The organism is Pseudomonas sp. 10S5 (assembly GCF_035019745.1).
Lineage (GTDB): Bacteria > Pseudomonadota > Gammaproteobacteria > Pseudomonadales > Pseudomonadaceae > Aquipseudomonas.
Genome location: NZ_JASJVL010000005.1, coordinates 115,344 through 173,014, shown reverse-complemented (window position 1 = coordinate 173,014; position 57,671 = coordinate 115,344). Strand labels below are relative to the sequence as shown.

Sequence of the window (57,671 nt, the reverse complement as noted above, 5' to 3'; positions counted from 1 at the left end):
CGCGATCAGGTTGAAGCTGACGCCAATGAGTCAGCCGAAGTCGAGGCACCGGGTAAATATGAGAAGTACAACAAGAATGGCAATCCGATTAAAACTCCTGAGCCAGTCGTTGAGCAAGCGCGCCTGAGCGAAGGCGGGCAGATGTTCGCAAACCGCCTGCAGAAAAATCTCAAATTGCTAGGTAAGTGGGTGCGTCGTGAAGGCATTGACTGCTACCGCGTTTACGATGCCGACATGCCGGAATACTCTCTGGCTATCGACCTCTATCACGACTGGGTACACGTTCAGGAATACGCCGCGCCTAAGTCGATTGACCCGGAAAAGGCCTCGGCACGTTTGTTTGATGCCCTGGCAGCCATTCCCCAAGCGTTGAACATCGACAAGAGCCGTGTCGTCATCAAGCGCCGCGAGCGTCAGAGCGGCACTAAGCAGTACGAGCGTCAAAGTGCCCAAGGCCAATTCCGCGAAGTCAGTGAAGGTGGCGTCAAGTTGCTGGTCAATCTGACGGATTACTTGGACACTGGGCTGTTCCTTGACCACCGTCCGATGCGCATGCGTATTCAACGTGAAGCGGCAGGTAAGCGTTTTCTCAATCTTTACAGCTACACCGGCACCGCCAGCGTGCACGCGGCCAAAGGCGGAGCACGGACCACCACCAGCGTAGACCTGTCGAAGACGTATCTGGATTGGGCGCGGCGCAATCTGTCGCTCAATGGCTTCTCAGATAAAAACCGACTTGAGCAGGGCGACGTCATGGCGTGGCTGGACGCGAGTCGTGATGAATATGACCTGATATTTATTGATCCGCCGACGTTCTCCAACTCCAAGCGTATGGAAGGGATTTTCGACGTGCAACGAGATCAGGTGCAGCTCCTTGATTTGGCGATGGCGCGTTTGGCACCTGGTGGCGTGTTGTATTTCTCTAACAACTTCCGCAAGTTTCAGCTCGATGAAAACTTGAGCGAGCGTTATTCCGTGGAAGAAATTACCGCACAAACCGTGGACCCGGACTTCGCCCGCAACACCAAGATCCACCGGGCTTGGCGCATTACTGCGCGCTAAGTAATCGTCGCCCCATCATCTGGCTGAATGGGTCAGGTGTTGGCGCGGCCCGGCGGCTTAGCGGACCATCAAGGCCGTTGCAGTGAGATCGAGGTATTGGCCAATTTCGGTTGGCGATACAGATCAAGCAGTACGGTGTCTAAAACGGACGCCGTACCTCCGACTTGCGATCCATTGAGAATTGCCACCACCGCCCAAGTATTGCCATTACTGTCACGGCTGAAGCCTGCAATGGCCCGCACATTGTTCAGGGTGCCGGTTTTGATATGTGCCTCACCACGCATTTGCGTAGTTTTCAGACGTTTGCGCATGGTGCCATCAACCCCGGCCAGCGGCAGGGAGCTGATGTATTCGGCGGCATATGGGCTCTGCCACGCTGATTGGAGCATCTGCGCCATTTCTCTCGCGCTGACGCGTTCGGAGCGGGAAAGGCCTGAACCATTTTCCATGACCAAGTGCGATGCGATGATGCCTTTCTTGGCCAGCCACTGACGAATCACACGTTGCGCAGCCTTGGCGTCGTCCCCATCGGCTTCGTTGCGAAATTTCGCCCCCAGGCTCAGAAACAATTGCTGAGCCATGGTGTTGTTACTGAATTTATTGATGTCACGGATAATCTCAGCCAAATCCGGCGAATAGGCCTTGGCCAGCAATCGAGCGTTACTGGGCACTACTTCTTCGCGGTCCCTGCCCAGAATACTGCCGCCCAACTCTTGCCAAATGGCACGCACCGCACCGGCGGTATAGGTCGGGTGGTCCAGCAATGACAGGTAGGTCTGAGAGCTACAGCCCTGCCCAAGTTGGCCACTGATAATCACGTCGATGCTGCCATCGACCCGAGGGGTCGGGGTGTAACGGACGTCGCCAGTGCAAGTGTCAGACGCCAGCGCCTTGACCTGGTTGTCGAGATGGATGCTGGCAATTGGAGGCTCTACGGACACCATCACTTTGCCCGCGTCGTTATGTGCAATAAAGCGTAGCGCTTTGAGATTGACCATCAGCGCGTCGGGCTTGACCAGGAATGGTTGGTTTTCGTCATTGCCGTCATCGTTGAACACGGGCAACAGCGGCCGTATGAAATAACTGCGATCCAGCACCAAATCCCCCGTGACCTGCAGCACACCGTTAGCGCGTAAGTCGCGCAGCAGCAGCCAGAGCTTTTCCATATTTAATTTAGGATCACCGCCGCCTTTAAGGTAGAGGTTACCGTGCAGGACGCCGTTACTTACGGTGCCGTCAGTAAAAAACTCAGTCCTCCACTGGTGGTTCGGGCCAAGTAATTCCAGTGCGGCATAGGTCGTCACCAGCTTCATGGTCGACGCCGGGTTGACCGAAACATCAGCGTTGTAAACTGTAGCAATGCCCGGTCCGCTGAGCGGCAAAGTGACTAAGGAAAGTGCGTCGTTTCGAAGTTTGGCGGCCTGCAGGGCCTGTTGAACTTTGGGCGGGAGCGAGGTGCTGATCGGGGCGGCGGCGGCGGGCATGGCCAAGGGAAATAAAAGACTGACTAATAACAAGGGGCGAAAAGATTTGATCATTGGAAATAAAGCCCTACTGCTGAGAAGGGAAATGAAGAGGGCATGGATGGATTCCCTCGTTGATAGTGATGTGTCGACGTAAAGACGGCGATTCAAAATGCTGCTCCATTGACGGTCGATGTGTCAGCAGAATGGACCACCTCGGCGCCGGAATGGGCGGTATTATGCCCCAGCCTGGGGTGAGTTGTGCCGATGAAACACCGTCCATTCGGCAATTTTTCTTCGATAATTCGCTATTTTTTTGGCCTTGAGCGACCTCCCGGATGAACATCCAGCACTGAGGCGGGCATTTAGTCGTCCAAGCTGGTAGAGTGCCGCCCGTTATTACTTATGAGGATTGTTCCATGGCCACTAACCGTTCCCAGCGTCTGCGCAAAAAACTCTGCGTTGATGAATTCCAAGAGGTTGGTTTTGAACTCAACCTGGACTTCAAACAAGACCTGGATGATGAGGCTATTGATGCCTTCCTCGACGCATTCCTGACGGAAGCCATGGATGCCAACGATCTGAACTACGTTGGCGGTGAAGACTTTGGTCTGGTGTGCCTGAAGAAACGTGGCTCTGTTAACGCAGAGCAGCGTGCAATAGTCGAAGGGTGGCTCAAAGCCCGTAGCGAACTGACAGAAGTGACAGTCAGCCCGTTGATCGACGTTTGGTACCCGGAAAAGGCGATCAATCCGGTTGCCTGATCAACGCTGATACATAAAGCAGGCTCAATGCCTGCTTTATTCCGAAGAGCGCAATGCCTTCGCGATCTTCCTGTTTAATTCCTTGATTCCACACCCGCTTTTTTCAATAGACTCGTTTTATCGACGGCATCGATTTGCTGTGGCTGTAAAAAGCTTTCCGCATAGCGCTGAAAAATATCCGCTTGAATGAAGAGCTCGAACAGTGGCGGATCAATGTGCTCGTCGACACACATCTGAGCCATGATCGATAGCGCCTCACTCAGGCTTTTACCTTTTTTGTAAGGCCGGTCGGCGGCGGTTAGCGCTTCAAAGATGTCAGCGATGGCCATCATTCGTGCGGCGATGCTCATTTCGGCGCGCTTCAAGCGTTTGGGATAACCTGTGCCGTCCATTTTTTCATGGTGGCCGCCGGCGATTTCTGCAACGCCTTTGAGGTGTGCAGGGAACGGTAGACGACTTAGCATCAGTATGGTTTGCACCATGTGATGGTTAATGATGTAGCGCTCCTCATGGGTTAACGTGCCACGACGAATGCTCAGGTTATACAGTTCGCCGTGATTGAATTTGTACCTAGGTACATCCAGTTTAAAACCCCAGGGGTTGTCAGCGGGTATATCTTCGGCCTCAGCCCGTTCGATAAGGTGCTCAGGCCGGTCTGCCAGCAAGGTCTCTCTTGCAGGTAGCGCCGTAACAGGCTGACGGGACTGGCGGTTGTTCTCCTCCCAGGAAACGCCGATTCTGTCGTCCAGCGTACGCATCCAGCTGCGGGCTGCAATTTGCTGCAAGCGATGTAAATCCGAATCGTCCATGGCCTCTGCCCCAAGATTACTGCAAGCGACAAAACTGAAGTCGTCATCGAGTTCGGTCAGTTCGACGTCCCGGGTAGTTGCCAGCTCAAGCGAGTCACCACCCATTGCCAGTCCTTGCCAATAGGTGATCCAGGCGTCGCGTTTCAGCACCTCGAAGCGAGTGCGAATTTCATGAATGCGGTTGTGTAAGGTTTCAAGCTTGGTGGCTTTGTCGACCACATATTCGGGCGTGGTGACTTTGCCGCAATCATGCAGCCACGCGGCGATATGCAAGGTTTCCCATTCGTCTTCGGTGGGGTGAAAGTCGAGAAATGCCGGTTGTTGGCTCGCAGCGGCGGCGCGTGCCAACATGAGCGTCAATACCGGAACGCGCTGGCAATGGCCGCCGGTGTATGGGCTTTTAGCGTCGATGGCACCGGCAATTAGCTGGATGAACGAATCCAGCAGCAGTTTTTGGCGCGCCTGAAGGCGTTGGCTTTCGATACATATTGCCGCCGCCCCGGAGACCGCCTCGGTGAATGCAACCCGCTCTGGGCTGATTTTCTCCAGATCCGAGCGGGTTCCGGTATCTGTATGGATCAGATTTAGAACACCGATAGTTTCTCCATGCTGATTGCTCAGGTGAATAGCCAGTAGATGAACTCTAGGCGCCTCGATGGCCTGCATCAAACCTTGCAGATCATCGGCTTGCTCGAAACCCAATGCGACTACGGTGCTGCTTTTGCCTGTAATTAGCTGTTGCAGCCAGCCTGGCAGTTGACGATTGTTTAAATCATGGGCGCCTATGCCGTAGCGCTGCGGTTCGTTTTGAACGCCGAGCACGATGAGGCCGCTAGGCTCCAGGTATCCGCTTTCGCTATTGACCAAGTAAATCAAACCCGCTTGGGCTTGATTGATCGTCACGGTCTCGCAGAGAAGCTTTTGCAGCAACGTATCGAAATGAGTTTCGGCAGACAGGCTGGCGGTGATTCGTAGAAAACTGACCAGCGTTGCCTTCATCCGCGCCATAGACAAAGACAGTTGGTCGACTTCCAGCACTAACGATCGATGACTGGCCGGATGAGTAAAATCGAAGCCGCGAATCGCATCGGCTTCGCTTACCAGTTCTCGTAACGGTTTGACCATGATGCGTGAAATCACCCAGCCGAGCGGCAAACACACCAGGAGGGTGGTCAATGCTACCAGCGCCCCTTGCCATCGCAGCCGGATGGCGTCAGCCAGCAGCTCATCTGCGGGCACTAACATCGCCATTTGCAACCCGGATGAACCTCCCTCACTTAGTGGACTATGGGCGACTATCCATTCGCGATTGCCTGCTGTCAGGCGTTTGGAGTAATCGACACCCAATTGAAATAACCGGTTAAGCGCCGGGCTTAGGTCTTTGGCTTTGGCAAGGTGGGCCGTACCGCTTTCGATAATCAACTTCGAACTGTCAGGGTAAGCCACAGCATTGCCATCATTGTCGAACACCACCACCTCGGTACTGGCGGTGGCCTTATGCTTGGCCAACGTTGCAGACAGCGCATCAAGCGACAGGTCTGCTGCGATAACACTATCTGTGCCGCTACGACGGGCCAACGTAGTGCCCAGCACGTGACTTGAAAAAAAGACATAGGGTTCGGTGGTGATCTGATCAGTGCCTTCGCGGGCTCGCTTAAACCACTCCCGGTCACGCGGGTCGAAGCGTTCCTTAGGGTTTTCGTGCTTGTTGATCAAGTGCAGTGCAGCGTCGAAAAACAGCGATTGCGACCGTGGCAAGGGGTTGCCGGTGATGTGTTCGATACTCCAAACCTGGTATGAAGCGTTCGCCGGTGACTGGACGGACTGTTTAGCGGTGTCAGTTCGCAAAGGTCGGACCATGAAGAAGTCGCCATTGTTATAGCCGAGGTACAACGAAGCCAGATTGGGATCGTCCTGCAATGCCTGTGTAAAGGGCTTGAGCAATGCCAGCCTTTGTTCCAGCGTGGTGGCGTAGTTTAAATCGTAGGCCGCCAACAAGCTGAGCAGTTGGCGGATCGGTTGATAAGTGCGATTGATATCGGCTTCCACATCTTGGGCGATAGCGCTGAACAGAGTCTCACTGCTGGAAAGAATGATCTGCGAAGTCTGCCGGTAATTGAAGATGCCCAATACGACACCGGTAAACAGTAGCAACACGGTAAACATGAGGCTGATATGAATATGCAGGGGGAGCCGGCGTTGGTCAGGCAGGAGGTTCCGAGGCATCGCAATTCTCTCCTTAGTCGTGCGCTGCATAATTTTTCAGCATAGCCAAGTGTCACGGACATCGCCCGAATAGTGGCTAAATGATGATTTTTCTGATTAATCCAACTGCTTGCCCATGGTTATCTCATACGGAATCAGTCCACAAGAATGATAAAGCGCCTGGGCCGCCTTATTGTGGGCGAAGACATTGAGCTCCAGACAATCGACATCGTTGGTGCGAGCCCAACACTCAAGCATGCTCATCACTTCAGTCGCGTGGCCGCGACGCTGCGCTCTTGGGTAGATTTCCAAGTCATAAATAAACAATGTCTTGGCACCGTATTCCATGTGGGTGCCGAACCAGAGCACGCCAATGGCTTCGCCTTCAGTGGAGTGCAACGTAAACAAGTAGTGATTCGGCGTGTTGACCCCCTGTGGAAGCAACGTGTCCATCAAGCAGCTTTGTTGCAATGGAGTCAGGTCGGGCGGTTGCTTGTAGGTCAGTTGAATATCGTTGGCATACCCGGCGCTGGAGTGCGCCGCATAGCCACGAAATTGCTCGGCATTCATCTCGATCCATTGGGTGGTCATGTTCAATTCCTTTTGTTGGGGCTTAATAAGCGTCTATCTGTTGCAGGTAAAGGTCGTGTTCCAGTTCTTTCATTGCGGCGTTAATCGCGTTTCGATGCCCTTCGATGATTGCCTCTGACGCCCCTTGAGCACAGGCGTCCTCTAACTTTTCGCAGTGTTCAATCACCTCTTGTGCCTGGATGATCATTGCTGCCCCTTTGATTTTATGGGCCATTTCACTGAGGCTTTGACGATTGTCAGTGTTCCCAATCGCCGCCAACTCCATGCGATCCTCTTGGCTGCTGCTGAGCAATTGCGCCAGTAAACGACGGATCATGTGCGGCTTGCCACCCGTCAAAGCCTGGATGCCCTCGACACTGAATGCCGCAGTGCCGGTTTTGATGGACGGTGCCGATGACTTCGAACGACCACCTGGTTTTACGTTGGCCAGTGCTTGATTGAGTTCGTTCAGGCTGACGGGTTTGAATAAACAACCATCCATTCCGGCATCCCGACAGCGTTGGTGCTCCTCAGATTGAGCATTGGCGGTAAAACCGAGAACGGTACAGGGCTCAAGCGCGAACTGCTGTTCATGGGTACGGATGGCGCGGGTCAGGTCATAACCATTCATAACCGGCATGTTGCAATCGGCCAGAACCAGATCGAACTGGCCATCAATCCAAACTTGTAGCCCATCCGCGCCATGTTCTGCCGACTGAAAAAGGTGCCCCAGAAAGCCTAGTTGTTGACACATCAATAGTCGGTTTGCTGGATGATCATCGACAATTAGAATGTTCAGCGGCGTGCTGATTTCAGCGATCTCATCTCGCCGTTGCGCGGGAGTATGGAGCGGTTCCAGGGTGGTCAGCGTCAAGGCAATCCGGACCAATGTGCCTTGACCTGGCTGGCTGCTCAAACTCAACTGTCCTCCCATCATTTCACACAGACTGCGGCAGATAACCAGCCCCAGTCCCGCGCCGCTTCTGGCCAAGTGCCCGGAATTATCAGCTTGAGCGAAGGGTTGAAACAATCGATGTTGATCTTCTTCAGTGATGCCAATTCCGCTGTCCTGGATCAGCAATTGCACATGCAATACATGAGCGTCGGAACGGTCCTCTACGATCACGCTTATTTTGACTTGGCCCTGCTCGGTGAACTTGATGGCATTACTGAGCAAGTTTGAAAGGATCTGCTTAAACCGTAATGGGTCGAGCAGAACGTCGACATTGATACGGCTATCGAGGTCGAGCAGCAGGTTCAGGCTTTTTTGTCGGGCGAGGCCGTCAAATACGCGTACCACCGACTCCACCAACTCGCGTAGATTCGCCCGTTCAGGACAGAGGCTCAGGCGGCCAGATTCAATCCGGGCGATATCTAGAATGTCACCAATCAACTCCAAAAGATCGCGGGCAGACGTGTAGGCCACCTCAATGGCAGGTCGGTCCAGATGACCTTGATCGGCCCTTTTTAGCGCAAGTTCGAGCATGCCAATGACCGCATTCATGGGCGTGCGAATTTCATGGCTCATGGTTGCCAGGAAGGTCGTTTTGGCTCGGCTGGCGGCGTCCGCCTGATCCTTGGCCCAGCTCAGGTCTTCCATCAATTGGCGGCGCTCGCTGATATCGATCCAGCCGCCGATGACGCCCTGGACTTCTCCGAGCGAATCGCGAAAAGGCAAAATCCAGTGGTAGATGGTGAGTTGCTGGTCGCCGATCTGCAATGCGCGATCAAGAATCAACGAAGTACCTTCCGCCATTACCCGATGATAATCAGCGGCGAACTCCCGCGCCTCGAATGCATTGCTCAACCCGCCGTCCATCACATTCTTGCCTATAACGTCTTCACGCTTAGCCGAAAATGCGGCCAGGTAGCTGTCGTTACAGGTTTGCAGCAACCCATCACGGTCACGGACATAAATAGGGTGCGGCGTGCCATTCAATAACGTACGCATGAATTCAAACTGATCATTTAATGCACGCTCAGCCACTTCGCGCTTTTTAATCTGGCGGCGCATGTAGGCATTCCACGCCAGTGAGCCCAGCAATAACAGCCCAGTGCCGATCACGATCTGATAAATCAGCTCATGGTAATTACGCCAATAACCGCCACTGGGAGGGACATAAGCCCGCCATCGGTTGTTGATTATTGCCAAATCCTCAGGAGCAATGCTGGAGAGCGCCTTGTCGAGAATCGAGCTGAGTTCTGTTGCATCACGTGCGGTGGCCATCGAAATACGGGCTTGGTCGTCACCGACCGTGGCGCTCATCTGCAATTTATCCTCGAACAATTGTGAGGACAAAAAATAGTTAGCACTGGGCAGCGAGACAACCGCGCCTTGGACTTGCTGCTGAGCAAGCATGTCCAAGGCCTGAAAAGGATTGTCTGTTTCCACCACCTGAATGCCAGGGTGTTCTCGCCGAATAAAGGGTAAGGTCGGACTGTCTTGAATAATAACCAGTCGTTTGCCGTCGAACTGATCCAGGCGAACTGGGCTATCAGGCTCTTGGCGAGTGACCAGAACGAATGACGTGTCCAGATACGGGCGAGTGAAGCTGAATCGGCTTTCCCGCTCATCGCTGGGGATCATTGTGCCAATGATATCCGCTTGACCTGCACTGACCTGTTTCATCATTTCGGCCATGCTTGGAACGCGTTTGACCTCGAAATTCAGCCCTGTCCGGAGTCTGATCAAATCAAGTACGTCAGCGGTAATTCCTCGAAAATTACCGCTGGCGTCCAGAAATGTGAGGGGCGCATAGGCCTCGTTAATGAGGACATGCGCCACTGGATGTTGTGCAATCCAGCGCTCTTCACGCTGGGTTAGTTGTAATTTTTGGTCCGTGAGGAGCAGATCGGTGCCCGCATTCCAACGTTTTGAAATACTTACCCGTTCGACGATAGGAATCGCTTTGAGCACTTTATTGACGATATCCAATAACTGGGTATCGTCGTCGCGCATGGCAAAACTGAAGCCGTCCGCCTCATGTTTACCAAAACTAGCCATCTGGACGTTGTTCAGATAGCCCTTGTTAATCAGGTAATGGGTTGAAATTGTATCGCCCAGAAAAACATCTGCCTGATTGAAAGCGACTGCATTGATCGCGCTTTGAAACGATGGGTAGATCTGCAAGAGCGCGTTGGGGTAGAGCGCTTTGACTTCCTCGCGCGGCAGATAGTGATAAACCATGCTTACCCGCATGCCTGCCAACCCCTCAGAAAGGGGGCGAGTTTCTCCCGTGCGGGTAACCAATACAGGTTGGTCAACGGCGTAGGGCAGGGACAGCGTGAGGTGCTTGCCTTGCGCTTCAAAACCATTTGCGCTTCCGAGCAGGTCAATCTGTCCTTCGGTTAAAGCCTCAATTGCCGCCTCTCTGGATTCAAAGCGCAAAACCTTAATCTGCATATCCAGTGCGTGAGCAAGAATGCCAGCGTAATCAGCCGTAAACCCTTCGTAATCGTGACCAGTGAGTGTCATGTCGAACGGCGGATAGTCGGGAGCTGAGGTCCCTAGCCTCAGCTCTCGTTTGTTTTGCAGCCATTGCCATTGCGCCCTGTCGAGCCGGGTATCCATATGGCTTGGGCTAGAGCGGCTTAACAGCCCGTAATTCTGAGGCACAGGATTGGCTGCCTGCGCGCTGACACTCAAGCACATGCAACCGAAAAGCTTCATATAGTCCATTAAGTGCTTCGACATCCGGTCTCTCACACTAGCGCGTTGCGTTTTGCCAGCTCGATAAGTTCTACCAGGGTTTTTACCCTGAGTTTTTGCATCAGGCGAGTTTTGTAGGTGCTGACGGTCTTATTGCTAAGAAACATTCCTTTGGCAATCTCCTTATTGGTTCTGCCTTGGGCGAACAGCTGCAATACCATGAGTTCGCGGTCGTTGACCAGTTTGAATAACTCTATTTCAGAAGGCGGTCCTTCTGCCCGAGATACAGGACTCAGAGCTTGGCTCGGAAAGTAATTGTAGCCCGATAATACGGCTCTTACCGAGCTGAGTAACTCACTCAAGTCTTCCTGCTTGCATACATAACCGGCAGCGCCTGATTGCATGCAACGTATAGCAAAAAGATTGGGGGTTTGCGCTGTCAAAACTAGAATTTTTGACGGCAAGTTCATTGCGTTGAAGCGAGCCAATACCTCCAGTCCGTCGAGCTTGGGGATACTGATGTCGAGGATGATCAGGTCTGGCAGGCATTCGCGGACCATTTGCATGGCATCAACGCCGTTATCCGTTTCTCCTACCACTTCATAATTTTCGTTTTCCAATAACATCCGGACCGCGAGGCGAATAACAGGATGATCGTCGATGATAAAAACCGAGTGCATAGTTAATTTCCATACAAGCAAAGAGTAAAGCGCGCACCTTAGCTTAGAAGCTTGGGTTGGCGCATGAACCTACAGGGCCGCTAAGTGGATATAGGAAGTTTCCTACAAAAATTAACGTACTTACGTACACAAATGCTCAAAATCCCTAAGGCGATGTTTAATTTCGGGTAGTCATATTGTGTGGATTCGATATTGAAAAACACCCGGTTTATAGCGTTTCGGAATTATCCTACAAATATTTAGGTATCAGCCTACATATAGGAGTTGTTTATTTTGGCAATCGCCTAGGCGCTGATAGATGAGCGGTTGTTGAAAGTGTTTATTCCGGCTGTTGACGCTATTTTGGCCGCCCATGGTAGTTCCCATCTGTGCTTGTCAGTAATTCGGTCAGGGCTTGAACCTGTAACGGTTTGCTTAAGCAACCGAGCAAGGGTAGGCGAAGCAATCGGGCTTCCTGCTCTAGCTCCAGGAGTTGCTCCTCACATAGTCCACTGAGCAATATCGCTCTGTGAATCAGGCCTTGTTGACTGGCCAATATGATTAGCTCCAGGCCTGTCAGGTCAGTCAAGCACTGGTCGCAAAGCAGTATATCGTAGGGCTCAGTGGTCGTTTCCATGGCCTGCATCGCTTCAGCAGCACTCAACACTGGGGTTAGCCTGAAATAACCTTGGTTGTTCAGGAGTATTTGAGTGGCAATCAGTTGGAAAGGGTGATCTTCGACTAGCAGGATGCGCAGGTTGGTTTTTGACATCAAAGTATTCCGAGCTAATTCGAGGGCGCGACATGCGCGTACCCACCAAGAGCAGTCGTTGCTCGTTAGCTTCAGGTACTTGATGGCCTGTCGGTATCGAATACGACCACTGCGTCTGGTTAATAATTCGCCCAGCCGGCGACGGCCAGGATTAGCTCGAATTATTCGGCAGCAGAGCTTATTGAGCGATAAGACGTTTCTGTTCTCGATGTAGGTCGTGTCTTTAATTGTAGGGCGGGGGAGCCTTATTAAAGATCGGCCGCCGGATGATTATGCGCGGAAACTGGGACACGCCTCATCCGGTCTCACCGCTCAAGAGGTTAAACCGGCCCTGATCGGCCGGTCATTTCACCTGCCATCTCACTGGCATAACTGTCGGTCATGCCTGCAATAAAGTCGATCATTCGCAGAAATGAGGTGTGTAGCGGCCAGCGGGGGGCAGGTGCATTGTTGCCGAGGAGGTCAAGAATACGTCGGTGTTTGAATGAGGGTGTACGACCACCAAATTGCTCAAGCGCCGCGCCGCAAAAAGCATTCAGTAAAACCTCAAGGGTGGTGTAGGCACCTATTTCATGCAGCGTCTTGCGCTTGTCCTGAAAGATTTTCTTTCGGGCCATGTCTTTGGCATCAAGGACACATCGCTTGGCGGGACCATGCATGTGCTCCACCAGATCGCCACTCAGGGTGCCGGCTAATAGTGCCTCCTGTTGTTCGACGAACGCGCGGGCAGCAGCGTTCGTCAGGTGTTCGATGGCTTTTCCGCGCAGAATGGCCAGCTTGCGCCGACGTGAATCGTTCGCCCCTAACTGGCGATAGGTTTCCGGAATATCATCACCCACCAATCCAAGAAGTAACGACTCGACTTCCGAATAGTCGAGCAAATCCATCTCCAGACCGTCTTCGAGGTCGATCAAGGCGTAACAGATGTCATCCGCTGCTTCCATCAGGTAAACCAATGGATGGCGCGCCCAGCGTTGCTCTTCGAGCTGTGGTAAGCCGAGTTTGTGCGCAATCTGTTCCAGAATGCTTAACTCGCTCTGATAGCAACCAAATTTGTGTTTTTTGTAACCCAGGGAGTCTGCATGTCGCGCGGTCCATGGGTACTTCAAGTAAGTGCCCAATGTTGCATACGTCAGCCGGGTTCCTCCGTCGAATTGATGATATTCCAGTTGAGTGAGTACCCTGAAACCTTGAGCATTACCTTCGAAATTTAAAAAATCATTGCGTTCAACTTCGCTCATGGCGTCTAACCAACCACGCCCGGCGGCCTGCAAGAACCAATGGCGAATGGCGTCTTCACCGGAATGGCCAAACGGTGGATTACCGATATCGTGAGCGAGGCAAGCCGATTGCACGACCATGCCAAGATCGCTGGGCTCACACCAGTCGGGCAGTGCATCACGAATGGTTTCGCCTACTCGCATGCCTAGCGAACGCCCGACGCAACTGACTTCCAGCGAGTGAGTCAAGCGCGTATGGATGTGATCGTTGCTGGTAACCGGATGGACCTGAGTCTTGCGGCCCAGGCGTCGAAACGCACCGGAGAAAATGATGCGGTCATGATCTTTATGGAACGGACTGCGGCCCAGTTCCTGAGGGCTGTGTACGGGTTTGCCAAGTCGCTCGCGGTTTAACAGGGTTTCCCAATCCAAGACCTTTACTCCACTTGTTGAATGCGCCTAGCTTCCCGGTTCGGTCGTTCAGCTGCAAGCGCTGGGAGAAGATCTCGCTGTACCCGGATGTCGGATTATCGCGCCGTAAGGGCGTGATAATGCTCATCGGGAGTCGCCTGTCATTCGAGTTACAACCCCGCAGCGTCAATATCGATCAACAGCAACCGCTGACCATTGTCAAAAAACTGTCCGGCAGTCAGGCAATACTGGTTACTTGTCGCGTCGCGATAGGTATTGGACATGTTCAACCGTCTGTCATCCCATCCTTCTGCCAGTAATTGATAAAAATAGGGGCGCCACGACCAGTTGTGACCCAAGTAACTGGCATCTGCTTGCCATGCGCCGTTGCGCCATTCCAAATTGGGCGTCAATTGAGTTCCGTGACGATCGCATTGGTAGAACCGCAGAAACCAGGGGTAGTCATGTAGTTGCGGTAGATCACTAATGGGGGCGAGACCTTCCGCCCAGCTTTGCAGCAGATTCATCAGTTTGCTCAATTGCAGACGTAACGTCATGAGTCGTGCGCGCTCTTCCACCTTTTTCAGTACATAGCGGTCACGCAGTTCGCCGAATCGCCTGACAAACGCGTCGGTAGGGAAGAAATCCAACTCGCCTTTGGCAAATAGAAAACCTTGTACGTACCGTGACCCGCACTCCAAGGCAAAATCCAATTCAGCATCGGTTTCCACGCCTTCGGCGATAATCCAGCATCCAGTCTTTTCAGCCATTTGCGCCAGCGCTTTTACCACATCGCTACTTGGCCCCCCCCTCGCGGCGGCCTGAAACAGACGCATGTCTAGTTTCAAAATGTCTGGTTGTAACGCCAGCACCCGATCCAGCTGGGAATAGCCTGCGCCAAAATCGTCGATAGCAATACGTGCGCCCGCTTCTCGATATTGTGCGACGACGCTGGCCAAGCGCTGACTGTCGCCGACTAGCTCTGTGATCTCGAAGACAATGCGCTGCGGTGACACACCACGACGCTGCAATTGTTTAAGACTAGGTAACGGCTGACCTGGCCGCAATCGGCTGATCCAGCGTGGCGAAATATTCAGGCTCAAAAACCAGTCGGCAGGGACTTCATGCAAGCGGCTTAGAGCATTGTCGCGAATGGCACGATCAAGGCGGCGAAGAATGGCTGGAGAAATTCTGGGGTCAGCGAATAACGGTCCGACTGATAGCAGCTGACCATCAGGTTGAAGCAGGCGACCCAAGGCTTCGACACCGGCAATTCGGCCTGTTGCGGTATCGATGAACGGCTGAAAACAGGCTAGCGGTTGCCCATCGATCACGGAACCTCCTTAGTGGGTCCAAAAAAGGGTCCGCCGAATGGGCAGGACCCGTCACCTCATGGCGAGCCATAAGGTGATCAAGTAGGTAACGCTTAGCAAGAATGCAGCCAGAAAGAGCAATTAGCGTTTGGGCGGTGAACCCTGTAATACCAGTTTTATCAACGGCATAAGAGTGGTGCCCAGCTTGACTAGGCGAGAGACGCTATTGAGGCCACCAGCTTTAGTTCCCTTGCCGCCGAGGAAACCGAGTAAGGCGACAATGCCCATGCCCCAGAGCGGAGCATGTTTAATTCCAAGTACGCCTTGCCAATCTTGACTCATACCGCGTACTCGACGCAGGGGTTGCAGCAATTGGCCCGTCTCGTGACGAATTTCCTGGCGGTGCATTTCCATCCGTAAACGGATCAGCGCCTTGCGAAGTTCACGTCGAGAATTAGGTTGCGCTTCAATTAGGCTCATGGCATCAGTCGCTCGCGGTCATTGGCCAATTCTTCTAGGGTTGCGTTAAACGGCGATGACTCATCAAAAATCGCCGATTTTAGTCGCATGCCGCAGAAGGCCGCGGCTAAGGTGTAAAAAACACACAAACCCATAATGCCGGCGAGCCGGTAGGTGTCCCACACCAATATCAGTACGAGCGCCGACAAACCAATGAAGAGCAATAATGCAAACACCAGCGCCAAGCCAGCAAACAGGAACAGGCTGACAGTGCGTGACTTTTGCTCTTGCAGTTCAATGCCGAACAGTTCGACATGGCTGTGCATTAAGCCCAGAAACGCAGCACCCAAGCGCCGCGGAGTAGATATAGGGTCCGCCGGTGGTGGACCTGATTCCGTACCCAAAGCCATCGCCGTCAGCGCCTGGTAGCCAGAAGACCCAGCAAGAACCCAACGCCAGCTGCAATGCCAACGGATTGCCATGGATTGCTCTGGACATAGTCTTCAGTGGCCACCACCGCCGCCATGCCGCGTTCGCGCAGGGATTCCTCGGTTAGTTTCAGTGTTTCCCGCGCCTTTAACAGGCTTTCGTGTATCTGACCCCGCAACTCGTCAGCCTGATCACCCGCCAACGTCGCGGTGTGTGCCAGCAGCTTTTCCGTGTCACTGACCAACGTCTGAAAGTCAGCCATCAGTATTTCCTGAGCGTTCTGCGCTGTAGTGCGGGCCATGGTTATCTCCGTTTGGTGGCTTCTGGTGCTTCGAGTCTAACCGTTTACTGAAGGTTCATTTCAATCGCAAGCCTCTAACTCAGCATGGGTGGGTATCGGACTTGCTTTTCATTGGTGCGCCATGAAGCGCTAACGCGCTTAATAAGGGCAAAGGCCATGGCAATATGACCCAGACCTGATGCTCCCACTGAAAATTTTTTAGAAAATCCCAATAGTAAGAACGACAGCCTGATTTACTCGCGCCCATTTCATACACACTAAAATACCCGGGAGACAAGACAGCTCAGTTTTGTTGCGTATCAATGACCACCGATCTGTTTTGGTGCTTTTCGAGAAAATATTTTTTTTGCATTACGCTCCATGGACGGGATCAGCCTATGAACGAATTATCGGCAGTGCGCGGGCATGCTTGCGGCCTTACTGGGTGGCTTCCTCGTTTATGGCGGGATCAAGCTGGTGACAGGGCTGCGCTTGGGTCAGGGGAAAGGAGCACTACGGCGCCGACCTGTCGACCCACAAAATCGGGTCGGCGAGTCCGGATTGAATTGGGAATTTGAGCTCGACTCACTTATTAACACGGGCCTAAAATAGCGCCTCTACAATCCTTCTACATCTCTGTTTAAAGGTGTATCCATGCCTCCTGAATGCCAGCTATTGGGCACCCTCGGGTGTCACTTGTGTGAAGTCGCCGAAGCAGAACTGCTGCCGTTGGTGGAGCACGGTTTGATGGTCGAGCTGATCGACATCGGTGAAACTGAAGCGTTGTTCGAAGACTACGGGCTGCGCATTCCGGTGCTTAGGCGTATCGATACCGGTGCCGAGCTCGATTGGCCTTTCGATGCCGAGCAGGTTGTGGTTTTTCTTCGTTAGACCTTCGTAGGGATAGTGAATAGCCAACTGTAACGGCTATTTTGCGACATTCTTGCACAAGCACTTGGTCTGCAATCTCTGATTCGTTAGCTGTACGTATATACAGTTTGGCGAATTTTTTCTATGCTGTTCGCCATTCCGACACCCGCGTCGTGAGTGCGGCATTCGCGCGTTGTCGAGCTGTCCTGCACTGCTAACGGCTATGGCTCGGCACTTGACAGCGCAGCCCAATCGCGATTGAACGAATGTAAGAACACACAGAGAGCAACAGCATGGTCAATGTTGAACAATTGAAAAATAGCGTGAATCGCATGTCGACCGAAGTGGTTAGCGAAGCTGTGCTTGAGCTACGCATGGACGGTTTGGTTACTGAAGGGAAAACCCCCTTTACCAAAGTGCATTTCAACACCTGTTTCGCAGAAATCGAAGCGTTGTTTCAGCGTGCCGGGTATCACCGTCAGCTGGATGTGGTCGGTTATCAGGGCTTGTTGTATGCGTTGTACGACCCCGCGCGCTGGGAAGCGGTGGATGTGTTGCGTTGGTTGAAAGAGTTTACCGAAGCCGCCGCAGCGCAAAGCCCCGTTTTAGCCCGGTGCTGAAAGCCTGGCGATGGTGCGGCTATTAGATTTTAGGTCAACCGTTGCGCGATAATGCGCAACCGGCCAGTTAAGGGCCGCCTGCTGCTGAGCCCATTTTATGTCCGAGTCAAATTTTTCCCCCGCTCACGCTCAGGCCAGTACTCTTTACTTGCCTGCGGGGCCTTGGGGCACGGTTCTGGAGTGTTTGTGCGCGCACTTTTCGGCAATCAGTCACGAGCAATGGCTGGATCGCATCGCCAGGGGCAGAGTGCTGGACGCCAACGGCTTGCCTATCAGCTTGGCCCTATCCTACAAAGAAGGCCTGCGTATTCACTATTTTCGTGAAGTCCTGAACGAAACACCTATCCCGGTGCTGGAGAATATTCTGTATGCCGATGAGCACTTGGTGGTGGCGGACAAGCCGCACTTTCTACCGGTGACTCCTGCAGGTGAGTATGTGGAGCAAACGCTACTGCGACGGTTGATTCGCCGATTGGATAACCCCAACCTGGTTCCCCTTCATCGAATTGACCGCCACACGGCGGGTCTTGTGTTGTTTTCGGCGAACAAGAACAGCCGCTCAGCGTATCAGTCGTTGTTTCCGACCCGCCAAATCAATAAGCGTTATGAAGCTATTGCGCGGGCGCTGCCTGAAGTTGAATTTCCACAGGTGCATACAAGTCGTTTGGTAGCCGCAGAGCCATTTTTTCGAATGCGCGAAGCTGAGGGCACGAGTAATACCGAAACGCGTATCGAGGTCAGTGAACGCAATGGCGAATTTTGGCGTTATGGCTTGTACCCGGTGACGGGCAAGAAGCATCAATTACGCGTGCACATGGCCGCATTGGGTGCACCCATCTGTAATGACCCGTTTTATCCAGAAGTCGTTAAAACGGTCGAGGATGACTTCAACCAACCTTTGAAGCTCTTGGCCCAAGGCTTGCGCTTTATCGATCCATTATCCGGGGACATTCGGTTCTTCGAGACCGGTATTGAGCTGAAGTGGTGAGAGCACAAGCTGCATTCCGCTGTGGCGATGCCACTATTTAGTGAATTGTGTTGAACGAAAGTGCATTGGTTATCGGGTTGCTGTTACTTTGATGGCATATGAAAAAACAGCAGCCTTCTGTGCCGCCGGTCCATAGTGATCTGCGTGCCGCTACTTCTCACCTGCATCGACGCCTTGATGCACGTTTACCTTTTTTCACCACTGACATCGCCGTGTATCGGCGCATTATGCAGGCCTACTACGGGTTCTATTTGCCCTTCGAAACCCTGCTTGCCGCGTCCGCGTCGACCATACCGGGCATGGGCTGGGCACAACGGCTTAAGACTCCAATTTTAAAGCAGGATTTACTCGCGCTTGGATTGACCTTTGGGGAGATTGACGCGCTGCCATTGTGCAAAATTCTACCGGGGGTTGAAACACAGGCTCAAGCGCTAGGTGCGCTGTATGTCGTGGAGGGTGCGACGTTGGGTGGTCAGGTGTTACGGGGCATTATCAAAGCGAAGGTTGGCGTCGAATCCGCTACGGGTGGGGCATTCATGGACGTCTATGGCGCTGAGACCAGAAATTTATGGCAAGGTTTTTTAACTTGTCTTTCGTGCATACAAGAACCTGAAGACATTGCACAAACCGTAGCAACAGCCCAACAAACGTTTATCTGCTTCGAAGGATGGCTAGAGCAATCAGATGTGTTGCAATGACCCGTTTGAAACGACCGTTGGCAGAGGCGTTTTTAATCCACATGGGCCATGTCGAACCCTCAGCGGCCGTTGTTAGTTCATAGCGAGCCGGGCAGGTCAGTGCTTTTGCTTGAGCACTGAGGTCGCACTAACGCAAAAAAAAACCCGCACATGGCGGGTTTTTCAATGTTTCGGGCGATGTACCAAAGACCCGAACGCTCAGATGGTCGGGGAGACAGGATTCGAACCTGCGGCCTTCTCGTCCCGAACGAGACGCGCTACCGGGCTGCGCTACACCCCGAAATACCGGCCCGCCTAACTGACCTTCCGGGTCAGTTGCGTCGTTTCACTTGCAGCACAAGTCACAAGCGATACTGTCAAAAATTGAACTGTTGAACCTATAACTCTTTAACGGTCCGAACCTGGTCTTTGTTCACCCGGGTCTCTTTGCCATCTAGCTGCTTAAATTCATAGAAGCCGGTGTCTTCATCGAATTTTGGCTTATCAACAGCCTGGATTTCGCGACCGTCATTTAGAGTGATTACCGTAGGAGAAGCACAGCCGGCCAGGCTGGCCACGCTCAGTGCGAGCAGGAAGGCGGCAGTTAGGGTCCGTTGAGTCATTACAAGTCTCCGTGAGGGAATGCTTTTTGGGTTCGAGCTTACGAGCTTGAGACGTATACATTACCGGCAAGTTCCCTGGAGGGTGCAATGAGTATTCAATCGTCGGCATAACAACCGGTGGGCCTGATAATTTAACGCTGTGATATAACACTTGGCTGTTCCCCTCTCTCTGGATTGAGCCTATGAAAGCGAAGGCTGATACACCTTTTGTTCCTTTGAATATCGCGGTATTGACGGTCAGTGACACCCGTACCCGTGAAACCGATACGTCAGGTCAAGTGTTTGTTGATCGTCTGACTGAAGCGGGTCACAGCTTGATCGAACGTATATTGCTCAAGGACGACCTGTACAAAATTCGTGCTCAGGTAGCGACCTGGATTGCCGATGATGACGTTCAGGTTGTGTTGATTACGGGTGGCACCGGCTTTACCGGGCGCGATAGCACGCCGGAGGCGGTGGGTTGCTTGCTGGATAAAAAAGTCAATGGCTTTGGTGAGTTGTTTCGACAGATATCCAGGGACGATATTGGTAGCTCAACTGTGCAATCCCGTGCGTTAGCCGGGTTGGCCAATGGCACTTTGGTGTGCTGCCTGCCGGGTTCAACCAACGCGTGTCGCACCGGCTGGGACGGTATCCTGGCCGAGCAATTGGATTCACGTCATCGCCCGTGTAATTTCGTTACCCATCTCAAGCAGGCTGAGCCCTGCGAAACCCGTGGGTAAATCGACATGAAAAGCACTGAAGCCCGGCCGTTGATGCCAGTCGAAGTTGCCATTGTGCGCTTGCTGGAGATGGCTGACGCAACGCCTATCCTTGAGTGTGAGCTAGTTTCATTGGCCAATGCGCAGGGGCGGGTGCTGGCTGACGAATTGGTTTCTACTCTGGATTTACCTCCATGGCCCAACAGCGCCATGGACGGTTATGCACTCAGGGTGTCTGATTGGACAGGTGAGCCATTGCCGGTCAGCCAGCGGATCTTTGCCGGGCAAGCCCCAAGCCCGTTATCCCCTGGCACCTGCGCCCGCATATTCACAGGCGCACCGGTTCCGGCGGGTGCCAATTGTGTGGAGATGCAGGAAAACGCCGAAGTGTTAGCTGATCAGCGGGTGCGGTTCATCCAGCCACTGAGCGCTGAACAAAACATCCGACCGCAAGGCCAGGAAACGACTGTCGGCGAGCAAGTGCTGACGGCAGGTACGCGCATGGGGCCCATTGAATTGGGCCTTGCAGCCTCGTTAGGCTTGGCGCATCTGAACGTTGTCCGTCGTGTGCGAGTGGCGGTGTTATCTACCGGTGACGAGCTTGTCGAGCCTGGGCTTCCATTGGCACCAGGGCAAATCTACAACAGTAATCGGGTGCTGCTGTGTAGTTGGCTGCAGCGCCTGGGTTGTGAAGTGGTAGACGCAGGGATCTTGCCAGACGATCTCGAGAAAACCCGAACTGCACTGGGAAGCCTCAGCCATGTAGATTTGATCCTGTCGACGGGCGGCGTGTCGGTGGGCGAAGCGGACTTTCTCGGGCACGCCTTGCGAGAAGACGGTGAGTTGTCATTGTGGAAATTGGCGATAAAACCGGGTAAACCCCTAACCTTTGGCCATTTTCAAGGCATTCCGGTAATCGGCCTACCAGGCAATCCGGCTTCGACATTGGTGACCTTTGCGCTCCTTGCCCGGCCTTATCTGCTGCGCCGCCAAGGTGTGACGGATGTGGCCCCGCTGCAATTTTTGGTGCCTGCCGGCTTCACTTGGAACAAGCCCGGTGAGCGACGAGAATACCTGCGCGGACGAATGGAGCACGGACGAGCGGTGTATTACCGCAACCAAAGTTCGGGTGTTTTGCGCAGCGCGGCTTGGGCTGATGGACTAATCGAAGTACGAGAAGGCACGACGGTTGCTGAAGGTGATTGGTTGAATTTCATCCCGTTAAGTGAGGTTTTTGCCTGAGCCGGCGTTGACTAACCATCACGACTGGCTCCTGCCAATCGCAGCTTTTGACTGCGTCTACACACTGGTGCCATTCACAATCCTTTCTGAGCGAAGTTGTTCGCGAGGTATCGTGACTGACACCACACACCTTCCGCTAGCACGTTAGCTAAAAAGGTGATGCACATGCAGCAGACGGTTGGCGCAAGCCATCTCTCCGGTTAGTCCTTCGCCGATTCTTCATCCATCCGATCAGCTTCGAAGAGTTTCGCCAACTCAGCTCTGGCTTCACGCGCGGTTTGCATGACTTTAGCAGCGTCGTCATACACCAGATGCTGCGCATTAAGTACTTGTTCATCGTGGTGTTTGAATCGGTTTATTCGCGCGTCGGCCTGAATCTGGCTAAGGCCTAAACCGACCAGCGTGCGACGGCTCATTTCCAGGCTGGAATAGAAGGTTTCGCGCACAGCCTGCGCACCGACATCCATCAAACGATGCACGTGCTGGCGGTTACGTGCTCTGGCGATGATTTTCATTTTTGGGTATAACTTGCGTACTAATTCGGCGGTCTTGATATTTGTGTCAGGGTCGTCGGTAGCGATGATAAAAAATTCCGCTTGATCGACCTTGGCAGCGCGCAAGATCTCCGGGCGCAGCGGGTCGCCATAAAAAACCGGCATATGCCCAAAGCTTCGCGAGAACTCGATGGACTCCACGGAGGTGTCCAGCGCGACAAAAGATATTTTTTGAGCGCGTAATATCCGGGCAATGATTTGCCCCATGCGGCCCATACCCGCGATCACCACGCGGGGAGCATCGCTTTCGATATCGCGATATTTTTCCGGCACGACTTGCGCGACGACTTTTCGTTTAAGCAGGTGTGAAACCAGCAGTAATAATATCGGCGTCAGGGCCATGGACAGGGTAATGGTCAATACTAGAGTGTCGTACAACCGAGGCTCGAACAGTCCTTGATCGCGGCCGATCTTAAACACTACGAAAGCAAACTCACCGCCGGCTGCCAACACCACACCCAGGCGAAGTGCACTTTGCTGATTAAGGTCACCCGCCAATCGACCGATACAAAATAACAGCGGTAACTTCAGTAACATCAACAACAGCATCAAACCCAGTACCACACCGGGAACTCTAAACAACAGCTCAATGTTGGCGCCCATGCCGACGCTGATGAAAAACAGTCCAAGCAATAAGCCCTTGAACGGCTCAATCTGGGACTCTAATTCGTGGCGATATTCAGAATCAGCCAGCAGTAATCCGGCGAGGAATGCCCCGAGGGCCATGGAAACGCCCACCAAACTCATCAACCACGCAGTACCGATGACCACCAGCAAAGCGGTAGCGGTTGATACTTCCTGCAAGCCGGTTTTGGCCACGATGCGAAATACCGGCGTCAACAGATAACGCCCGCCGATCACCAGAATCACAATACTCCCTGCTACCTGCAGACCGTGGGTGAGATTGTCAGCATGACTAGCGTGGTCGTTGACTCCGGCGAGGAACGGCACCATTGCGATCAATGGAATAGCCGCGATGTCCTGAAACAGCAGAATGGCGAAGGCCAGGCGTCCGTGAGGGCTGTTGAGCTCTTTGCGCTCGGCTAGGCTTTGCAGTCCAAACGCGGTGGACGACAACGCCAATCCAAGTCCCAACACCACCGCGCTATTGAACGGCTGGTCGAAAGCGAATAACGCGACGCTGCCGATCGCCAAGCCGGTTACTAGCACTTGTGCCAACCCGACGCCAAACACCGACTTGCGCATCACCCACAAACGCCGAGGCGACAATTCAAGCCCGATGATAAACAACAGCAATACAACGCCCAACTCGGAAATATCGCTGACACTTTGCGGATTATCGATAAGCCCCAATACCGAAGGCCCGATGATTACCCCGGCAAACAAATAACCCAGCACTGCACCTAACTGCAGGCGTTTAGCTAAGGGAACGGTCACAACTGCGGCAAGCAGAAACACAACAGCGGCTTGCAGCAGGTTACCTTCGTGGGGCATTGGTGACTCCTTTGAGGCATGTTGTCGTAAAACGGGGGGGCATTAGAGCACGAAGGTTTATCCTTTTTGTTGCGGCACCACACTGATACGGGTCAGCCAACTGACTTTTTACAAAGGCAATTACAGCCGTCTGAGTGAGCAGAAACCCCCTCTGGCGCGCAGGTCAAAAAGTATACGAAGTAATTCCTGTCGCATTGGTCTATGCCGCAGTGAGTACGGCCGCCGGCACTCGTGATGAAAACTCCGAGATCGCCACTGAGGCAGGCTTTTTAAAGCTCAAAGCGCAGTAAATTAAAGCGATCGTGCCACACCAGACTATCAGCGGTACCATGGGCGAGCATTTGCGCAGTTGCAGATGATTTCTACGCACATTCAGGAATCCGTAATGACCAACAAACAGCGCTTGTCGTATTCGATTGTGATCGCCCTGGTGGTACTTGCGATCATGCTGGGCTTGTCACACCTGCAAAATACCGGTGCGATCACGGAAAAAACCTTTCAGTACATCGCCATAGCCGTGGCAGTCGTAGTGGTTGTTATCAACGGTTTCATGCGCCGCAAAGTAAAGTTCTGAGCTTAAATAGGCAGGTCAAGGGAGTTACGGATGAGTATTCGGATCGATGTGTCGCAAAGCCCAGGTGAAACTGAATACTTGGCGATTCTAAAACCGTTGCGGGCTTACAATTTTTCTCAAGCGGGCGATGCCAAGCCTGAGCGATTCGCACTGCTGATTCGCGACGAGCAGAGCGATGAAATCATTGGCGGCCTGTACGGACGAAGTTTATACAGCTGGCTGTTTGTCGAGTTGCTGGCTGTGCCCGAGCAATGTCGAGGGCAGGGTATGGGGTCGCGCCTGATGCACATGGCCGAAGACCACGCGCGCAGTCAAGACTGCATAGGCATATGGCTGGACACCTTCAGCTTTCAAGCTCCCGAGTTTTACCGCAAACACGGGTTCGTCGAGTTCGCTAAAGTTGAAGACTTTCCGCCCGGACACCAGCGTTTCTTTTTTCAAAAGCGCCTGAACTCGTCTGCGGTGGTCAGCTAAGTAGCAATATTTAGTGTGGGATAAAACACAGCTCAAATTTTCGCACCCACTGCGCTGGCCGCAAGCAGGAACGAAGCTATTACTCCCACCAGGGCGAAGGCTTGTTGCAGACGAGGGCCAGCGAGACGATGGGCGATTTGTCTGCCGCCGATTAGTCCCACGATCGCACCGAGGGCAAAGGGGATCCCTGCCTCCCAATACATCACCCCGGCCAGTGTGGCGGTGGTTACGCTGCCTATCGACACTAGTGCGATGACGGCAAGCGAGGTGGCTACGATACTTTTCATCTCAAGGTTGGAATATCGCGTTAGCGCCGGAATGATGACAAATCCACCACCCACCCCTAGCAGTCCCGATAGCAGCCCACACAGTAGGCCGGTGAACGTCAAGGCGCGTGCGCAGGGCAAGGTCCAACGCAGTCTGCCTTGAAGCGGATTAAGCACGCACGGCAATGCCGCGGCTCGAGGCGCGGGTGCACCATGGCGAATTTCGCGAATGGCTTTTCGCAGCATTCGAAGACTGGAGTAGAGCAACACTGCAGAAAACACCAACGCCAGCGGCTGATTAGATACGCGGTGGGCGATATAAAAGCCCACCGGGGCCGCGAGGATGCCAATTCCGGAGATGAAAGCCGCTGCACGGTATCGGACGATGCCCTGACGTAAGCCTAGGATTGCGCCCAAGGCCGCGGCCAAGCCAACGGCTAACAACCCGACCGGCGCAGCTTGCACCATGGACAGGCCGAGGCCAAATACCAGAACCGGAACAGCAAGAATTCCCCCGCCAGCGCCGGTCAGAGCCAGAACAGCTCCAATGACCGCACCTAGCGCCGCGCCCAGTAGATCATGCTCCATCATTTTTCGTGCTCGGTATCTGATTTAAAGGGCGCCGCCAGCCATTCATGGCCTTTGAGCATGCAATGCCAATATAACGGCGGCAGCAGTCGCTCTTTCAAAAACCAGGCCAGACGAGAAGGTTTTAGACCATTGATGAACCATGGCGCAAAGGTAGGGGCCAAGGTGCCACCGTAGGTAAACTCCGCCAACACGATCTTGCCGCGCTCAACGGTCAGCGGGCATGAACCGTAACCATCGTAGATGGCCAAGGAACGCCTGCGACCTAACGCCACCAGCACATTGTGTGCAACGACCGGCGCCTGTTTGCGCGCGGCCGCCATGGTTTTGGCGTTACTGGTATTGGTCACATCGCCAAGCCCATGGACATTGGCGTACTGGCGATGAGTCAAGGTAGCAGGGTCTACATCGACCCAGCCGGCCTTATCGGCGAGCGGGCTGTTGCGAATGAAGTCTGGCGCAATTTGCGGTGGGACCACATGCAGCAGGTCGAAAGGTTCAACCACCGTCTCAGTATTCCCATCGGGACTAGTGCGCTTGAATGTCGCCAGCTTGCCTGGCCCGTCGACAGCCACTAGCGTGTGCGTGAATTTGAGTTCGACTGCGTATTTCTGCATGTACACCATCAGTGCGGGTACATAGTCAGCGACACCAAAGAGGGTGGCGCCAGCTGAATAAAAGTGAGTGTTGATCTGAGATTGAAGACCGTTTTTGCGCCAGTAGTCGCACGACAAGTACAAGGCTTTTTGTGGCGCACCTGCGCACTTGATCGGCATTGGCGGCTGGGTAAACAGTGCCCTGCCATGCTTCAGTGCCTTTACCAGTTGCCAGGTGTAGGGCGCTAGATCGTAGCGGTAATTGGACGTTACACCGTTGGCGCCCAAGGTTTCAGTTAACCCCGGTATGGCCGCCCAATCGAGCTTCAGTCCAGGGCAGACAATCAGTTGTTGATAGCCGATGAGCTGACCGTTTTCCAGCACGACGGTATTGGTCTTGGGTTCAAAAGCGACGACGGCGGCTTTGATCCACAGCACGTCGTCAGGTATCACTGAGGCCATTGCGCGAACGGTGGATTTGACATGAAAAATTCCGCCCCCGACCATCGTCCAACCCGGTTGGTAGTAGTGCAGATCCGCAGGGTCGATGATCGCGATGTCGACGGACGGGTCTCTGGCTTTCAAGCTCGACGCCGTCGCAATACCCGCCGAGCCCGCGCCGATGATCAGTATCTGGTGCTGCACAAAGGTATCGTGGGGAGGTGATTTGGTCGCTGTCTCGCTGGTGATAATTGCTGATTTTCCAAGGGCGTTAATAGGGATTTTCAGGTACTGAATGCCGTTTGCTTCTGGTTCCGGCAGATGGCCGCTGCGCATGTTGACCTGCACCGATGGCAGGATCAAAACCGGCATCTCCAGCGTGGCATCGCGTGCCTCCCGCATCTTCACGAAGTCGTCTTCAGCGATGCCTTCTCCGACGTGGATATTGTTAGAGCGCTGATCTGCCACAGTGGTCATGAACGCGATGGGCCTGCCGTTAGGGCAGTAGTCATGGCACATTAAAATGCGTGTGTCGGAGGGTAATGTGAGAATTTTTTTGATCGAGCGAAACAACGTTCTAGCATCTCCCTCCGGGAAGTCGCAGCGAGCGGTGCCGTAGTCGGGCATGAATAAGGTGTCACCGACGAAGGCTAGCGAGCTGCCTTCGCTTTGAACAAGGTAGGTCATGCAGGCAGGCGTGTGCCCTGGTGTATGCATCGCTCTCGCGTCGAGCGTTCCGATCGTGAAGGTGTCGTCGTCATTGAGCAGTACGTCAAATTGGCTGCCGTCGTGTTTGAAGCCTTCACCCGAATTGAACAGCTCGCCAAATACCTGCTGAACCCGCTTGATGTGACTGCCAATGGTGATTTTTCCGCCCAGCTTGTCTTTCAAGTAGGTCGCTGCGGAAAGGTGATCTGCATGCACATGGGTCTCCAGTATCCACTCCACTGAAGCGCCCAGTTCAAGCACGCGCGCCATCAAGCGGTCCGCCGCTTGGGTATTTGTGTGACCCGACTTTGGGTCGTAACCTAGAACGCTGTCGACTAACGCACAGCGTAGTGTTGACCGATCAACCAGCAAGTAGCTGAAGGTAGAGGTTGTTTCATCTAGAAATTCTTCTAGAAGGATCTTCTCACCAATAATCATGTGCATCTCCGAAGGCGTGATGTCAGCACAGGCCGACAGTCTGGAATTTGCGTCTGATTGACTGCGTTGCTTTTGCCACTATGCCACTTGGTCGGTATCTTAGCGCGGCAGTGAGCAGTGAGCAGTGAGAGTCGACGTCGCGAATGAGATTGGTTACTGTCCGCATCAACTTGTTCCACGCCAGATTCCATTTTGACTTCGCCGATGCCCACATCCTCTAACGACCCTGCCATCACCCGATCCTGCTGCAGGCGTTGCATGAATCGATGCGATGCTCCGTCGCCTGTCCGACAAGGCTAGGCACGCTTTCCTGTTGGGGTGCTTGCGGCTCTGCCGCCAGACATAATCGCCGGTCAGGTTGACGTGTTCCCAGCCCAACGGCGACAGGCATTGAAACAGGTCGGTGTTCACCGGCTTTCCGGCGTCAGTCAGCCCTTGGGTTGCCCGCTCCAGATAGACCGTGTTCCATAGCACAATGGCGGAGGTCACCAGGTTCAGGCTGCTGGCCCGATAGCGTTGCTGCTCGAAGCTCCGATCCCTGATTTCACCGAAACGGTTGAAGAACACCGCCCTGGCCAAGGCATTGCGAGCCTCTTCCTTGTTCAAACCTGCATGCACGCGACGACGCATTTGAAGGTGTAGTAGCGGATCAGGTCGTCCTGGCTTTCCGGCAGCGCAAGCAGCGTGTCGCGCTCAGAGGCCGAGAGTATCGAGCGACGGGACATGTATCAGTCATCCATGCGTAGGTACTGGTAGAGGGTTTCCCTACTTATACCGAACTCACGGGCTAATTGGGCTTTCGGCTCGCCGGCAGCGACCCGTTGACGGACTGCGACGGTCTGTTCGTCAGACAGAGCTTTCTTGCGGCCCCGGTAAGCGCCACGTTGCTTGGCCAGGGCGATTCCCTCGCGCTGTCGCTCGCGAATTAGCGCTCGCTCGAACTCGGCGAAGGCTCCCATGACCGATAACATCAGGTTGGCCATGGGTGAGTCCTCGCCGGTAAACGTCAGGCTCTCCTTAAGAAACTCGATACGCACACCGCGCTTGGTCAGCTTTTTGTACCAAGCGCCGAAGGTCATCTAGGTTGCGCGCCAAGCGATCCATGCTGTGAACCACAACGGTGTCACCCTCGCGAACGAAGCCGAGCATGGCCTCCAGTTGCGGACGCTGGGTATCCTTGCCAGAGGCTTTGTCGGTGAACAGCTTGTTCACCTCGGTTTGTTCCAGTTGGCGTTCCGGGTTTTGGTCGTAACTGCTGACCCGGACATAGCCGATACGTTGTCCCTGCAAGGTTCCTCCCTAGATTGGTGGTTACTGGCCGGAGGCGGTATTCGCCGATTTTAGGCTACGCAGTGCGAGGCCGTGACCGTTGAGAGCCATCGATGGCAATGCCATAAAAAGCCCTCTTTCTCTTCAGCGTGCGTTTGAAGACCATTGTCCAGCAGGGTTTCAGGGCTTCAAGTGTCAATTTTTTTGAAAAAGCACTCTAATCTGACATGGTTGCATAACTCAATCTGACATCAGGTTAGGGTATAGCCCAACCTGACAACAAGCTTGACGACGCGTGATTATTCACTATGATTTAGGTTGAATCGAAATAAATCAGGATTAACCACATATGGCAACCACCGCCAAAACCCGATCCGTCACAGCTCACGTTCCGGTGCAACTGGCGGAAAAAGTCGATTTGATGGCTGAGCGTCTGGAGCGCTCCAAGAACTGGATCGTCAAGCAAGCTCTGTCCGCTTGGATAGACCAAGAAGAAGAGCGTAGTCGCCTGACCCGTGAGGCTTTGGCTGATGTTGACGCTGGACGCGTTATTGACCACCAAGCCGTCCAGGCCTGGGCTGACAGTCTCAGCACCGACACTCCGTTGCCGGTGCCGCGCTGATGGAATTGAAGTGGACAAGCAAGGCGCTTTCCGACATTACCCGGCTATACGAGTTTCTGGCCTCGGTGAATCAACCTGCTGCCGCACGAGCAGTGCAGGAACTCACCACCGCACCTACCACGCTGCTGACCAATCCGCGCATTGGAGAACGCCTGGAGGAATTCGAGCCAAGGGACGTACGCCGAATTCAGATCGGCCAATACGAGATGCGTTACGAGATCGCGGATTCCACTATCTACCTGCTGCGCCTGTGGCACACCCGCGAAGACCGATAGAGGAACGGAACACATCAACTGGCGGGCCTACGACTGATCGAAAAACCTTAGCGTACGATTTTTTCCGAATTCTGTAGGCTCCCCCTGTTGGCTCAGGTGTATGGCAACACGTACCGGGAAATTGCTGAATAGATCGGGGTGTCCGAGCGCAGGGGTCAAGAAGTACATGGCCCAAGCGATGTTCCAGTGCCTGCTGCTTGAAGCGGGGCTGACGCCATGAGCCCCGTCGGCGAATTTCCCGCGCTGAGCAGCCTGCGGGTGATCTTCACCAGCGGCCGGCGGGTCGACCATTCGACGCTGTATTTTCTTGACCCCCGTACCGACCGCATCAGCGGTTCACGCGATGTCGCGGCGCTCAAGCTCGACGGCCCGATCATGCTGGGAACGGTAATTTCATCGTGCCTACATGGACTTCACCCCGCCTTCAGCCCGCAAGGCCGACCCGGTGTTTCATCCAAATACCTTCACCGTAATGACCTTCAAAGCGCAGACGCCTTAAATCACTGGAGTAATTTCAAAAAAGCAACCGATTTTTTGGCTTTTGGCATCCCACACGTAACGAATATGTTTGCCTTGCACCGGAATTGACACCGCTGTTGGGCGAAACGCTGCAATGCATTCATGGCCAGTGGCGCGGACGCTGTTGTACAAAATCCCCCAGGATTTTGCTTCACGCAGCTTTTTCGCGAACGCTTGTGCAATCCCATAGTGGGCGGGGTCGGGGTCATGCAAGTGGCCGAAATCAGCACGAATGTCGTGCATCGGCTTCACCACTTTATTGACGTAGGTGCGCATGGTCAGTTCAACGTCAGGCTCTTGGGTGGCGGCAAGAAATCGTTCCTGATGAAAGCTTGTTTCTGCGATGGCGGCGGTCTGGCTGTTGGCGGCGTAATAAATGCCAAACGTCCCGTCGGTAAACCGGCTGACCCTGCCAATGTGAGTAAAAGCTGCCATCACCGGTGTAGAACCAGGGCCTGACACACAATCTTCCGGGCTAACCCGACTGATGACGCCCGCTTGTTCAGCCAATCGATCATTGGTGAGGGATTCCAAAGCGTAGGCCACCTGCAATTCTGACGGGTCCAGAATGTCTTCGAACAGGGTGATCGGCGGGAACGAGCTGCTGATGATTCGATAGGCGTTGTCCCACGCGGGTATCTCTTGTTTCGGCAGGATCATCCGCGTACCCCATCCAGATAACGGCGCACATCTGCAATATCAACAACGCGACCGGCCAGCATGTACTTAAGCGCCGTTTGACCATTAAACGGCGCGGCAGTGTTGGGGCTGCTGACCCAGGCGTACACCCGATCATGGTTGTTGCTGAAAATAATGCTCAGTGCCTTGTGAATTCCCATCAGGTACGAGATCCGCTCCAAGGTGTCATGGGGCAGTCGAACACTGGGCAGGCGTTTGTATTTATAAAAAGTGGTGGTGCTGATCGAACCCAATAGCGCTCGCTGCTGATCCGCCGAACAACCCCAATGCTCCATCAGACCGAAGAAGAATTTCAAGGCCACCCGGCCCGCCTCCGGTGTGTCTACGCTGTGAACGGCGGGGTGGACGGTGCTTGCGTTTGCCATGGCCAACGCTCCTTGACGGTGGGTAATGGGTTGTCAGTTTAGTGCGCATGCGCAATAAATCAATGAATAGATGCGCATGTTATGTGCTCGGGGCCGGAAGTTGCGATATTTCAAGGGTGCGACTAGGGTCAATAGAACCCAAGGATCGGGTTGGCTTAAAGAAGCCTCTCCCGCTAACCGTTGAAGATAAAGGAGGGTACTTACGGCGAAGTTCAAGTGTAAGTGCCCGGTTAGGAGAACAGGGATGCTTACCTTTAACCAAGTCTTGCGGTCTGCTAAATACACCGCAGTGTCGGTGCATGGGCCGGTTCTGTTAGTAGGGTCCGCGACCTTAGTGTGCGCGATCAGTCTAACGGGGGTGGCAAAGGCGGACTGTACGTTAATTGCATCGGCAGGCAACGACGTCTATAGCTGCAGCAGCGGTTCCAGTAATGGACTGACCGATTTGTCGGGCGCTAACAGTTTGGCATTTCCCGTTGGCGGTACGGGCACCGTTAATGGAAACATCATTTTTGGCCCGCAGAATGATGTCATTCAAATGGACTCGGGAAAAATCCTCGGCTCCGTTGATCAAGGGGATGGCGCCAACGTATTTAAAATAAGCGCCGGAACCGTGAGTGGTGGCGTTTCACAGGGCAGCGGTGTTGATAATTTTCAAATGACCGGGGGCACTATTGCATCGCTGACCCAGGGCAACAGTCGCGATGTTTTTTTGATGACCGGAGGCACCATCGTCGGCGGTTTTGATGATGGTGATATCGCCAAGATGACCGGTGGCACTATCGGCCGCGTCAACATGAAGCTGGACGACAACCTCTTTGATATGTCGGGCGGCACTATCTTGGGTAACTTGGTGACGGGCTTTGGCGATGACACGATTATTGTGTCCGGCGGCACCATCGGCGGCAATATCAGCGTCAGTGGCGGCGACGACCGTATTACCGTTACCGGCGGTGTTATAAACGGTGAAATACGCGCCGGTACCGGTAATGACGGGTTTATTTGGAACGCCGGAGGTTTGATCAAGTCGTCTATTTTGATGGGGGACGGTAATGACACGGCGCTTATTAGTCATTTGACCGAAGACACGTTGTCTCTAACACCCTCGGTGGACGGCGGACTGGGTAAGGACACCTTGACCTTTGACAACAGCTCATCTGCTGGTGCCGCCCGGTACATCGGATGGGAGTCAGTCAACCTCACCAATAACAGCCGGTTTAACTTGGTCGGGGATTTCTTTCTGGGTGACAGTTCCAGTGGCACCGGCAGTTTCACTATCGACAGCACCAGCGCATTGCAGGTGACCAATGGAGCGGTCAGGCCCTACACCTCCGGGCAACTTACGACCCTGACCAACGCTGGTGTTATTGACATGACCAGCGCAAGTTCGAGTGCTGCGGATACGCTGTCGGTGTATGGCAACTATGTCGGCCGTGGCGGGCAATTGCTACTTCAAACAGTGTTAGGCGACGACAGCTCTGCCAGCGACAAGTTAATCGTCTCCCAAGGTGCAATCAGTGGAAATACCCAAGTAGGGATTTCTAACCTCGGCGGTCAAGGTGCCTTGACCCTTCAAAACGGTATCGAGGTCGTGCAGGCGCAAAACGGTGCGACCAGCAGCGCCGATGCGTTTGCACTGAAGAACTCGGTGTCAGCCGGTGCCTATCAATATTATTTGTTCAAAGGCGGCGTTACTGCGGGCTCCGAGAACAACTGGTACCTGCGCTCTTCTGTTATCGCAATCGCCCCTCGGGCTGCGCCGCCAGCCGCGCCGCCGGTGATTATCCGGCCACCATCTGCACCGCCCTTAGCACCCGCAGCGCCTATCGTTGCGGCGGACGAGCCGCCAGTAGAACCACCGACTGCCGCACCCGTGGCGCCCGCTGATCCGCCATCGACAGTTCCTGCTGACTCCCCAGCCGACGCTTCACCGACACCGGCAGCCACCACGCCAGCGCTGCCTGCTGCCGTGGCGGGGGCGGCGCCGATTCCGCTGTTCAGGTTGGAAGTCCCGGTCTATTCGGTGGTTGTCCCGGCCGCGCAAACCCTGATGCTCAACGCCCTGGGTACATTTCACGATCGTCAGGGGGATCAAAGCCTGCTGACCGAAACCGGTCTCGCGTCTGCAGGATGGGGGCGCTTCTATAACAACGACTTCAAGAAAAGCTGGTCTGGAACCGTATCACCCAGCCTTGATGGCTCTCTGGATGGCTTCCAGATCGGGAATGACCTTTTCTCATCCGAAATAAGTGAAGGACGCTATCAACGCTTTGGTTTTTTTGTGGGGCAAACCCACCTCCGCGGCAGCGTAAAAGGATTTGCCGAAGGCTTTCAGGGGCGCCAAGCGGGTCAGACCAAGCTCGATGGCGATAATGTCGGGCTTTATTGGACCCTGTCGGACCGATCAGGCTGGTATGTGGACGCGGTGGCCATGGCCACTCGTTTAGACGGAAACAGTCAGTCGGACAGAGGGGTGAAGCTCGATACCCACGGCCACGGGCTGACGTTTTCTCTGGAAGGTGGCTACCCGGTAGCGCTGTCCGATCACTGGAGTGTTGAGCCGCAAGCGCAGTTGATCAGTCAGCACATTAGCCTCGACGATCAAAACGACGGAATTTCCGAGGTTTCATTTGATTCCCAGAACTACACCACCGGGCGTTTGGGTGTGCGTTTGAATGGGCGCTATCGGGTCAGCAATACGCCGGTCGAACCTTATCTGCGTGCCAACGTATGGCGGACATTTGGCGGCTCGGATACGGTGACCTACGACGACGTGGACCGGATAAAAACTCAGCATAAAGCCTCTTCCGCCGATGTCGGCATGGGAGTTGTGGCGCAGCTATCGCCGACGGTCGCGGTTTACCTGGGCGCTGACTATGACGCCAACCTGGACAGCAACGACCTGAAAGGCATCAGTGGCAACGTTGGGATTCGTATGACCTGGTGAAGGATTTGCCAACGACTCTAGGCAGGATAATTTTTACGGCGGCACTGTTCTACCTTTCACTAGATAGATAGAATGCCGAGCAACGTATTCTTATCAGGTCTTTGTCAGTAGGGAGTTTCTTAATGACAACCTCAAGTACCAAAGAAACCATCCTGGGCATCGCCCGCGCCAGGGTGCAAGCCCTCGGCTATAACGCGCTGAGCTTTCGCGAGATCGCGAAGGAAGTCGGAATCAAAAGCGCCAGCATTCACCATCACTTCCCCACCAAGGGCGATTTGGGGGCTGCGCTCGCACGGCGGTATACGGAAGATGGGGGCAAATACCTGACAGGTTTGTCTGAGCAGTCCCAAGATCCGCGCTTCTTGATAAACGGCTACACCGCTATTTTTCGCTCGGCACTGGTCAACGACAATCGCATGTGCCTGTGCGGGATCATGGCCGCCGAGTATCAGGACCTGCCCCTTGAAGTGAGAACCGAAGTGGATGCGTTCACTGAAGCGAACGTTAACTGGCTGGTAACCGTGCTGTCCCTGCTACAGGGTGATGCCCCGTTAAAAACGTTGCAGCAAAAGGCACTGGCTATCTATTCGGCCGTTGAAGGCGCTCAACTGGTGTCGCGAGGCCGCAATGACATCGCGGCGTTCGACGAGACAATCGAAGTTTACCGAGCGGCGGGGCTGTTGCCCTAGTCATCGGGCGACCCTGGAAGCGCTCAGGTCGACAGTACTGGACCGATCTGACTGGCGAAGGGTTTCCGGGATCGCCCACCACAGTAAAACAAACGCGACGCTGGCTATTGCGGCCAGCGTCAGAAACGCCGCGCTGTAGCCCGCCTGTTGAACCACCAGCCCAGCGAGGCTGTTACTCAGCGCTGCGCCGAAACCGAACACCGTAGACAGGGCGCCGAGGCTTACATTGAATCGGCCAGTGCGGTGTGTCAGGTCCTTCACCACCAACGGAAACAGCGCACCAAATAACCCGGCACCAACCCCGTCCAGCATTTGGATGGCGACCAGCCAATAGGGGTCATCGGACAGGGTGTAAAGCACCCCACGCAAGGGCAGGATCAAGAATCCGGCAAGCAACAGCGGCTTTCGTCCCCACTGATCGGCCTTGGTCCCGACAAGCCAGGCGGCAGGAACCATGACCAGTTGCGCGGCGACAATGCAGGCCGCGCTCAACGGGGTAGCCATTTGCAAATTGACCAGCGACAGTTTTTGGCTCACCAACGGCAACATGGCCGCGTTTACCACATATGCCGTCGATCATCGCACCCGCCGGCGCTTGTGTGATCAACGCAGCAATTCCCGCCAGGGTCATGACCACGCCGATGCTGGCCGGGTCCCAGTGATGAACCGCTAGCAGATAAATGGCCAGATAAGGTCCAAGCCCGTCGCGGACATCGGCCAGAAAAAATTGAGCGCGTCTGCTGGTGCTAAACGCCGCTATTGAAGCTGCGAGGGCGGGTGATCAGGGTACGGGATTCGCGGTCGTTGCCGATGAGGTACGGGCTTTGGCTCACCGTACTCAACAATCAACTCTGGAAATCGAACAAATCGTTAGGGGCGTCCAGGAGGGATCGGAACACGCCGTTTCATCAATGACTCTGACCAGCACTGAAGCCGACAAAACCTTATTGATCGCCCACGAAGCGGGTGCCGCACTGGTTGAAATCGCCGCCGCTATCGTAAACATTGCCGAGCGAAACATGCTGATCGCCACCGCCTCGGAGCAACAAGCGCAAGTGGCTAGGTCGGTGGACAAGAACCTGATCAGTATTCGTGACCTGTCTGCCGAGTCGTCAACGGCAGCCGAGCAAACGTCAACGGCAAGCCACAAACTGTCACGGCTCGCCACTGAGTTGAACGGTCTGGTGATGAAATTTACCGTTTGAGTTGAGCGTCTGGTATCAAATCGTTGAAGCCAGTGCCACGGCTTCTGCTTTGGCGGCGTTTCGGCCCTGAGTATCAACCTCTGGGCCATACAGGGTTTTTTCGACAATGACCGTGTGTTGTTCGTCGATGCCGACCATCTCTGACCAACTGGCCATATAGGACACTTGGTGCTCCGTACGGTCCAGTTGTGCGCCGCGTGCCGCGATAACCAACATCTTGCGACCGTTTAGCAAACCGTTCAGGCCTCGGTCATCAAACGTGAACAACAGGTCTTTCTGACTGACCACATCGATCAGGTGCTTGAGCCGGTAGGGAATGCCGAAGTTCCACATGGGCACGCTGAATACAATCACGTCCGCACGTTTGAAACGTTCAGCCAGCGCTTCTATTTCCGTCCAGACCTGCCGCTCGGCCGGGGTCCGTTCGCGACCCTCAATGCCCGCGTACTTGGCGCCCAACGCCTCGCCATCAAATTCCGGTAACGCGGTATTCCACACGTCGAGAGTGTCAACTGTGGCCCCCGAGTGCTTACTTTTCCAGGCGTCGATAAATGCATGGGCGATTTCAATCGATGCTGAACGTTGCTTGCGTGGCGAACTTTCAACATGCAGTAAATGCGGCATGGGTAAATCCCTCGGCGAGTGTTTTTCGGGCTTGAGTGGCCAGTGATAGCAGAAACGCGAGTACTGCGCGGTGCTTTTTTACCGTAGAAAAGCATGATCAGACGATACGCTTTTAGGCCTTGGATAGCGGCGCACAGATAAATGAGAAATATTCCTATTTGAAATATTTGGACTTATCTATACCATGAGCTCGCTTTGATTCTGCTCCGTTCCATTACAGGGGCCGCGCAACCTAGGGAATAGCGACGACAAAGCTCCATATCGTCGTTGTGTCATAGAAAATACAGGAAAAACCATATGCTTCGATCGACCGTCCGCCACGTGCGCCCGCAAGTCTTTGGCGTGCTTATTTCACTGTGTGCCGCATCCAGTTGGACGCTTAGCGCACAAGCACAGGACGCATTCTCAGCCGATTCACAGTGGATGACCGGTGACTGGGGAGGACTGCGCGCCGAGTGGTTGGAAAAAGGTATTGACGTTCAAATGGGCTATACCGGCGAATCAGCTTCGAACCTGCGCGGCGGCTACGACAAGCATCACACTACACGCTATGCCGACCAGTTCACCGTAGGTGCCGCTATCGACCTGCATAAGCTGATGGGGTGGAATGACACTCAATTTATGGTTCAGCTCACCAATCGCAACGGCGACAACCTGAATACCGACAACCTCAACGACCCGCGCGCGGGCAGCTTCTCCGCCACCCAAGAAGTGCAGGGCACCGGTAGCGTGAGTCGCCTCAGCGAGTTGTGGCTGAGTAAGGGCTGGTTCGATACCGCGCTGAATATCAAAGCCGGCCGTTTCGCGTTCAGCGATGAGTTTGGCGTTGAGGATTGCCTATTCCAGAACCTGGCGTTTTGTGGCTCACAGCCAGGTAACTATGTCGATAGCATCTATAACAGCCCGATCAGCCAATGGGCAGCACGAGCTAAATACAAACTGACCGATTCGGCATACGCACAAGTCGGCGTGTTTGACGTCAATCCATCCAACCTACAGAACGACAATGGCTTCAAACTCAATGGCGCGGGCACGACCGGCGCCTTAATACCAGTTGAGTTGGTGTGGGCGCCCACGGTTGATAATCTGCCGGGTGAATACCACGTCGGTTATTACTACAGCACCGCCAAAGCCAGCGATGTTTACAAGGATGCCAACAATCAACCGGCTGCGTTATCCGGTGAAGATTACCGCAGCGATACCAGTCGCCATGGCTGGTGGTTGACCGGTAAGCAGCAACTCACCACGGTGAATGGCGATGTCTCCCGAGGTTTGACCCTCTCGGCCAATGCCAGCTTCTACGACCGCGCTACCACGCCGATCGATAGTTATCAGAAGGTTACGTTGGTTTACAAGGGCCCTTTTGACGCCCGTCCGACTGACACCTTGGGGTTGGGTGTTGCTCGCTTGCACGCCAGCAGCCTGTACCTGCGTAACGCCAAAACAGCAAACGACGTCAGCGGCCTTAATTACGCCGACGCCGCCTATGTGCCAGAGCAACACACTGAGTACAACCTCGAACTCAACTATGGCATTCAAGTCACCCAATGGCTAAACGTCAGGCCTAACGTGCAATACATCGCTCACCCAGGCGGCGTACGCGAAGTGCAGAACGGCGTAGTAGCGGGTCTGCAGGTTCAATCAACCTTCTGATCGGCCCATCTCTGTCGCGGCGAAGTTGTTTGCGAAGGAAACCATAAAAGCGCGCGGCGACCACGCAAGTGCTTGCGCAAGCGCTTGCGTAAATGGATTTATCGACTAGAGTCGACCTCAATCAGGTTGCATCAGGATCAAAGCCTATGCACGCCCACGTAAAAAAATAAAAAATTTGAGGGCGCGCCCATGAGTTTTTCCTCACCCTTACCTCTTCTCGAAATGCGCGGCATCTCCAAAACCTTCAATGGTTTGCGGGTGCTGAAGAGCGTTGATTTGAACGTTTATCCCGGCGAAGTTCACGCATTAATGGGCGAGAATGGCGCAGGCAAATCCACGTTGATGAAGATCCTCTCCGGCGCCTATCAGGCAGACGCCGGGGGCGAGATTCGAATCGACGGCCAACCGGTCTCCAGCTACAACCCACGCACTGCCAAAGCGCATGGCATTGCGGTTATTTACCAAGAGTTGAGCCTGTGTCCGAACCTAAGTGTGGCCGAGAATATCTACCTCGGGCGCGAGCTACGTTCCGGCTTGATAGTCAATCGCAAGGCGATGCTAGCGGGCTGTGTCGAGGTGCTAAACCGACTCGGCGCAGATTTTACGGCGCTGACTAAAGTCAGCACATTGTCGATTGCCGAGCGACAGCTGGTGGAAATCGCCCGCGCGCTGCACGCCGATGCAAAAATTCTGGTCATGGATGAGCCCACCACGCCGCTGTCGTCCCGTGAGACCGACCGTCTATTTGCGCTTATCAAGCAATTACGCAGTCAAGGGCTGGCAATCATCTATATCAGCCACCGTATGGCTGAAATCTATGAGTTGTCGGACCGGGTTTCAGTGCTTCGCGACGGCGAACACGTCGGCATGCTCGAACGCGAAGCCCTGTCAGCCGAGGTGCTGGTGAAGATGATGGTGGGGCGCGACCTGTCTGGTTTCTATAAAAAGGAACACGCGCCGTACGATCCGGGGGCAGTGGTCATGCGTGTTCGCGACATGGCCGATGGCGCACGGGTGCGCGGTTGCAGTTTTGACGTTCACGCCGGTGAAGTGCTGGGCATCGCAGGCTTGGTGGGGGCGGGCCGTACCGAATTGGCCCGCTTGATTTTCGCCGCGAACCCTCGCACATCCGGCACGCTGGAAGTTGCAGGCCAGGCCATTACTCAGTTGCGTGACCCCGCCGATGCGATCCGCGCCGGAGTGGTGTACCTCACCGAGGACCGAAAAGCCCAAGGGTTGTTTCTCGACATGAGTGTCCGCGACAACATCAACGTCTGTGCCTGCGTGCCCGACGCCCATTACGGCGTGCTTGACCTCAATCACGGCATGCAACGCGCCAGCGCTGCCATTCGCTCGCTGTCGATCCGGGTTGGCTCGGGCAAGGTTAACGTCGGCGCCTTGTCGGGTGGCAACCAGCAAAAGGTATTGCTGGCCCGTTTGCTGGAAGTCAAACCCCATGTGCTGATTCTCGACGAACCCACCCGTGGCGTGGATATTGGTTCGAAATCGGAAATCTACCGAATCATCAACGAGCTAGCCAAGGCCGGGGTGGGAATTGTGCTGATTTCCAGTGAATTGCCGGAAATCATCGGCACCTCTGACCGGGTATTGATCATGCGCGAAGGTCAATTAGTGGCTGAGTTGGGCGGCATGTCCGGGCGGGAGATCACTCAAGAAACCATCATTGATTTGGCCACCGGCGCGGCGCAGGTCGCAGACCACGTCGCCTGATCGAATAAAACAAAAATAACCGCCCAAAGTGGAACTGCCATGAATCCAAACACCGAAAAAACCAATGCCATGGGCGTACCTGTCAGCGAAACCCGTGGGACAGTCGCGGGTGGCATCGGCGAGAAAATTCGCGGGCGGCTGAGTACGGTGGGCATGCTGCCGGTGCTGATTCTACTGCTGGCGGGGTTCGCCCTGATGAGCGAAAACTTCTTTACGGTGCAGAACTTGTCGATCATCAGCCAGCAGGCTTCAGTTAATGTGGTGCTGGCGGCGGGCATGACCTTTGTGATCCTAACCGCCGGGATTGATCTGTCAGTCGGTGCCATTCTGGCGGCGTCGGCGGTGGTCGCAATGTTGCTGTCGACATCCCCTCAATTTGGCATGCTGGGGATCGTCGCTGGAGTTGGATTCGGGTTGCTGCTGGGGTTAGTCAACGGTGGACTTATAGCGTTCATGCGGCTACCGCCGTTCATTGTGACGCTTGGCGCCTTGACTGCGATGCGCGGTTTGGCGCGCCTGATGGCTGACGATAAAACTGTGTTCAACCCGGATTTACCGTTCGCCTTTATTGGAAACGATTCAGTGTTGGGCGTGCCGTGGCTGATAATTATTGCGCTGTGCGTGGTTGCACTGTCGTGGTTTATTTTGCGGCGCACGGTCATGGGGGTGCACATTTACTCCGTGGGCGGCAACCCGGAAGCGGCGCGCTTATCTGGGATAAAAGTCTGGAAAGTGCTGTTGTTTGTTTATGCGGTCTCCGGGGCATTGGCGGGTTTAGGGGCAGTGATGACGGCCTCGCGATTGTCGGCGGCCAACGGGTTACAGCTGGGTCAATCCTATGAGCTCGATGCGATTGCGGCGGTGATTCTCGGCGGGACCAGCTTTACCGGCGGGGTCGGCACCATTGGTGGCACGCTGATCGGGGCCTTGATTATCGCGGTGCTGACCAACGGCCTAGTGTTAATGGGCGTGTCCGATATCTGGCAATACATTATCAAAGGCATCGTCATCATCGGCGCAGTCGCACTCGACCGTTATCGTCAGTCGGGCACACGAACCTGATTTTTGTACCTCGAGCGTTATCACAATAATCACAAGAGATAAGCCATGAACTACATGTTGAAGTTTCCTGCCTTTGCTACGTTATTGCTGGCCGCGACCTTGTCCGCAGGTGTCCAGGCTCGGGATCTGAACGCGGTTGGCATAACGGTTGGCTCGTTGGGTAATCCGTATTTTGTCGCGCTGGTGGAGGGTGCCAAGGCAAAGGCCATGGAGATCAATCCGAAAGCCAAAGTGATCGCAGTGTCGGCGGATTACGACCTCAGCAAACAATTTACTCAAATTGATAACTTTATTTCAGCCGGAGTCGATTTGATCCTGTTGAACGCAACGGATCCTTCTGCCATCGAACCCGCCATCCGCAAAGCCCGCAAGGCCGGAATCGTAGTCGTCGCTGTTGACGTTGACGCCAAGGGTGTGGATGCCACTGTGCAGACCGATAACGATTTGGCTGGCCGTTTGGCCTGCCAGTACATCGTCGACAAACTGTCCGGCAAGGGCAACGTGATCATCCAGAATGGGCCGCAGGTGACTGCGGTCACCGACCGAGTTCATGGCTGTAAAACCGTGTTCGCGGCAGCGCCGGGGATCAAGGTCTTGTCTGACGATCAAGACGGCAAGGGCTCGCGGGAAGGTGGTTTGAACGCCATGCAGGGTTATCTGGTGCGTTTCCCTAAAATCGATGGGTTGTTCACGATTAATGACCCGCAGGCCATCGGCAGCGACCTGGCCGCCAAGCAGCTGAAACGCAGCGGCATCATCATCACTTCAGTTGACGGCGCACCGGATATCGAAGGGGCACTGAAGTCCAGCGATTCGTCGATCCAGGCCTCCGCAAGCCAGGATCCGTGGGCCCAGGCCCAGGACGCGGTGACCATCGGTTACGACCTGCTCAACGGCAAGCCACCGGCGGACAAGATCAAACTGCTAGCGCCGACCCTGATTACCCGGGACAACATTGCCTCGTATACCGGTTGGTCCAAGCACTAACAGCTGGGCCTTCCCACAGAAGGCCCATTTAATGTGATGGAAAGGGCGGAGTAATCGCTGTGGTAACGATGGATGATGTAGCGAAACTTGCCAAGGTATCGACATCAACGGTGTCGCACGTGCTCAACGGCACGCGCAAGGTTAGCCCGGTGACGGCGCGTGCGGTGGAGTCGGCGGTTCAGTGCCTCGATTACATCCCTAATACGCTGGCGCGCTCGTTAGCCCGTTCGACCACCAACACCATTGGTGTGGCGATCTCGGCGCTGTCCAACCACTATTTCAGCGAGACGGTGCATGCCATCGAAACCGAGTCGGCCAGGCACGGAATCATGATGTTATTTGTAGACACCCACGATGATCCCGAACAGGAGCTGCGGGTGGTGAAAGCGCTACATCATCGCCGGGTAGACGGCATCTTGCTGGCGCCGTCCATGGACACTAAACACCACCGGACGTTGGCGTATTTGCAGGCCAACGAGATTCCCACAGTGCTGGTGGATAGGTTTGCCGCAAAAGGCTTCGACCAAGTGGGCGTAGAAAACAAGCGCTCTTCTCAGGCCTTGGTTGCGCATTTGATTGAACATGGTCATCAACGCATTGCCTGTGTCGCCGGGCGTCGCGGGTTCAGTACCACAGAGGAACGTATTGAAGGCTATCGGGCAGCGTTGAGTGCGGCGGGTTTGCGGTTTGATCCGGCATTACTAGTCAATGGCCAGTCCAGCAGTGAGCCTGCACGGTTGGCCACACGACAATTGCTGACGTTGGCTTCACCGCCCACGGCGATCATGGCAGCTAACAACATGATGACCATCGGCACCATGCATGCCTTGCGTGACGCCGGCATTGCTGTGCCCGAACAGATGGCACTGGTGGGGTTCGACGATTTCGATTGGGCAGATTTTTTTGTGCCGCGCCTGACAGTGATCGCGCAACCGGTGGAGGCGCTGGGTGCACGGGCGGTGAAGTTGCTGCTTAAACGAATCGAATCACCCGAGGGCAAACGACAAACCGTTCGATTACCCCCTACGTTACGGATTCGGAATTCCTGTGGGTGCCGTTGAAATGGTGATGAACAATCCGGTCTCGCTCGGGATCGATCTTGGTACCTCAGAACTCAAGGCGGTATTGTTGGATGAGCGTGGAATCGTGCTGGCCCATGTTGGCGCCAAACTGACGATTTGCCGTCCACAACCGGGATGGTCTGAACAGCATCCCGAAGACTGGTGGCAGGCGTGTCTCAGTGCCCTGGATCAATTGCGCCAGGTTCAGCCGCAGGCTTATGCACGCATTGTCTGCATTGGTTTATCGGGGCAAATGCACGGTGCGGTGCTGTTGGGCGATGACAACCGGGTGGTGTATCCGGCCATGCTCTGGGATGACTCACGGGCTAGCGCCCAAGCGGAGCAATTGGCGCGGGATTACCCTGAATTCTCCGATGTGACTGGCAGCCTGCCAATGGCCGGGTTGACCGCCCCCAAAATCCTTTGGCTTAAGCAGCATCAACCCCAGGTGTTCAGCGAGATTGATTGCGTGATGTCGCCCAAGGACTACCTGCGCTTGCGTCTAAGCGGCGAGCGGGTCAGCGATGTCTCGGACGCTGCTGGAACCTTGTGGCTAGACGTGGCCACGCGTGACTGGTTTGAACCGATGGTTCGCGCAACTGGGCTCGTGCTTTGTCAATTGCCTCGGCTGGTGGAAGGGCGCGCAGTGTCCGCCGGGCTCAAGGCCTCAGCGGCGCAACGCTTGGGCTTGCCGGTGGGTCTGGTCATCGCTGGTGGCGGTGGCGACAACCCGGTTTCTGCGGTGGGCATCGGCGCCATCCATGCCGGGGATGCGTTTATCACGCTGGGCACCAGTGCCGCGATTGTTGCGATCACCGATCACATGGCTGGCCATCCTACGCACGCCGTGCACAGTTTTTGTCATGCAGTACCGCAGCGCTGGTACACCATGGGCGCGATGTTGGCGGGCGCCAGTTGCTTGCGCTGGATGACTCAGCTATTGGGCTTCTCCGACGAGCAAACGTTGTTGGAACGGGTGCATAAGGTAGTGCCCATCGATCAACCGGTAGCGGTTTCCAACCCGATTTTTCTGCCTTATCTCGCAGGCGAACGCACGCCACATAACGATCCGTTACTGCGCGGTGGATTCATGGGCCTGGGCTACGACTGTTCACCTGCGATGCTGGGTTACGCGGTACTGGAAGGGGTGGGTTTTGGCTTGCTGGACGCGATGAACGCGGTTCAATCGGCAGGCGCGGCAGTGAATACTTGTGCATTGGTGGGCGGCGGCGCGCGCAGTGAATATTGGGCGCAGTTGTTGGCAAACATCCTCGACCGGGAAATCTACACGCTACACGGCAGTGAACTCAGCGCCTGCATCGGCGCGGCCACGCTGGGCTTTTTAGCGAACGGGCAGGGCGACGCACTGCTACACACCGGGATGCCGATTAAAACGCGATATTTTCCACGGGCCGAGCAACAGCCTGCCTTGAATCAGCGCTATGAGAAATTTCGCGGATTATTGTCAGCGGCGAAGGCGTTGCACGATTGATCCAACACCTTCGCCGATGATGAGTTCCTCCGGGATTGGGCCGATCCGATAGAACCTTAGGGAGCATAACTAAGATGTCTCAATGACGAGAATGCCCTTACGGCGATTGGGTCGGTAGGTAATGTCAGCACGCCTACCAAGCGTCTAAAAAAGCAGGAATTCCAAGTGGGGCAGGCACAACAATAGCGGTGGTTCAGCATCATTCATCACTGTCCATGTGCATGAACAGTGATGTCAAAAACCCGGGATTATTTTCCGTCGTATAGTCCACTAGTATCTGTTGGGTAATGAACTGCAACCAAAGGAACATCATGAGCAAGTCTGAATTTTTCGTCACTCCGGGTTATGGCGACTATCTGCGCGAAAACCTGCACTACAGCCAGGCAGTCAAAATCGGCAACCGCATTGAAACATCAGGACAAGGCGGCTGGGATGAGAAATTTAACTTTCCGCAATTCGTCGCGGATGAGGTCGCTCAAGCCTTTGGCAATTTGACACGTACTTTGGCAACTGCGGGGGCTGGTTGGGAGCATGTCATTCACGTCAACTCGTACCATGTTGGCGGTTTTCCTCCCGAGGTGAACGAGGCGATGGTCAAGTGGTTCCGACACTGCATGCCCAACCATGCGCCGATCTGGACACAGGTAGGTGTTGAATGCCTTGGGCTGCCAGCCATGCGCGTTGAGATTCGTGTAACGGCAGTCATCCCGTGACGCCGAACCGTTGAATGACCCAGTCGATGAACACTTTTAAACGAGCGTTTTGATGACGGTTGGGTGGGTACATAATCTGGAGCGGCATCGCGGGTCGCGACCAGTCCTGCAACAACGGGACTAACCGGCCTTCATCTATGTAATGTTGAACAATCGCTTGAAAGTGCTGCCCGACGCCCATGCCCGCGAGCAGCATTTCTTTGAGGCCATTACCTTCGTTAGTCGTAAAAGCACAGTTACCCACTTCATACCGACTCGTACCTCGCTGGAAAATCAGCGGTTCCAGCGTGTTTGATGTAAAAAAATAACCCGCTCTGAGATGGTTTTTCTGCAGGTCATCGGGGGAGAGCGGCGTTCCCATGCGCTTTAGATAGCTGGGGGCTGCGCAGGTGATGTATTCAAGTGCGGTGATCTTTCGACTTATCATCGTCATGTCCTCTGGCTTTCCCGCTCGAATCACGCAGTCAACTCCTTCACCTACAAGGTTCACAGCCCGGTCACTGATCCCTAGGGCAATGGTTATGTCAGGGTACTCACGATGAAAATCCACTAGCGCGGGGATCAGCAGGCAGTTGGCGAAAGATGCCGGAGCATCCACCCGCAAGTGGCCGTGTGCTTTGAGCTTTCGGCCGCGCACAGCGCTGTCCACCTCGTCTAGCTCGGCGACTATGCGCAACGCATGCCTGTGGTAATCCAGACCGTCAGACGTCGGGGTGAGGGCGCGGGTGGTGCGCTGAATCAACCTGATGCCCAGATGTTTTTCCAGATCAGTAATCAGCTTGCTGACAGTGGAGCGAGGTAACGCTAGGTGTTCGGATGCGCGACTGAATGAGCCGGTTTCGATGACTCGGACGAACGCGCGCATAGCCAGAAGTTGGTTCATGCTGCTGTTTGTCTCAACGAAAATACGGGGGGATTAACCATACAATGTATTAAGCGCCCACGCTCCAAAGTTCCCGCAGAAGTTGTCCCTGCAGGACGGGCGCCGCATTAGCTAGTACAAGAAAACGTGCCGGACAACTAAAGGATCATCTCGGACACTGCCGCGCCTGAACGGGTGATTTGTTCAAGTACGACTTCGCATCCCCCAGCGGCTCAGGCAGATGGGAAGGTGAGCTGCTATCGAGTCCCAGAACGGAAGCCAGATCATCGCTCTCGATTTCCCCGACAGCGCATTGGCTAGCGCAGAGATGATCTGAACCGTGCAAGTAGGTTGCGCAGGTGGGCCTGATGCGTCCAGGCCTCCAGCCTAAATCCACTATAGATAATGGCTCCCAAGGAATCAGACCGGGTCAGCGATATCTAGGCAACTGAATCAATTTGGCGTCGGTGCCAACACAGAAGCGCAACTCAAGCTAGGCATCAATCATCCCCTTGACCAGATTGTTTATCGCGTTGGCGCTTAAAGCAGCGAAAGTGTGTAGTTGATGATGAAGCGGTTCTGTTCCACATTGCGGCCCGCTTCGGTGTTCGACTTGCCGTTGCGCAAACTGAAAGCGAGCCCTTTGAGCGAGCCTGATTGCAGCACGTAGTCAACGGTCATGTCGCGCTCCCATTCGGACTGATCACCTGCGTTTTGTGCCTTGATGTCCGTCCCCTTCAGATACACGATAGTCGCCCTTAAACCCGGCACACCCAGCGGGGCGAAATCATAGCTGTATTGGCCGAAATTGGTCTGCTCCCCAGCTCGACCAAAGTTCTGGATCATACGGTCTGTCGGTAAATAAACGCTGCCGCCGCCGGCGCCTTTATCGACCAGGCCGCCCTGGTTGGGCTGAGTGAAGTTACTACCGGCACCCACATGTTGATGCCCCAGTGACACCGCATGACCACTGTTGAAGTAGGTGACCATTCCCACCCAGGTGCTGTTATCAATTTCGCCGTTGTTATCCTTGGTGTAACCCGATGTCTGGTAGCCTTGCGAGCGGCCGGCGGCGGAACTATTGGCACCGGTCGAGGTGGTGCGAAAGTAACGCAGGTCGGTGGTAAACGAACTTTCGCCGTCGATGGGCAATACATGCGTCAGGCCAAAGAAGTTCTGGTTGTAGAAGTCCTCCAACTGCGCGAAGTAGTATTGCGCCTTCAGGTCTTTGGTGATGTTGTAGTCACCGCCAGCGAAGTAGAATTTGTTGCTGTCTTGGGTGCCACCCGGCACCGACAAACCGGTCCGGTCTGTCGACGCGCGGCCGACCGCGTGTTCAAGCACACCGCCGGTCAGCATCAGGCCATTGATTTCGTTCGAGGTGACTTGAGCCCCGGTGAACGATTGCGGCAAGAGGCGGGCATCATTCGACAGCAGGATCGGCAACTTAGGCAGCAACGTGCCATAGCGAAACTCTGTTTTGGAAATGCGCATCTTTGCGGTCGGGCCAAAGCTGCTCCAAGAATTGGCGGCATCATCGCCGTCAGTCGGGATCATGCCGCTGCCCAAATGGCGTCCGTGTCCGCTGTCCAGCGTAATGCCCAGCAGTGCCTGAGCATCAAGCCCGAATCCTAAGGTGCCTTGGGTAAATCCGGACTCATAACGCAGCAAAAAACCCTGTGCCGCCTCCTCGGTCTTAGAAGGAGCTGCCGTGCCGTCGCGGTTGTCACTGTTGAAATACAAGGTGCGCAACGAAAGACTGGCTTTACTGTCTTCCAGAAAACCGTGCGCGGTAGTGTTGTCTGCCTGGGCGCACATGGAACTTGTCGCCAATAAGAGTGCGGTGGGAATTACTCGCTTAAACATACGGTGCTCCAGGTAATTTTCTTATGTTTTTTAGTGTTAAAACGAACGCTATCCATCGCTGGCACCTATGTTTCACGCGCACAATGACGCGCCTGATGGGTGATCATCAGCATTGAAACTGGGGGGTGAGCGAAGTGTTCGAGCGACCAGCGCTCTAAGCGCTAGATCAAGTAAAAAGGCCTGCGGTACGCCAAGGTTGTCACAATGAACAGATTGAGTCGGTAACGGGCTATCAGCGCGATGGTGGCGGTGACGGTATACACCAGCAGCCGATAGCCGAAGAAATGGGTCATGCAGTACTCCTCGAAAGGGTCACGCCGAATAGGTTGTGAAACTCATAAAACATTTCGAGGCGCAACTTTCAAACGAAAAGAAAGTAATTTTCGTACAGGGATAAGGGTTGTCGCAAAGAGATACGGGTAGTCGCTGTTTTTGAAACTTGGTCAAGCGGATTTTCATCACTCCCGCCTTATTCTCTAGCCAATAACAAGGCTCCGGCGTTTCTCTACGTCAGTACTAGCGTTTCTGCTTACTGACGACTACCGCCATTTGAGTGCGCATTTCGACAGGTCGACGAGAGTGCGTCATTAGCAGGTTGGACGCGGCGCGTGAGCTGGAACATTTGCTCCTGCACCGTTATGGCAAAAGCAAGGGGAAAGAGGTTGAGGCTGGAACGAATGTGTTTGCATCAGCGCTCCTTATGCCTTGGGATAACATTCTTACGTATGCCCGCGGATGCGGAACTACAGCTGACGTGCAAAAGGCCAAGAAGTTGTGGGACGTGTCTGCGATTACATTGACGTATCGCATTGGCCGGTGAGCAAGGGCCGGCGATGAAAATCCGCCTAACTGAGTTTCAAAAACTGCGTCCACCCATATCTCTTTGCGACAACTCTTACCCGTCTACGAAAATTACTTTCACGTTGTTTGAAAATAATTCATAAAAATGATTTATGAATTTCACAATCCATTCGACGTGACCCTTTCGGGGAGTACCGCATGACTCTATCCTTCGGCTATTGGCTGCTGGTGTATGCCGCCATCGCCATTATCGCGCTGATCGTTCTGATCGCCCGTTACCGACTCAATCCGTTCATTGTGATCACCCTGGTGTCCATCGGTCTTGCGTTGCTGGCGGGAATGCCGGCGTCCGGAGTGGTAGGCACCTATGAGGCCGGGGTGGGTAAAACTCTGGGGCATATCGCACTAGTCGTGGCTCTGGGCACGATGCTCGGCAAGATGATGGCCGAGTCCGGCGGCGCCGAGCAGGTAGCGCGTACCTTGATCGACCGCTTCGGCGAGAAAAACGCTCACTGGGCGATGGTCTGTATCGCGTTTTTGGTCGGGCTGCCGTTGTTCTTCGAAGTTGGTTTTGTACTGCTGGTGCCGATTGCCTTTACCGTAGCGCGGCGTGTCGGCGTGTCGGCGTGTCGATCCTGATGGTCGGTTTGCCGATGGTCGCCGGGCTCTCGGTGGTGCACGCACTGGTGCCGCCGCACCCCGCGGCGATGCTGGCGGTGCAGGCCTATCAGGCGTCGGTGGGGCAGACCTTGCTGTATGCGATTCTGATCGGTATTCCGACCGCAATCATCGCCGGTCCACTCTATGCAAAATTTATTGTGCCGCGCATTCAACTGCCGGCGCAGAACCCGCTGGAACGGCAGTTCCTCGACCGTGAACCGCGCGACAAACTTCCGAGTTTTGGCATCACCATGGCGACTATTTTGCTGCCGGTGGTGTTGATGCTAATCGGCGGCTGGGCGAATCTGATTTCCACGCCGGGCAGCGGGCTGAACCAGTTTCTATTGTTCATTGGTAACTCAGTGATCGCGCTGTTGCTGGCGACTTTGCTGAGCTTCTGGACGCTGGGTATCGCCCAAGGCTTCAACCGCGAATCGATTTTAAAATTTACCAATGAATGTCTGGCGCCGACGGCCAGTATCACGTTGTTAGTGGGGGCGGGCGGTGGGTTGAACCGGATTCTGGTGGAGGCCGGCGTCACCGATCAGATTGTCAGCCTGGCCCATGAATTTCACTTGTCGCCGCTGATCATGGGTTGGCTATTTGCCGCGTTAATGCGCATTGCCACCGGTTCTGCGACGGTGGCAATGACCACGGCGTCGGGGATTGTCGCGCCGGTGGCGATTGGTCTGGGTTATCCGCATCCAGAGTTGCTGGTGCTAGCGACGGGCGCAGGATCGGTTATCTTTTCCCACGTCAATGACGGCGGCTTCTGGTTGATCAAGGAATACTTCAACATGACCGTCGCCCAGACCTTCAAGACCTGGACTGTGCTCGAAACGATTATTTCGCTGGTCGCGTTTGGCCTTACCGTGGGCCTTTCCTACCTGCTATAGCCGGAGCCGCCATGGACATCCTCTACCAGATTCGCACGCGCCAGGATTCCTTCAGTGCCGGGGAAGGACGCATCGCTCGGCTGATGCTCGATGACGTAGGATTTGCGTCTTCTGCCAGCCTAGATGAATTGGCGCTGCGAGCGGAAGTCAGCACCGCCACCCTGTCGCGCTTTGCCCGCACGGTGGGCTGTCGGGACTTGCGCGACTTACGTTTGCAACTTGCCCAGGCCAGCGGCGTCGGCAGCCGTTTCCTCGACCCGGCCGGTACACCCGAGCAGTCGGCGTTTTACGGCCAGATTGTCGGTGATATCGAATCGACCTTGCGTCAGCACTTGGCAGCTTTCAATGAGTCACACTTTGCCGATGCAGTGAAATTACTGGGCAAGGCGCGGATGATCCACGCTTTCGGCATGGGTGGCTGCTCATCGTTGTGCAGCGATGAGCTGCAAGTGCGATTGGTGCGATTTGGCTACCCGATTGCGGTGTGCCATGACCCGGTAATGATGCGTGTCACCGCCGCTAGCCTCGATACCGAACGCGTCGTGATCGCCTGCTCGCTGACTGGCATAACGTCTGAACTGATCGAAGCCGTCGAGCTGGCGCGCAGCTACGGCGCGCGGATTCTCGCCATCACCCGCGCCGATTCACCACTGGCGCAACAGGCTGATGTGCTCCTGCCGCTGCAAGGCGTTGAAACATCGTTTATTTATAAACCCACAGCGGCGCGCTACGGCATGTTGCTGGCCATTGATGTACTCGCCACCGAACTCGCACTGGCAAATCCTGAAGACAATCAAGAGCGTCTGCGGCGGATCAAACTGGCCCTGGACGATTACCGTGGCGGCAACGATCGCTTGCCGTTGGGAGACTGACATGTTGTACGATACGCTGATCCGCAACGCCCTGATTATCGACGGCAGCAACAGCCCCGGTTACCCCGCCGACGTGGCGATCCTGAACGGTCGCATCGCGTTCATTGGCGACTTGCACGACGCCACTGCCATCGAAGAAGTCGACGCCGCGGGCCGAGTGCTGGCGCCGGGCTTCATTGATGTTCACACCCATGACGACACGGTGGTGATCCGCCAGCCGCAGATGCTGCCCAAACTCAGCCAGGGCGTGACCACGGTGATCGTCGGCAACTGTGGGATCAGTGCATCGCCGGTCAGTTTGCTTGCAGATCCGCCAGACCCGATGAACTTGCTTGGCACGGCGGCGGCGTTTGTTTATCCGAAATTCAGCGATTACCGAGCGGCCGTCGAAGCGGCGAACACCACGCTGAACGTGGCGGCGCTGGTTGGTCACACTGCACTGCGCAGCAATCACCTGGATGACCTGTTTCGTACCGCCACTGCGGATGAAATCAGCGCGATGCGCGAGCAACTGCGTAACAGCCTGGAAGCGGGCGCGTTGGGATTGTCTACTGGTCTGGCTTATGCGAGCGCATTTTCGGCGTCCACCGATGAAGTGCTGCAACTGACTGAAGAGCTGACGGCATTCGGCGCGGTCTACACCACCCACTTGCGCAGCGAATTCGAACCAGTGCTGGAGGCCATGAACGAAGCGTTCCAGATAGGTCGTCACGCGAAAGTCCCAGTGATCATTTCTCACCTCAAGTGTGCCGGTGTCGGCAACTGGGGCCGCAGCCCGCAGCCCGCAGCTGTTAGCGGTCCTTGAGCATGCAGCGAAAACCCACCCGGTGGGCTGCGATTGTTATCCCTACGCGGCCAGCTCTTCGACCCTAGACCTCAAGCAAGTCACCGCCGCCCATCGCATCACAATTACCTGGTCCATGCCGCATCCCGAGCTGGGCGGCCTCGATCTGATCGACATCGCTGCGGAGTGGGGCGTGTCATTGCTCAATGCCGCCGAACGGCTGCAACCGGCTGGAGCGGTGTACTACGGCATGGACGAGGCTGATGTGCGAAGAATTCTTGCTCATCCACTGTCCATGATTGGCTCCGACGGATTGCCGGAGGATCCTTTCCCGCACCCGCGCTTGTGGGGCGCATTTCCACGAGTACTCGGGCATTTCAGCCGTGATGTGGGGCTTTTTCCGCTGCACACCGCCGTGCACAAAATGACCGGATTGTCGGCGACACGTTTTGGCTTAAAAAAGCGTGGCGAGATTCGCGTAGGGTATTGGGCGGACCTGGTGTTGTTTGATCCGCTGACCATCCGCGACATGGCGGACTTCCATGAACCGCAGCGGCCGGCGGAAGGAATTGATGGGGTGTGGGTCAATGGCGTGTTGAGTTACAGCGAAGGCCAGGCGAGCGGTAAAAGAGAAGGGCGGTTTCTGGCAAGGGAGGGGGATTTGCGTATGGGGTTTAGTTAAAGCGCATTGCCATATCGAGGTAAGTGCTGGCGCGCACCATCAGCGCCAGCAAGCCGCTGGACATCATATCTAAGACGTTATGGTAATTTTTCATCGTTATGTTGGATTTGATATGGATAAAATTGGCGCTGACCTAGACGATAAAGTTACTTTTCGAGTTGGCTCTACACTTAAGAAAGTGTTGAAGTCCGTATAGATGACCACCCAATCATGATTTTTGAGCTTAAGCGGTATATGGCTGATTCCGTTAGACAAACCAAATTTTTCAGTCATTGGTATATAGCTGATAAAGCAGAGTGCGTCCGGCTGTCGACGAAGACCATCGTCGGTCTCTGGTGAATGCTTGCACGTTAGCGTTCGTGACGACTACAAGCGGCTCGGTTCAGAGTGCGGAATCGTTACGCCAAGTGTTAAGGGCTTAGCACGTGTTTGCTAGGCCTCAAATCAGCAGCATTGGGCGAACAGGCGAACAGCTTAAAGGTTCGCATAATGTATATTATGTTAAACTACGTTCAACTCAAGCTCAGATACCGCGCTGTCACCAGTCGGTAAAAACCGGACTTTGCCTCGAATTATAAGAATCCAACCAAATCAACAGCTTCTGAGCCCTACCTTCTAGCCTTTCGAGATTGCGAGATTTGATTTATCGAATCCTAAGATTTGAAAACAAGACGGCGAATCTCAACTCCAAAGCCACCAACTATTTTTGCTTAAGCCTAGTCAGACACTCGCCAATGTGATCTTTGTCGTGCTTCTCACTTGAGTGTACGCTGTCTATGAAGAACCGATTGACCGTTCAGCGCTTGCGATTTCCATGAGTAACCTTGGCCACTCATTGCGCCTATTCGCTGCAGCTTGTGTCTTGGGCATCCACTCCGTCATGAGTCCCCAAAAGGAATCCTTCCATGACGTTTACGCACGGTGCGCTGATCTACATGCTGTGACTTGTTTACTTGGTAAACCAAGCTGAACCAGTCACTCAGTTCCCGCTTACTTCAGGCGGTCACCGTGTTCGCATAGGACTTATATCTATGGCTGAGCCCACAGTTCCTTATCCTCTGTTCCCACCCCTAGGTCTGCTTAACGACCATGCTCACGTTGAACAACCGATAAACCTGGAAGTCCGGCGCCGCTTAAAGACAATTCCCGAGCACCTGAATGCGCTCAACGCCTGGCGAACGGGCATGTCCTTTCTCATCTCACAATCTCGACGGCCTGGATTCCAAGACCGGCACTACAAAGTGCTTTGCCCGATCCTAGAGTCGATGATGCACTGGAGTTGGTCAATCCGAGGGAAAGCCTTGGATGATTGGAACGGCACCGACGCAAAAACTTTTATAGAGTTCATCATGAGACCGCCGGTTGCGTGGGTAGCGACACCGGGTTGTAGCCGGTACTCCAAAAAGACCCGCGGGAATTTCGCAGAGAAGCCTCTCGATCCGCTATGGCGTCCGATCATCCGACAGACCTTCTCGGGCGATGATCCAGGTCTGAGTTCTAAACACCATCGGAACTGGTTCATAACGCATGGACGGGAGTATTTCGCCTTCACCGATTCTCTGCCAAGCCCCAAGTCGCTCGCCGATGCCTACGATAACACTGCCGCAGGTACCGAGACTGAAAATCCCTTTAGGGACTTATTGCCGAAAGACTTCGAAGCCCGTACAGAAAATCGGCGGACAATCTTCACATTGGAACAACTCTCTGACCTGATGGGTATTGCGGAGTCGCTCACAAACTATAGTGAGAAATCGGAACCGTTTTTGTTCGTCGTCGCAGCGGCCCTCCATTCGGACATTCCCATGAAGGCGCTTGGTGCCACACAGACCATCAAGCCAACGTTCTCTTACTTCAAACCCCGAGACTTCGAAGTATCCGATCCAGTACAAAACCAGCCCAAAACTGAATTTGCGAGCTTTTACCTGGCTTCACAGCTGGGGATTGCCAAGGGGCCAGGGATTTTCGAAAGTCCGCTTTACCTTGGTCGACGCTTCCGCCTTTCTGCTCAATTCCAGCCCTACTTCCAGCGTTATGCGCAATTCAGGCACCAGCATGACCAATTGCTGAGTCCTCATAGCTACCTGCTTCCTTTGATGCGTGGCGTCGATGCTTATGGGTACGGCAGCCTCATTGAAAAGCTCAGCGACTTTACCACCAGCATCTTACAAGTCCTTCGCGACAGGCCTGCATCGGCTCGGATGCACTGGAAAGGCTCGGACAAGCTTGAGCCCAGTGCCTCGCTTACATTTGCCGAGCTGCGTGAATCGGCAAAGCGCGCAGGCTGGATTCCGAAGAGTTTCGTCTCCCAGGATGTTGGGGCTAAAGCAGACATCTGGCCAGATATTGGCATTCGACCAGATATATCGAAATCCCAGTGGTTTCAGACCCACTGAGGGTAGAAAGTTAACTGTGGGAGCTTGGCCACTGAAGGGCCTGGTTTGCCTCAGCCCCCGTAATATCTACATCTAGGAGCTAGCGCCCTCCTCTCTACGACGCACGCGGCGAGAGATCATTAAGGGCGCGCCCCGTAGGGTCGGCTGTAGGCTTTGCAATCACAGGGCCGCCAGTGAAGACGTTGATCGAACTAGTAGGACGGCTTAATGAGTCTCCTGCTCCGCACGACCGACCACCCGGCGTCCACAACCCTGGGCTAACGCCGACTAGGGTGATCCTTATGGTTGATTGGTCTCTCTTCAGAGCGTCGTTGATACTCCGTTGTAGGTGGCGGCGCAGGCGTTTTGTTTTCCTGATTCTTAGGTTTTTGATCGTTGCTCATGAATATAACTCCCTGCCAATGCTGATTACTGCCAACAGCGACAACGCCCATGCGGCGTAGACCATTTCGCTGTAGGCAAAGTCTAAGGGTTTGGATTTTTCGTCGATAGCTGACTTCAATTTTTCTAAGGTGTCTATGTAGCAGTTAAAGAGGTGCTGTTTATAAGCATTAGGGGCAGCGTTTTTCATCCATTCTGCGGTCTCACGGCTTGAGGGCAGCGATGGGCAGTCCCGTATTCTGAGCGCATTCAAGGCGTGGCCCCAAGAGCACACGACGCAGAACGCGGCGGCGATGAACGACCCAAAAGCCAAGACATCCAGGGGGCCATGGAGAGCGAAAATCACCTTCCCCTTTGCGCTCACGAGAGCGGTCAGAGCTACGATCACAATCGACACAGCAGTGAGGAACTTAGCGCATTTGTTCTCGAAATGGTCGAATCGCGCCTGCTCGTCTTTATAGCGATCTTTCAGGTAGGTCAGGGTTTCGTCCATGAGAGCGTCCGTCTGTCTGCGCTTGGTTAGAAGCCGCCGTATATGAAAACTAATGCTCAAGCGAAGCGTCTATGAGTGGTGCGCCAGTACAGAATGCCAGGAAGCCAAGGGGTGAATTATGAGCTCAAATCACTATCGCGGTTTGGTACGTTCCCATCAACAGCGCATTGCTCGCCTGAGGGAATCTCACGCCCGTAAACTCCACGAGGCGGCAAAGCATGGAGAAGCCAGCCGTAAAGCCGAGACGGAGGCGACCCGTGCCCAGTCTGCGTCGACTGTCAGAACAAAGCAACAACAAGCGCAGCGGTATGACGGCCAGAGAACCAAAGCTGAGGTAGACGCGGCGAAGATCGTCGCCGACATCAACCGTGAAATGGCTCGGCTTCTAGCAGACCAGCAGCATCTCGACAAAGCCTTGGAACGGGAGCTAAAGGAAGCAGCCCGCAAGCGACAAACTGAACAGCAACGGCTAAATCAGCAGGTCGACCGAGACATCCAGTCACGCAACCGCCAACTTAACGTCCTACAATCTGGCCTAGCTAATCAAATGGCCCGAGCGGACGATCTAGAGCGTGAAGTGGCCAAGCTTCAGCAACTCCCTGAACAAATTTTGATTTTATTTTTCGGTGCTGATCCCGGTCGCAAATCTGAAAAAGCACTGGATCTCCAAAACGAGATCCGTGGGGTGAACGCCCACATCCGCGCTTCTAAGCATCGTGACGCTCTGAAGGTAAACTCACACTGGGCTGTTCGTGCGGAGGATCTACTCCAAGCGCTTGATGAAAATGAGCCGGCCGTCATGCACTTCAGTGGGCATGGAACAAGTGCCGGACATTTGGTGTTAGAGAGCCCAAATGGTGAGCCCCACCTGGTACCTCTGGAAGGAATGCTGCGTGCAATAGCCGGGAGCGCCCGCTATCTGAAGCTAGCCGTTTTCAATTGCTGCCATTCCTTGGAGCTGGCAGAACGTTGTTCTGTGCATGTTCACGCGGCCATTGGCATGGACGGCGCCATAGCAGATGAGGCAGCTAAAGACTTCGCCGCCCGGTTTTACGCGTCAATTGGCTTTGGGCAGGATATTCGTGAAGCCTTTAATCGGGCGACCACTCAACTTGCTATGACATATCCTGGTGAGTCGCACATCCCTCAGCTGTTCATAAACGCACTCGCAACTGAAGCTGACCTTAC

General features: G+C 54.5%; 48 protein-coding genes, 1 tRNA gene and 8 pseudogenes (2 of these 57 cut by a window edge). 29 read left to right on the top strand and 28 right to left on the bottom strand.

Annotation, left to right across the window (positions count from 1 at the left end; all coding sequences use genetic code 11):
- Positions 1-1,062 carry the 3' portion of a bifunctional 23S rRNA (guanine(2069)-N(7))-methyltransferase RlmK/23S rRNA (guanine(2445)-N(2))-methyltransferase RlmL gene (gene rlmKL, locus QN378_RS07115; protein ID WP_322203655.1) on the top strand. 1,215 nt of this gene lie to the left of the window's left edge, so the window shows 1,062 of its 2,277 coding nt (coding positions 1,216-2,277); its start codon lies beyond the left edge, outside the window; it ends in the stop codon at positions 1,060-1,062.
- Positions 1,063-1,130: 68 nt separating this feature from the next.
- Here rlmKL and dacB read toward each other — a convergent pair whose 3' ends face one another.
- A complete protein-coding gene (gene dacB, locus QN378_RS07110; RefSeq protein ID WP_322203653.1) occupies positions 1,131-2,600 on the bottom strand; it encodes a D-alanyl-D-alanine carboxypeptidase/D-alanyl-D-alanine-endopeptidase in 1,470 nt (489 codons plus the stop codon).
- A gap of 344 nt (positions 2,601-2,944) precedes the next feature.
- On the opposite strand from dacB, the gene QN378_RS07105 reads away from it, so the two are divergent.
- Positions 2,945-3,289, top strand: a complete 345-nt coding sequence (locus tag QN378_RS07105; protein ID WP_322203652.1) for a YggL family protein — start codon at positions 2,945-2,947, stop codon at positions 3,287-3,289.
- 74 nt (positions 3,290-3,363) lie between these two features.
- Here the strand turns inward: QN378_RS07105 and QN378_RS07100 are convergent, their stop codons facing one another.
- The 10 genes from QN378_RS07100 to QN378_RS07055 all read right to left on the bottom strand — a co-directional run bounded on the left by QN378_RS07100 (position 3,364) and on the right by QN378_RS07055 (position 16,086).
- Positions 3,364-6,324, bottom strand: coding sequence for an HD domain-containing phosphohydrolase (locus QN378_RS07100; RefSeq protein ID WP_322203651.1), 2,961 nt, complete (start codon positions 6,322-6,324; stop codon positions 3,364-3,366).
- Between the two features lie 96 nt (positions 6,325-6,420).
- On the bottom strand, positions 6,421-6,894 hold the full coding sequence (locus QN378_RS07095) for a GNAT family N-acetyltransferase (RefSeq protein ID WP_322203650.1): 474 nt from the start codon (positions 6,892-6,894) through the stop codon (positions 6,421-6,423).
- Between the two features lie 22 nt (positions 6,895-6,916).
- Positions 6,917-10,567, bottom strand: a complete 3,651-nt coding sequence (locus QN378_RS07090) for a transporter substrate-binding domain-containing protein (protein ID WP_407074127.1) — start codon at positions 10,565-10,567, stop codon at positions 6,917-6,919.
- 8 nt (positions 10,568-10,575) lie between these two features.
- The gene (locus QN378_RS07085) at positions 10,576-11,202 is read right to left on the bottom strand and encodes a response regulator transcription factor (protein ID WP_322203648.1); all 627 of its coding nucleotides are present in this window, start codon (positions 11,200-11,202) and stop codon (positions 10,576-10,578) included.
- A gap of 337 nt (positions 11,203-11,539) precedes the next feature.
- On the bottom strand, positions 11,540-11,953 hold the full coding sequence (locus tag QN378_RS07080) for a response regulator (RefSeq protein WP_322203647.1): 414 nt from the start codon (positions 11,951-11,953) through the stop codon (positions 11,540-11,542).
- A gap of 320 nt (positions 11,954-12,273) precedes the next feature.
- Positions 12,274-13,605: a deoxyguanosinetriphosphate triphosphohydrolase gene (locus tag QN378_RS07075; protein ID WP_323546600.1), complete on the bottom strand. Its 1,332-nt coding sequence runs from the start codon at positions 13,603-13,605 to the stop codon at positions 12,274-12,276.
- A gap of 149 nt (positions 13,606-13,754) precedes the next feature.
- The gene (locus QN378_RS07070; protein WP_322203645.1) at positions 13,755-14,918 is read right to left on the bottom strand and encodes an EAL domain-containing protein; all 1,164 of its coding nucleotides are present in this window, start codon (positions 14,916-14,918) and stop codon (positions 13,755-13,757) included.
- A 120-nt stretch (positions 14,919-15,038) separates the two neighbouring features.
- The gene (locus QN378_RS07065) at positions 15,039-15,377 is read right to left on the bottom strand and encodes a hypothetical protein (protein ID WP_322203644.1); all 339 of its coding nucleotides are present in this window, start codon (positions 15,375-15,377) and stop codon (positions 15,039-15,041) included.
- On the bottom strand, positions 15,374-15,766 hold the full coding sequence (locus tag QN378_RS07060) for a phage holin family protein (protein WP_322203642.1): 393 nt from the start codon (positions 15,764-15,766) through the stop codon (positions 15,374-15,376). The genes QN378_RS07065 and QN378_RS07060 overlap by 4 nt, the downstream gene beginning before the upstream one ends.
- A gap of 5 nt (positions 15,767-15,771) precedes the next feature.
- Positions 15,772-16,086 carry a YqjD family protein gene (locus QN378_RS07055; RefSeq protein ID WP_322203640.1) on the bottom strand — a complete coding sequence of 105 codons (315 nt, stop codon included), beginning with the start codon at positions 16,084-16,086 and terminating at the stop codon, positions 15,772-15,774.
- Between the two features lie 633 nt (positions 16,087-16,719).
- Here QN378_RS07055 and QN378_RS07045 point away from each other — a divergent pair.
- From QN378_RS07045 to QN378_RS07030, 4 genes are all read left to right on the top strand, one after another.
- Positions 16,720-16,956: a glutaredoxin family protein gene (locus tag QN378_RS07045; RefSeq protein WP_322203638.1), complete on the top strand. Its 237-nt coding sequence runs from the start codon at positions 16,720-16,722 to the stop codon at positions 16,954-16,956.
- 272 nt (positions 16,957-17,228) lie between these two features.
- Positions 17,229-17,555, top strand: coding sequence for a transcriptional regulator (locus QN378_RS07040; RefSeq protein ID WP_322203636.1), 327 nt, complete (start codon positions 17,229-17,231; stop codon positions 17,553-17,555).
- A gap of 97 nt (positions 17,556-17,652) precedes the next feature.
- Positions 17,653-18,543 carry a pseudouridine synthase gene (locus QN378_RS07035; protein ID WP_322203634.1) on the top strand — a complete coding sequence of 297 codons (891 nt, stop codon included), beginning with the start codon at positions 17,653-17,655 and terminating at the stop codon, positions 18,541-18,543.
- Positions 18,544-18,641: 98 nt separating this feature from the next.
- Positions 18,642-19,241 carry a biliverdin-producing heme oxygenase gene (locus tag QN378_RS07030; protein ID WP_323546602.1) on the top strand — a complete coding sequence of 200 codons (600 nt, stop codon included), beginning with the start codon at positions 18,642-18,644 and terminating at the stop codon, positions 19,239-19,241.
- Positions 19,242-19,444: 203 nt separating this feature from the next.
- Here QN378_RS07030 and QN378_RS07025 read toward each other — a convergent pair.
- Together QN378_RS07025 and QN378_RS07020 are read right to left on the bottom strand one after the other, a co-directional pair.
- Positions 19,445-19,521, bottom strand: a tRNA-Pro gene (locus QN378_RS07025).
- Between the two features lie 97 nt (positions 19,522-19,618).
- Positions 19,619-19,843 carry a YgdI/YgdR family lipoprotein gene (locus QN378_RS07020; RefSeq protein WP_322203630.1) on the bottom strand — a complete coding sequence of 75 codons (225 nt, stop codon included), beginning with the start codon at positions 19,841-19,843 and terminating at the stop codon, positions 19,619-19,621.
- Between the two features lie 182 nt (positions 19,844-20,025).
- Between QN378_RS07020 and moaB the strand changes: the two genes are divergently transcribed.
- Both moaB and glp read left to right on the top strand, forming a co-directional pair.
- Positions 20,026-20,565, top strand: coding sequence for a molybdenum cofactor biosynthesis protein B (gene moaB / locus QN378_RS07015; protein ID WP_322203628.1), 540 nt, complete (start codon positions 20,026-20,028; stop codon positions 20,563-20,565).
- A gap of 6 nt (positions 20,566-20,571) precedes the next feature.
- Positions 20,572-21,786 carry a gephyrin-like molybdotransferase Glp gene (glp, locus tag QN378_RS07010; RefSeq protein ID WP_323546603.1) on the top strand — a complete coding sequence of 405 codons (1,215 nt, stop codon included), beginning with the start codon at positions 20,572-20,574 and terminating at the stop codon, positions 21,784-21,786.
- A 200-nt stretch (positions 21,787-21,986) separates the two neighbouring features.
- Here the strand turns inward: glp and QN378_RS07005 are convergent, their stop codons facing one another.
- Complete coding sequence (locus tag QN378_RS07005) at positions 21,987-23,795, bottom strand: monovalent cation:proton antiporter-2 (CPA2) family protein (RefSeq protein WP_323546605.1); 1,809 nt, start codon at positions 23,793-23,795, stop codon at positions 21,987-21,989.
- A gap of 161 nt (positions 23,796-23,956) precedes the next feature.
- Here QN378_RS07005 and QN378_RS07000 point away from each other — a divergent pair.
- The 3 genes and pseudogenes from QN378_RS07000 to QN378_RS06990 all read left to right on the top strand — a co-directional run.
- Positions 23,957-24,067: pseudogene (locus QN378_RS07000) on the top strand (DUF3313 domain-containing protein); the annotation flags it as partial.
- 113 nt (positions 24,068-24,180) lie between these two features.
- Positions 24,181-24,369 carry a hypothetical protein gene (locus tag QN378_RS06995; protein WP_322203622.1) on the top strand — a complete coding sequence of 63 codons (189 nt, stop codon included), beginning with the start codon at positions 24,181-24,183 and terminating at the stop codon, positions 24,367-24,369.
- 30 nt (positions 24,370-24,399) lie between these two features.
- The gene (locus QN378_RS06990; RefSeq protein ID WP_322203620.1) at positions 24,400-24,843 is read left to right on the top strand and encodes a GNAT family N-acetyltransferase; all 444 of its coding nucleotides are present in this window, start codon (positions 24,400-24,402) and stop codon (positions 24,841-24,843) included.
- A gap of 32 nt (positions 24,844-24,875) precedes the next feature.
- Here QN378_RS06990 and QN378_RS06985 read toward each other — a convergent pair whose 3' ends face one another.
- From QN378_RS06985 to QN378_RS06960, 6 genes and pseudogenes are all read right to left on the bottom strand, one after another.
- Positions 24,876-25,700 carry a sulfite exporter TauE/SafE family protein gene (locus QN378_RS06985; protein ID WP_322203618.1) on the bottom strand — a complete coding sequence of 275 codons (825 nt, stop codon included), beginning with the start codon at positions 25,698-25,700 and terminating at the stop codon, positions 24,876-24,878.
- Positions 25,697-26,938 (bottom strand): FAD/NAD(P)-binding oxidoreductase, encoded by a 1,242-nt coding sequence (locus QN378_RS06980; RefSeq protein ID WP_322206869.1) that lies wholly within the window; start codon positions 26,936-26,938, stop codon positions 25,697-25,699. The genes QN378_RS06985 and QN378_RS06980 overlap by 4 nt, the downstream gene beginning before the upstream one ends.
- A gap of 318 nt (positions 26,939-27,256) precedes the next feature.
- A pseudogene (locus QN378_RS06975) lies at positions 27,257-27,880 on the bottom strand (MBL fold metallo-hydrolase); the annotation flags it as partial.
- Between the two features lie 321 nt (positions 27,881-28,201).
- Positions 28,202-28,510, bottom strand: a pseudogene (locus QN378_RS06970) (Tn3 family transposase); the annotation flags it as partial.
- Positions 28,483-28,605 (bottom strand): hypothetical protein, encoded by a 123-nt coding sequence (locus QN378_RS06965; RefSeq protein WP_322203616.1) that lies wholly within the window; start codon positions 28,603-28,605, stop codon positions 28,483-28,485. The gene QN378_RS06965 and the pseudogene QN378_RS06970, both read right to left, overlap by 28 nt.
- Positions 28,606-28,608: 3 nt before the next feature.
- Positions 28,609-29,170 (bottom strand): annotated as a pseudogene (locus QN378_RS06960) (recombinase family protein).
- A 328-nt stretch (positions 29,171-29,498) separates the two neighbouring features.
- Here QN378_RS06960 and QN378_RS06955 point away from each other — a divergent pair.
- Together QN378_RS06955 and QN378_RS06950 are read left to right on the top strand one after the other, a co-directional pair.
- The gene (locus QN378_RS06955; protein ID WP_015060662.1) at positions 29,499-29,771 is read left to right on the top strand and encodes a CopG family ribbon-helix-helix protein; all 273 of its coding nucleotides are present in this window, start codon (positions 29,499-29,501) and stop codon (positions 29,769-29,771) included.
- Entirely contained in the window at positions 29,771-30,046 is a 276-nt protein-coding gene (locus QN378_RS06950) for a type II toxin-antitoxin system RelE/ParE family toxin (RefSeq protein WP_322203602.1), read from the top strand. Before QN378_RS06955 ends, QN378_RS06950 begins: the two co-directional genes overlap by 1 nt.
- A gap of 495 nt (positions 30,047-30,541) precedes the next feature.
- Here QN378_RS06950 and QN378_RS06945 read toward each other — a convergent pair whose 3' ends face one another.
- Together QN378_RS06945 and QN378_RS06940 are read right to left on the bottom strand one after the other, a co-directional pair.
- Positions 30,542-31,225: an RES family NAD+ phosphorylase gene (locus QN378_RS06945; protein ID WP_323546617.1), complete on the bottom strand. Its 684-nt coding sequence runs from the start codon at positions 31,223-31,225 to the stop codon at positions 30,542-30,544.
- Positions 31,222-31,629 (bottom strand): MbcA/ParS/Xre antitoxin family protein, encoded by a 408-nt coding sequence (locus QN378_RS06940; RefSeq protein ID WP_322203599.1) that lies wholly within the window; start codon positions 31,627-31,629, stop codon positions 31,222-31,224. Before QN378_RS06940 ends, QN378_RS06945 begins: the two co-directional genes overlap by 4 nt.
- A gap of 244 nt (positions 31,630-31,873) precedes the next feature.
- Between QN378_RS06940 and QN378_RS06935 the strand changes: the two genes are divergently transcribed.
- Both QN378_RS06935 and QN378_RS06930 read left to right on the top strand, forming a co-directional pair.
- Positions 31,874-34,576: an autotransporter outer membrane beta-barrel domain-containing protein gene (locus QN378_RS06935; protein ID WP_322203597.1), complete on the top strand. Its 2,703-nt coding sequence runs from the start codon at positions 31,874-31,876 to the stop codon at positions 34,574-34,576.
- A 122-nt stretch (positions 34,577-34,698) separates the two neighbouring features.
- The gene (locus tag QN378_RS06930) at positions 34,699-35,265 is read left to right on the top strand and encodes a TetR/AcrR family transcriptional regulator (RefSeq protein ID WP_323546619.1); all 567 of its coding nucleotides are present in this window, start codon (positions 34,699-34,701) and stop codon (positions 35,263-35,265) included.
- Here QN378_RS06930 and QN378_RS06925 read toward each other — a convergent pair.
- Positions 35,266-36,025: pseudogene (locus QN378_RS06925) on the bottom strand (MFS transporter).
- Here QN378_RS06925 and QN378_RS06920 point away from each other — a divergent pair.
- Positions 36,003-36,470: pseudogene (locus QN378_RS06920) on the top strand (methyl-accepting chemotaxis protein); the annotation flags it as partial. The pseudogenes QN378_RS06925 and QN378_RS06920 sit on opposite strands and share 23 nt — an antisense overlap.
- Positions 36,471-36,485: 15 nt before the next feature.
- Here QN378_RS06920 and QN378_RS06915 read toward each other — a convergent pair.
- A complete protein-coding gene (locus QN378_RS06915; RefSeq protein ID WP_322203593.1) occupies positions 36,486-37,094 on the bottom strand; it encodes an FMN-dependent NADH-azoreductase in 609 nt (202 codons plus the stop codon).
- Positions 37,095-37,391: 297 nt separating this feature from the next.
- On the opposite strand from QN378_RS06915, the gene QN378_RS06910 reads away from it, so the two are divergent.
- The 7 genes from QN378_RS06910 (at position 37,392) to QN378_RS06880 (ending at position 45,793) form a co-directional block, all read left to right on the top strand.
- Positions 37,392-38,747, top strand: a complete 1,356-nt coding sequence (locus QN378_RS06910; RefSeq protein ID WP_322203591.1) for a carbohydrate porin — start codon at positions 37,392-37,394, stop codon at positions 38,745-38,747.
- A gap of 189 nt (positions 38,748-38,936) precedes the next feature.
- Entirely contained in the window at positions 38,937-40,478 is a 1,542-nt protein-coding gene (locus QN378_RS06905; RefSeq protein ID WP_322203589.1) for a sugar ABC transporter ATP-binding protein, read from the top strand.
- Between the two features lie 153 nt (positions 40,479-40,631).
- Positions 40,632-41,540 (top strand): ABC transporter permease subunit, encoded by a 909-nt coding sequence (locus tag QN378_RS06900; RefSeq protein ID WP_322206868.1) that lies wholly within the window; start codon positions 40,632-40,634, stop codon positions 41,538-41,540.
- Positions 41,541-41,594: 54 nt separating this feature from the next.
- Positions 41,595-42,527, top strand: a complete 933-nt coding sequence (locus tag QN378_RS06895; RefSeq protein ID WP_407074097.1) for an ABC transporter substrate-binding protein — start codon at positions 41,595-41,597, stop codon at positions 42,525-42,527.
- Between the two features lie 59 nt (positions 42,528-42,586).
- Positions 42,587-43,588, top strand: a complete 1,002-nt coding sequence (locus QN378_RS06890) for a LacI family DNA-binding transcriptional regulator (protein WP_323546620.1) — start codon at positions 42,587-42,589, stop codon at positions 43,586-43,588.
- Between the two features lie 7 nt (positions 43,589-43,595).
- Positions 43,596-45,080 (top strand): xylulokinase, encoded by a 1,485-nt coding sequence (gene xylB, locus QN378_RS06885; RefSeq protein ID WP_323546625.1) that lies wholly within the window; start codon positions 43,596-43,598, stop codon positions 45,078-45,080.
- A gap of 311 nt (positions 45,081-45,391) precedes the next feature.
- Entirely contained in the window at positions 45,392-45,793 is a 402-nt protein-coding gene (locus QN378_RS06880) for a RidA family protein (protein WP_322203583.1), read from the top strand.
- On the opposite strand, the gene QN378_RS06875 is transcribed toward QN378_RS06880, so the two are convergent.
- The 3 genes from QN378_RS06875 to QN378_RS06865 all read right to left on the bottom strand — a co-directional run bounded on the left by QN378_RS06875 (position 45,783) and on the right by QN378_RS06865 (position 48,814).
- Positions 45,783-46,676: a LysR family transcriptional regulator gene (locus QN378_RS06875; RefSeq protein ID WP_322203581.1), complete on the bottom strand. Its 894-nt coding sequence runs from the start codon at positions 46,674-46,676 to the stop codon at positions 45,783-45,785. The genes QN378_RS06880 and QN378_RS06875 overlap by 11 nt on opposite strands.
- 519 nt (positions 46,677-47,195) lie before the next feature.
- Positions 47,196-48,521: an OprD family porin gene (locus QN378_RS06870; RefSeq protein ID WP_322203579.1), complete on the bottom strand. Its 1,326-nt coding sequence runs from the start codon at positions 48,519-48,521 to the stop codon at positions 47,196-47,198.
- Positions 48,522-48,682: 161 nt separating this feature from the next.
- Positions 48,683-48,814, bottom strand: a complete 132-nt coding sequence (locus QN378_RS06865; protein ID WP_322203578.1) for a hypothetical protein — start codon at positions 48,812-48,814, stop codon at positions 48,683-48,685.
- Between the two features lie 260 nt (positions 48,815-49,074).
- On the opposite strand from QN378_RS06865, the gene QN378_RS23570 reads away from it, so the two are divergent.
- The 5 genes and pseudogenes from QN378_RS23570 to QN378_RS06845 all read left to right on the top strand — a co-directional run bounded on the left by QN378_RS23570 (position 49,075) and on the right by QN378_RS06845 (position 55,609).
- Positions 49,075-49,341 carry an ImmA/IrrE family metallo-endopeptidase gene (locus QN378_RS23570; RefSeq protein WP_369124707.1) on the top strand — a complete coding sequence of 89 codons (267 nt, stop codon included), beginning with the start codon at positions 49,075-49,077 and terminating at the stop codon, positions 49,339-49,341.
- 179 nt (positions 49,342-49,520) lie between these two features.
- Positions 49,521-50,878: pseudogene (locus tag QN378_RS06860) on the top strand (gluconate:H+ symporter).
- An 11-nt stretch (positions 50,879-50,889) separates the two neighbouring features.
- Positions 50,890-51,750: a MurR/RpiR family transcriptional regulator gene (locus tag QN378_RS06855; protein ID WP_322203575.1), complete on the top strand. Its 861-nt coding sequence runs from the start codon at positions 50,890-50,892 to the stop codon at positions 51,748-51,750.
- Position 51,751: 1 nt separating this feature from the next.
- Positions 51,752-53,216, top strand: a pseudogene (locus tag QN378_RS06850) (N-acyl-D-amino-acid deacylase family protein).
- A 1,031-nt stretch (positions 53,217-54,247) separates the two neighbouring features.
- The gene (locus QN378_RS06845; RefSeq protein WP_322170221.1) at positions 54,248-55,609 is read left to right on the top strand and encodes a hypothetical protein; all 1,362 of its coding nucleotides are present in this window, start codon (positions 54,248-54,250) and stop codon (positions 55,607-55,609) included.
- Between the two features lie 379 nt (positions 55,610-55,988).
- On the opposite strand, the gene QN378_RS06840 is transcribed toward QN378_RS06845, so the two are convergent.
- Entirely contained in the window at positions 55,989-56,483 is a 495-nt protein-coding gene (locus QN378_RS06840; RefSeq protein WP_322170222.1) for a hypothetical protein, read from the bottom strand.
- A 118-nt stretch (positions 56,484-56,601) separates the two neighbouring features.
- Between QN378_RS06840 and QN378_RS06835 the strand changes: the two genes are divergently transcribed.
- Positions 56,602-57,671: the 5' portion of a hypothetical protein gene (locus QN378_RS06835; RefSeq protein WP_322183888.1), read on the top strand. It continues 16 nt past the right edge of the window; only the first 1,070 of its 1,086 coding nucleotides appear in the window; the start codon lies at positions 56,602-56,604; its stop codon lies off the right edge, out of view.

Bases quoted from the DNA above. Each gene is read 5' to 3' on its own strand.
- QN378_RS07040 (WP_322203636.1), top strand. From the start codon at position 17,229: ATGGTCAATGTTGAACAATTGAAAAATAGCGTGAATCGCATGTCGACC.
- QN378_RS06905 (WP_322203589.1), top strand. From the start codon at position 38,937: ATGAGTTTTTCCTCACCCTTACCTCTTCTCGAAATGCGCGGCATCTCC.
- QN378_RS06915 (WP_322203593.1), bottom strand. From the start codon at position 37,094: ATGCCGCATTTACTGCATGTTGAAAGTTCGCCACGCAAGCAACGTTCA.
- QN378_RS06940 (WP_322203599.1), bottom strand. From the start codon at position 31,629: ATGGCAAACGCAAGCACCGTCCACCCCGCCGTTCACAGCGTAGACACA.
- QN378_RS06945 (WP_323546617.1), bottom strand. From the start codon at position 31,225: ATGATCCTGCCGAAACAAGAGATACCCGCGTGGGACAACGCCTATCGA.
- QN378_RS06855 (WP_322203575.1), top strand. From the start codon at position 50,890: ATGGACATCCTCTACCAGATTCGCACGCGCCAGGATTCCTTCAGTGCC.
- QN378_RS06840 (WP_322170222.1), bottom strand. From the start codon at position 56,483: ATGGACGAAACCCTGACCTACCTGAAAGATCGCTATAAAGACGAGCAG.
- QN378_RS06990 (WP_322203620.1), top strand. From the start codon at position 24,400: ATGAGTATTCGGATCGATGTGTCGCAAAGCCCAGGTGAAACTGAATAC.
- QN378_RS07095 (WP_322203650.1), bottom strand. From the start codon at position 6,894: ATGACCACCCAATGGATCGAGATGAATGCCGAGCAATTTCGTGGCTAT.
- QN378_RS07045 (WP_322203638.1), top strand. From the start codon at position 16,720: ATGCCTCCTGAATGCCAGCTATTGGGCACCCTCGGGTGTCACTTGTGT.
- QN378_RS07030 (WP_323546602.1), top strand. From the start codon at position 18,642: ATGAAAAAACAGCAGCCTTCTGTGCCGCCGGTCCATAGTGATCTGCGT.
- QN378_RS06875 (WP_322203581.1), bottom strand. From the start codon at position 46,676: ATGAACCAACTTCTGGCTATGCGCGCGTTCGTCCGAGTCATCGAAACC.
- QN378_RS07060 (WP_322203642.1), bottom strand. From the start codon at position 15,766: ATGGCTTTGGGTACGGAATCAGGTCCACCACCGGCGGACCCTATATCT.
- moaB (WP_322203628.1), top strand. From the start codon at position 20,026: ATGAAAGCGAAGGCTGATACACCTTTTGTTCCTTTGAATATCGCGGTA.
- QN378_RS07020 (WP_322203630.1), bottom strand. From the start codon at position 19,843: ATGACTCAACGGACCCTAACTGCCGCCTTCCTGCTCGCACTGAGCGTG.
- QN378_RS06930 (WP_323546619.1), top strand. From the start codon at position 34,699: ATGACAACCTCAAGTACCAAAGAAACCATCCTGGGCATCGCCCGCGCC.
- QN378_RS06880 (WP_322203583.1), top strand. From the start codon at position 45,392: ATGAGCAAGTCTGAATTTTTCGTCACTCCGGGTTATGGCGACTATCTG.
- dacB (WP_322203653.1), bottom strand. From the start codon at position 2,600: ATGATCAAATCTTTTCGCCCCTTGTTATTAGTCAGTCTTTTATTTCCC.
- QN378_RS07085 (WP_322203648.1), bottom strand. From the start codon at position 11,202: ATGCACTCGGTTTTTATCATCGACGATCATCCTGTTATTCGCCTCGCG.
- QN378_RS07080 (WP_322203647.1), bottom strand. From the start codon at position 11,953: ATGTCAAAAACCAACCTGCGCATCCTGCTAGTCGAAGATCACCCTTTC.
- QN378_RS06865 (WP_322203578.1), bottom strand. From the start codon at position 48,814: ATGACCCATTTCTTCGGCTATCGGCTGCTGGTGTATACCGTCACCGCC.
- QN378_RS07100 (WP_322203651.1), bottom strand. From the start codon at position 6,324: ATGCCTCGGAACCTCCTGCCTGACCAACGCCGGCTCCCCCTGCATATT.
- QN378_RS07035 (WP_322203634.1), top strand. From the start codon at position 17,653: ATGTCCGAGTCAAATTTTTCCCCCGCTCACGCTCAGGCCAGTACTCTT.
- QN378_RS06995 (WP_322203622.1), top strand. From the start codon at position 24,181: ATGACCAACAAACAGCGCTTGTCGTATTCGATTGTGATCGCCCTGGTG.
- QN378_RS06910 (WP_322203591.1), top strand. From the start codon at position 37,392: ATGCTTCGATCGACCGTCCGCCACGTGCGCCCGCAAGTCTTTGGCGTG.
- QN378_RS06965 (WP_322203616.1), bottom strand. From the start codon at position 28,605: ATGTCCCGTCGCTCGATACTCTCGGCCTCTGAGCGCGACACGCTGCTT.
- QN378_RS06950 (WP_322203602.1), top strand. From the start codon at position 29,771: ATGGAATTGAAGTGGACAAGCAAGGCGCTTTCCGACATTACCCGGCTA.
- QN378_RS06935 (WP_322203597.1), top strand. From the start codon at position 31,874: ATGCTTACCTTTAACCAAGTCTTGCGGTCTGCTAAATACACCGCAGTG.
- QN378_RS07065 (WP_322203644.1), bottom strand. From the start codon at position 15,377: ATGAGCCTAATTGAAGCGCAACCTAATTCTCGACGTGAACTTCGCAAG.
- QN378_RS07005 (WP_323546605.1), bottom strand. From the start codon at position 23,795: ATGCCCCACGAAGGTAACCTGCTGCAAGCCGCTGTTGTGTTTCTGCTT.
- QN378_RS07055 (WP_322203640.1), bottom strand. From the start codon at position 16,086: ATGGCCCGCACTACAGCGCAGAACGCTCAGGAAATACTGATGGCTGAC.
- QN378_RS06870 (WP_322203579.1), bottom strand. From the start codon at position 48,521: ATGTTTAAGCGAGTAATTCCCACCGCACTCTTATTGGCGACAAGTTCC.
- QN378_RS06900 (WP_322206868.1), top strand. From the start codon at position 40,632: ATGCTGCCGGTGCTGATTCTACTGCTGGCGGGGTTCGCCCTGATGAGC.
- xylB (WP_323546625.1), top strand. From the start codon at position 43,596: ATGAACAATCCGGTCTCGCTCGGGATCGATCTTGGTACCTCAGAACTC.
- QN378_RS06895 (WP_407074097.1), top strand. From the start codon at position 41,595: ATGTTGAAGTTTCCTGCCTTTGCTACGTTATTGCTGGCCGCGACCTTG.
- QN378_RS06845 (WP_322170221.1), top strand. From the start codon at position 54,248: ATGGCTGAGCCCACAGTTCCTTATCCTCTGTTCCCACCCCTAGGTCTG.
- QN378_RS07105 (WP_322203652.1), top strand. From the start codon at position 2,945: ATGGCCACTAACCGTTCCCAGCGTCTGCGCAAAAAACTCTGCGTTGAT.
- QN378_RS06955 (WP_015060662.1), top strand. From the start codon at position 29,499: ATGGCAACCACCGCCAAAACCCGATCCGTCACAGCTCACGTTCCGGTG.
- glp (WP_323546603.1), top strand. From the start codon at position 20,572: ATGAAAAGCACTGAAGCCCGGCCGTTGATGCCAGTCGAAGTTGCCATT.
- QN378_RS07090 (WP_407074127.1), bottom strand. From the start codon at position 10,567: ATGTCGAAGCACTTAATGGACTATATGAAGCTTTTCGGTTGCATGTGC.
- QN378_RS06985 (WP_322203618.1), bottom strand. From the start codon at position 25,700: ATGATGGAGCATGATCTACTGGGCGCGGCGCTAGGTGCGGTCATTGGA.